The following is a 57,671-nucleotide window of genomic DNA, read 5'->3' as shown; positions in this document are numbered from 1 at the left end:
GTAAAAATCATTTTGGATAAAATGGAGATATGGATTAAAAAGATTATTGTCTCTAGTTTATTTCTCCATTTTTATTATAACTTTTCCTTATAGATACGCCACCACTAGCTGAGTGACTCCAACCTATATAATTTCCATCTTCATTTTCTATTACATTGGAAAAAATCACTGAACTCTCTGTCAACAGAACTGCTAAAGCTGATAAAATTTCAAATAAATATCTTATATTTCCGTATTCAGGCATCATTGCAAAAATTGATGTTTTAAGCTTTGGTAGGCATTATTCCATGAATATTGAGTTTGTCCAACTGCATGTTTGTTGGTATTTTTCTTATTTAGTTTTTCTTGATTTTTTTGAAATGGGGTGAACTTTTTTTGAAAGAACTTATATTCTGGATTGGATACTATGACGGTCTTATTCGCTATACCTAAGTAATTAATGTCTAATAGATTATATAAAATCTAGTCTATTATAGATTAGATTTTTTTGTTTCCCAAAAACAAATAGGAAACTGTTATAATTAGATAGAATACTTGGCAAAGGAGAAAAATAATGACATTTGATGAACTTATTCAATTAGCAAGGGAACAATCAAGTGAGATTCAAAGAGATAAGGGAACTCTTTTTGAAAAAATTGCACAAATTTATTTCAAAAATGAACCCACATACAAAAATTTATTTTCAGATGTTTGGTTATTAAATGAAGTTCCAGAGGAATATGCAATCCCTAAGAAAGATACAGGAGTTGATTTAGTAGCAAGAAATGAAGCAACAGGGGAATTAACAGCTATTCAAGCTAAATTTTATGACAATAAAATATATAAAAGACATATTGATTCATTTTTAGCTGAACTTGGGAAGTCTTATTATTCTGATGGAATTATTGTTTATTCATTAGATTCATTGAGTAGTAATGCAGATGAAGCGATTAATCAATTGTCAAAACCAGTTGCACAAATTGGTTTGAGTGATTTAAGAAATAGTCAAGTTGATTGGGAATCTTTTATTCCAAGTAGACCGAATGAAGTAAAAGTAAAGAATGTGAAGAAAACTAGACCTTATCAGAATGAAGCAATTGATTTAACAATTGAATACTTTAAAGAAAATGACAGAGGTCAATTAATTATGGCACCGGGAACAGGGAAAACCTTTACCAGCTTGAAATTAGTTGAAAAGATGGCTAAACAAACGAATAAAGAAACCTTTAATGTTTTATATTTAGTGCCAAGTATACAATTATTGAGTCAAACATTGATTGGTTGGAATAATGACACGGAACTAAGTATGCACTCATTTGCTGTGACAAGTGACAGAAATGCTTCTAAAAAGAAGAATGATGACGAATTATCTGCTAAAGATATTGGCTTTCCTGCGACAACAGATTCAGAAAAATTACTATCCAATTATAAAAAAATAGAGAATAATCAACGTGATTTAACGGTTGTGTATTCTACTTATCAATCTATTGAAGTTTTACATGAAGCACAAGAAAAAGGGTTTCCTGAATTTGATATTATTATTTGTGATGAAGCACATAGAACAACAGGTGCTAAGGCTTTAGGAGAAGAAGCAAGCGTATTTACAAGAGTTCATAATAATAACTATATCAAAGCAAGTAAACGCTTGTATCAAACAGCAACGCCTAAAATTTATGGAACAGATGCGAAACAAAAAGCAGAAGATTCTAGTATTGTCTTGTCATCAATGGATAATAAGGATATTTATGGAGAAGAAATTTTCCGTTTAGGGTTTGGTCAAGCAGTTTCAAATGATATTTTGACGGATTATAAAGTAATGGTCTTAGCAGTTGATGAAAAAGTGATTCAAAAAGACATGCAGAAAGTCTTATCTGATAGTGAAAATGGCTTAGATGTTGATGATGTTTCTAAATTAATCGGTGTTTGGAACGGATTAATGAAAAGAAGCAGTGTAGATAAAGAAGCTGTTTTTGAAGGAAAACCTATGCAGAGAGCTATTTCTTTCATTAATACCATAAATAATTCAAAGAAAATTTCTTCTCAATTCAATGAAGTAGTCAATGAATACCTAGATGGAAATGAGAGTATTCAGCAATCAATTAATGTTCGACATGTAGACGGTATGATGAATACCTTAGAAAAGAAAGAAGCGTTAGATTGGCTATCAGAAGATTTTGCAGAAGATGAAACACGAGTGCTTTCTAATGTGAAATTTTTGACAGAGGGAATTGATGTTCCTAATTTAGATGCTGTAATATTTTTAGCACCTAAAAAGTCCCAAGTAGATATTGTTCAAGCAGTTGGACGTATTATGCGGAAATTTAAAGATAAAGAGTATGGGTACATTATTCTACCTATTGTAATACCAGAAGGAACAACCCCAGAATCAATTTTGGATAATAATAAAAAATATGAAGCGGTTTGGCAAATTCTAAATGCTTTGCGTTCAGTGGACGAGCGATTTTCGGCAATGATTAATAAACTGGAATTAAATAGAAAAAAACCTGAAAATATGGACGTTATTGGTATAGGTGAAGCCCCATCAGTTGAAGATGTAGAAAACTCTTCAAAAGGCAATGATAATGAACAATCCTCTTATCAAACTGCTTTAGATTTAGATTGGGGAGAAATAGAGAATGCTATTTATGCAAAAGTTGTCAAAAAGGTAGGAGACAGAAGATACCTTGAAGATTGGTCAGAAGATGTTGCGAAAATAGCACAACGTCATATTGAACAAATAACCATTATGATTAGTGATGAAAATTCTCAAACTGCCATTGAATTTGATAAGTTTTTGAAGAGTTTACAACATAATATCAATGAAAGTATTGATGAAAAACAAGCAATTGAAATGTTAGCTCAACACTTAATTACTGCTCCTATTTTTGAAGCTCTTTTTGGAGAATATAGCTTTGTGAATAACAATCCTGTTTCAGAAGCGATGGATAAAATTGTAGAAGAGTTGTCAAGATTTGGTGGGTTTAATAAAGAGCAAGATGAATTAAAAGAGTTTTATGATTCTGTAAAATTACGTGCTGAAGGTATTGATAACGCAGAAGCAAAACAAAGAATTATTATCACTTTATATGATAAATTCTTCTCGAAAGGGTTTAAAGAAACTACACAACGTTTGGGTATAGTATTTACCCCTGTGGAAGTTGTTGATTTTATTGTTAAATCAGTCGATGATGTGTTAAAAAAACACTTTGGAAAAGCCATTGAAGATGAAGGAGTTCATATTTTAGACCCATTTACAGGAACAGGAACATTTATTGTTCGAACTTTACACTATTTAAAAGATAAGTTAGCGAATGGAGAAATAACTTTAGCTGATATTACAAGAAAATATATGCAAGAACTACATGCAAATGAAATTGTGTTATTAAGTTACTATATTGCAGCGATTAATATCGAATCAACTTTTGCAGAGATGAATCATGAAGAATATAAACCATTTGAAGGAATCGTATTGACTGATACGTTTGAATCAACGGAACAAGAAGATATGTTAGATGACTCTTTCTTTGGAACAAATGATGAACGGTTGAAACGCCAACAAAAAGCACCGATAACTGCAATAATCGGGAATCCTCCATATTCAAAAGGGCAATCTAATGAGAATGATAATAATAAAAATATAGATTACCCTAAGCTATTCAAATCAATTTCAGATACCTATGTCAAAAATTCTAAAACTACTAGTGTTTTAGGTATGTATGATAGTTATGTTCTATCTATCCGTTGGGCTTCTAATCGTTTGAATGGGAAAGGTATTATTAGCTTTGTATCTAATGGTTCATATATAGACAGCCAGTCGGCAGATGGGCTGAGAAAATCATTGTTTGAAGAATTTAATCATTTATATATTTTTAATTTACGAGGCGATGCTAGAACTTCGGGAGAGCAAAGACGAAAAGAAGCAGGAAATGTATTTGGTTCTGGCAGTCGGACGCCAATTTCCATAAGTATTTTAGTAAAAGATGGCAGTAACAGCCACGAGATTCATTATCATGATATTGGAGATTATCTAAACCGTGAAAAAAAACTAGATATCCTAAAATCAACTCAAAGTATCAATGGTATCGAGTGGAATAAAATAGAGCCTGATAAAAATAACGACTGGATAAATCAACGTGATAAGAACTATGAAAATTATCGTGCGTTAGCAGATGAAGAAAATTCTTATTTTGGTATTAAAGATATAGGGATTGTAACTAACCGTGACGCTTGGGTTAGTAACTTTTCTAAAATAGATGTAGCTAAAAATGTGAGACGAATGATTGATAACTACAATGCTGAGGTTGATAAATTAGAAAAAGTTAGTGAGGCTATTGATATAAAGAACTTGAGTTCTTTTGTCACAAATGACGAAAGCAAAATAAGTTGGGCAGCTAGTCTAAAAATGGCAGCAGTTCGGCACGAAAAAATGACTTATGATTCAGAAAATATTTTACTTTCAATGTATCGCCCATTCACTAAAAAATATCTATACAGAGCACGTATTTTAAATGAACGTCCAAGAAAATCTTTCCAAACATTCCCAAATACTGATTCACATAACTTGTCAATAAATGTATCAGGGGCAGGCTTTAAAGGAAACTTCTCCACATTAATAACCAAAGAAGTTACATTCATGGATATGATAAATAAATCTCGAAATTTACCAAAATATATTTATGAACAAGATGGCTTATTTGAAGGGAAATTGGATAATGTATCAAATGATATGGATTTTTATTATATTTATGGAATTCTCCACTCGGAAGAATACCGAATTAAATATGATAATGACTTACAGAAAGCACTTCCTCGTATTCCAGAAGTTAAAGACAAAGAAAAATATGTTGAAATTGGCAGAAAATTAGCTGATTTACATCTGAATTATGAAGACATCCCTGCTTATGGAGGCGTTAATATTAGATTTAAATCAGATAATCCAAGTTTTAAAGTGAAGAAGATGAAACATCCTAAACGTGCTCAATTAGATACCATTATTTTTAATGAAGATATTGTGATAACAGATATTCCTGAACGTGCATATGAATATGTTGTAAATGGAAAACCTGCTATTGAGTGGATTATTGACCAATATCAAGTGAAAAAAGATAAAAAATCTGGGATAGTTGATGACCCTAATGAGTTCTCAGATAATCCGAAATATATATTTAATCTCTTGTTATCTATTATTAATGTCTCTATACAAACAATGGATTTAGTAGAAAGTTTACCGCCATTGGAGATAATTGACTAAATTTTAAATATTTACAATAAGAAGCCTTTAAATAGGCTTTTTATTGTAAATATGTGTTCGTATAATTGAAAGGGTGTTGTATTAATTTGTATAACAATATTAAAAGAGTTTTTCATAAAAATTTACAAAAAGAAAATTTGGACAAAAATTTAGAGAAATCTGTAGTTCACAGTAGATATATGGATTTTTCTCAAAGCATAATTGTTCCAGAGGATGAAACACTTACTATAGCTAAATTTCCACCAAATAGATTTTCTGAAAAAATAGGAACACATCCAGATTTTACTGATGATAGTTTACTTCCAAAGACACAATATATTTGTTCAATTTTTTTAGATATTAAAGGTTCCACTAGATTAGCACTCAAGTATGATTTAGAAACTGTTCAGAAAATAAAAAATGCTGTTCTTTCAACTGGAATTGAAATCATTAGATATTTTGGTGGTCATATCCACCGACTTCAAGGAGATGCAATTTTTGCTTTTACTGGACATAGTAAAATTTCAAAAAGTGATGCAATAATTCAAGCTATAAATGCAGCTTCAATCATACAATATATGAATCAAAATATTTTGAAAGAGTATTTTGAGAATGTTTTAGGTGTATCATCATTAAAAATAAGAATTGGTATAGATTTTGGGGATGATGATGAAGTTCTTTGGTCTAAATATGGCATCGATGATATTAATGAAGTTACTGTGACTAGTTTACATGCTGATTTGTCATCTAAACTCCAAAATAAGGCTTCTGCAAATAGTATTATGATTGGTGAAAATGTTTTTTCATACTTGCAATTACCAGATGATTTGCTCAGTGATATCTACATTAAAGGTAACTCTGAAGAAAAAGACTATTATATTATGAAATATAAGTCATTTAATTATAAAATGAAAAATTTTGATTGGTCAAAATATTTGGAAAGAATAGCCCATTTTGAGTCTTATGAGGGAGACTTTCAAATGAAATGTTATTACTTTTCAGAAAGCGAAGGTTGGATACCTTACTATTCAGAAAAAGCATTAGAAAAAGATACAGACATAGTTTATCGGATTGAAGCTAGTCAGCTTTTGCTACATAAAATTAACAGTGTAGAATGGACTGTTTCAAACTCTGGTATTGAAGCTTCTGAAGAAGAAGAGTTAGACTATGTTGTCCCAAAAGACGCTTTCTCGGAGGAAGACATTGCTGATTTTCGATGCCCGAGGCATACTGCTTTTAATGGACTGCATTACATGATTTGTAAGATAAAATCTGAAGGAAACATTACTAAAAACAAATATTTTAGTTTATATGTTAATGACAATGATTTATCTAGAAGTTACTTAAAAAAATCTGAATTGGAGTGATACTTATATGTCATCATCAAAAAAAGACTTTGTTTATTCACAAAATGACTATCTAAACAATTATATACAGTTTGCAGATACTAAATCAGCAGTATTTATAACTGTAAACGGTGTATTGATGGGATTTTTGTATACTCAATTTAAAGATACTTTACCTTTCGAATTAGAAAAATCGAGTCATCTTGTTTTATTAGTGAGCATCGTACTGTTACTTGTAGCTTATGTTTTTTTATTTTTAGTTATCTTTCCACGTAGAAGCTATAGAAATGGCAACGGAATTGTTTTTTGGGAAGACGTAGCTACCTATAAAGATGCTGAATCTTATAAAATAAAAGTATCTGAAATCTCTCAAGATAGTTTTGAAGAAGTCATGATTGAACAAAACTATTATCTTGCAAAGACAGCAACTAAAAAGTATAAAAACTTACACTGGAGCTTTATATTTTCAATAGCTTCTTATATATTTGTAGTTATTTTCAGTATTCTAAATATTTTACAATAACTATTGAAATATGTGATTACTGAACTTTATGGGGAATTTTTACTAATAGTGTGACAAATAATTATACTTATGATTACCTCGAAGTATAATGAGCTTTATATATGCACCAAAAGTATTTAATAAGCATAGAATTAAAAAAGGAGAATGAGATGGATATCAATAAATCTCTATTAAATTTTATTACAGATGGAGTGGTTACTTGTAAGCAGCTTGACGATTTTTATAATGCTTATCATGAGAATAAAGAATTTCCTGATGCAGTTGATTTTTTGAGTGGAAGTGTCGTAATAGATATGGCTCAATTAAAAGAGGAGTTGTATCACTCAGAAGATGCACACTTATTAGGTGCTGTGGAATATATGCAAAAATATTACCCATCAGCAATTTCATTGATAGAATTAATTCCTAAGGAAAAGAGAAAGTTCATCCATTAAAATAAAATTTATTAATTTTAAACCTGTATCTTTGTTATAAAAAATGAAAAATTAGCGATGATTTTGAGCTGTATTTAAGGACATATTTCTGAAAATATTTGCACATTTGAATTGCTTGTTTTTTTGAGAAAATTTAATTGAACTACAGACAAAATGCGTAAAAAAATCCTCATTAAGTATGTAGTCCAAGCTATTTTTAGGGACAATTCAATCGTTTTTTAAGGTATACTGAATCTACAAAAGTTAATAAAAAGAACAGAATATTGGCTTCTAACATGCACTGGAATCGAGGAGATGCTATCGCTTTAACGCAGGAAAAAGCGATAGAAATGCTGATATAACAGCACTTGACCTTAACAACAATGGGCTGTCCCTTAGCCGACGTATTGACTGAATCGATACACGAAGCACTAAGCGATATTCCAGAAGTCAAAAATCCAGAGGTGAAATTAGTCTGGTATCCCGCTTGGACGACCGATAAAATGAGTCGTTATGCACGAATTGCGCTTGGGATTCGTTAAAAATAGATAAATACTGAACTCTTTTATTAACTTTTAGGAAAAGTTAATAGGAGAGTTTCTTATTATGCAAAATTTTATGTCGATGATTGGCTAGAAGATAGGTTATTTTGTGAAAAAGAGAGTAGCTTTCACTTATTTCAACTTAAAATATCCCACTGCTATTTAGCACGTCTGGTAGGGGATTTACTATGGAAGGGTCTCAGTGAATAAAGAGACTTAAACATGAAATAACCAATTATCTTTGAAAAGATAATTGGTTGAAGGCTTCAGAATTTCTCATTACTTATTCTTATTCAAGTACTTTTCCAAATACTCGATCTTTGCTAGATCCTTATGATTATTTTTCTCTGCACGGTAACTATCTTTAGCAGAACGTTGATAGACTTTCAAATATTGTTCCGCTGTAGGTAAGTAAAAGGAACAGTCGTCGATCCTGATTAGAGAGAGTTCATTAAGTGGAATACCTGCAAAGCCGAGAAGACTGTCCATACTGCCAAACTGGATGGTATAAGAATCTTTTGCAAATTCATGTTCGTGTAAATCAACTAGCTGGTAATTCAACGTTTCCATAATTTTCATGATGCTTTGCCAATTGTGCAAGAGATCTTTATCGGGTGCCTCCCAACCCCGTGGATCGCCAGGAAGATGGCTCTTGGTTGCCAGTCGATATCTGTTAAGTAAGACAAGCCTAATGAACCTAGTAGTAGCGGAGTGATCTGTTGCCTGTTTAATTTTTACGTGATCAATAAAAACTCTTTGAAATAAAGTTCCATGGATTTTCTCCTTTTCTTTGGTTGCATTTATTGTAACAAAGTGAATGTCTAATTTTCCATTTCATCCTGAAAACAAAACTAGATTCTCACAAAAGTGAATCTAGTTTTTTTATTTCTTGTATTTAAGAAGTGAAGTTGGTGAGCAACTATAAATTTGACTATAGGAGTTGTAAAAATTGAGTGTGAATGGCTTAGTTTTCCTATTTTTGGTACACTTGATTTACTATCAATCAGAAAGTTGGTGACAGATTGAACCTAGAAGCACAAAAATATTGGGAAAACTTTTGCTTAAAAAATGGTGTATCACAAGCGTCATTATATGAAATTTTTGCTTTTGGAAATACGAAAGAACACGCAGATGAATTAGCAGATTTGGTATTGGAAGGGAAGAAAACAGGGACAAGCTCAGGGTATGAGCTTTACCAAATGGATAACGAACCATTACCTAAAGTTGGTGACTACTCCGTCGTTGTGAATAGCTCTAAAGTACCGATAGGCATTATCCAGACTGTCGAAGTGGCAATCTTACCTTGGAAAGAAATCACCGAAGAACTGGCAGCTACAGAAGGTGAAGGCGACTTATCTCTTATGTATTGGCAAAAAGGACATTACAATTATTTCAAACCTTACTATGAAGAACATGGACTATTGCTCAATGAAGAAACAAAAATCGTCTTTGAACGATTCCAACTTGTTGATCGATATTTGCCGAAAAAAGAGGAAACTAATGCATATTGATTTAGTAGAAGAAGCAATAGAAAAGAAAAAAATCGTCCAAGAAGTCTTGAATGATTTGCCAGAATGGTTTGGCTTGCCAGATTCGGCACAAGAATACATCGAGAACTGCCAAAAATATCCGTTGTGGGTCTTGCAAGAAACAAATGAATCAATAGGGTTTATCAGTTTAAAAGAAACAAGTAAAGCCACCGGTGAGATCTATTGTATGGGGATAAAAAAAGCCTATCATCATCGAGGATTAGGTAAGCGATTACTAGGTGAACTAGAATCCTATGCAAGAGAACATTACCTATTTTTACAAGTGAAAACGGTCGCCGAAGGGCATTATGCTATCTATGATCAGACGATTGGATTCTATCGAAGGATGGGTTTTGTTGAGCTAGAAGTGTTCCCAACCTTATGGGATGAATGGAATCCATGTTTGGTAATGCTAAAAAGTCTTAACTAAAAAAGAAAGCGAAGATGGTACTCTCGCACATGACAGTTGTCGTTCGTGGTCGTAAGTGTTCGACAGAAGTCTTTACGGAGATCTTTTGAAATCACTCCGGACCAACTTCGTCTTCTAGACCTCAAAATTGAAGAAGGACGTTCGCGGGTAGCAGTAGACATCCATGCGGGGAATCTAAATGTTCGTTTGAAGAGGTATGAAGAATAACTATAAGCTTTCAGGAGTAATGGGATGATAAAAAAAATGAAGAAACTAGACCAAGAGATAATGGACCAGCTACTAACTATATGGTTAACGACCAATATCAGGACACATGATTTTATTGATGAGAAATATTGGTATGAGAAAAAAGCGTTGATGAAAAAAGAATTGCCAAAAGCAGAAATTTATTATTGTGAGATGAACAGTCAGATTGTTGGTTTTATGGGAATCGTAGATGCATCTTATTTAGCTGGCATTTTTGTAGAGTCAACATATCAAAATAGAAAAATCGGACAAAAATTGATTAAAGCTGCTAAAAAAGAAAAAGAACGAATAAGCTTGCATGTTTATGGTAAGAATAAAGGAGCAATACGATTCTACTTTAGAAATGACTTTAGAAAAGTGGATGAACAAATGGATGAATCGACGGGTGAGAAAGAATACCTCATGTTGTGGGAAAGAAATAGACAGATTTAATCACTACAAACTATGAGCAGTCTACTTACGCCTAGCTGTAAAAAACAAGATCAATCTTTGAAGGTGGATTTTGTTTTTTCTATTGGATTACTAGCGATCAAGAAGTATAAAGGGCAGACTTGTGAGGAAAGCGATCACTCCACAAATGAGTCCAAACAAAATGACGATGCCTACTTTTTCGATCCGATTTCTGACCTTGTTTCTTTGTTTACCTAGAGGTGCTACTTCTTTGTTTTCCATGAATGCGACGATATCTTTGCAGGTTTTGATATTCTCTTGTTTTTTTAGTCCCTCAACTTTTATTGCGCCGTACATGCTGGCGATCCAAAAGATCAAGGGAAGAGCTAATCACCAATTACCGGGTAAAAATCAGGATGGTCCTACTGAAATCAAGGTGAGAAGCATGAAACCTAGCATGATCTTGGTATATTTGTTCAGTTCAGTAAGGGTAACATTTTCTTTCATCTTTTCTACATCTCCTTTGACTAATTCATCCAAAGAAACGTCAAATAGGACACTCAGCAATAATAAATTATGAATATCAGGATAGCTACATTCATTCTCCCAGTTTGAAATCGTTTGTCTTGAAACATATCATTTTTCGGCTAATTCTTCTTGGGAGAAAGCTAGTTGTTTGCGATATTTAAGTCCATAGTATCCGCTCCTTCTTATCTCAGTGTGATCGAAGAGGTCAAAATCGACGATCAAAGGTTTTTGTCATTGCCAGATTTAGCATGTAAAAAGTCTTTGACATGCTTTAAAATACTGTTTTATCAGTATTCTTGGTCATTTGTTATGTAAATGGCGGATCATCGCTTTATTAAAAACCGTACGTTTTTTTTGAATGAACTAACGATCCCTTGAATTTATGATATCATACACTTAATGCTGAAAGGATTAATGGATTTGAGGAATGGTTTTGGAGAAGTCAACAAGTGTAGAAAAGAAGAAAGTTTATTTTTTATGTACAGGAAATTCTTGCAGAAGTCAGATCGCTGAAGGGTATGGCCACGAATATCTGGAAGATCAATTTGAAGTTCGTAGCGCGGGAGTAGAGACACATGGATTAAATCCACGTGCAGTGAAAGTGATGGCAGAAGATGGCATCGATATTACAAGTCAAACTTCAGACTTGATTGATCCAGATTATTTTAGCCATGCGGACTTGATCATTACGCTTTGCGGAGATGCGTTAGATAAATGTCCAGTGATTCCTGCTCATATCCGTCATGAACATTGGGATCTAGAAGATCCAGCAAAAGCTACTGGTACAGAAGAAGAGATTTTTGCTGAATTTAGAAAGACCCGCGAAATCATCAAGAAAAAAATAAAGGATATGGCTAACTAAGGAAAAAACGCCTGTCGATAATTAAGAATATGCATTATTTTTTTAGCAACGAAAATTCAATGGATGATTGAATGGAAGAAAAAGATGCTTTTGCAATTGTCAGCGTACCAAAGTGAGTACCGCGAAATGACTTGCTCAAAAAAGCGTATAGTGATATGAGGTTCTCAGTCAAGACATGGAATGAAAACCGTTGAATCAAGTGGATAAAGACGAGTAATCATCTAGAATGTATATTCATTCTAGGATATTACTCGTCTTTTTTTTGAAAATCAGGCATACTAGAATTATAGTTGGATTGGAAACGTTTTAAAACGAATGTATTTTTAATAAGGAGAAGAAGATGAGACCAAAGTCAAAAGAGGAGTTATTGATACTCGCAACTAAAAATTTTGAAAAATTGCAGCAGTTGATCGATTCCATACCTGTGGAACAAAGGGAAGCAATATTTGATTTTGAGGAAGTATTTCTTGAAAAAAGAAAAGAAGCACATTGGCGAAGAGATCAAACGATCAAAGACGTGTTGATCCATTTGTACGAGTGGCATTCTTTATTATTAAAATGGGTAAAAAGTAATCAATTGGGAGAAGCCGTATCTTTTTTGCCGGAACCCTATAATTGGCGAACGACAGCCGAGATGAATCGTGCCTTTACAAAAAAACATCAGTCTACTACGTTACGGCAAGCGTCTGACTGGTTGAAGGAAAGCCATGCAGAAGTGATGTTACTGGCGAAAACCTTCGATGACGATCAACTGTTCCAAAAAAATCAGTATTCTTGGGTTGGGAATACAACGCTTGGCAGTTATTTCGTTTCTGCTACTTCGAGTCATTATGATTGGGCGATCAAAAAAATCAAACAAAGTCAAAAGCAGAAGCAAAAACAAAAGGGAAATTAGGTGAAACAAGAACAAAAAAAATAGGAATCAATAAGATTCCCATTTTTTTAAAATCGTTCTTTTTAGTACCAACCGTTAGCTAACCAGAAAGCTTTGGCTGCATCCCAAGAGCCATAACGAGAAGCAACATATTGTTCTGCCACTCTTTCTTGATTGGCAGCAGAGTAGTTACCGTTCAAGTAAGAAGAGTCTAATTGGTACCGGCCGATATAACGTCCGTTTGTTGCTGTATAAGAACCGCTAGATTCTTTTTGTGCGATCCATTCTTTGGCATCGTTCGTACCAGTTGAAACAGCGACTTCAGTAGCTGGTGCTTGTTCTACAACTGGTGCTTGTTCTACTACAGGTGTTTCCACAACTGGTGCTTGTTCTACTACAGGTGTTTCCACAACTGGAGCTGTTTCTTGAACAGGTTCCACAGGTGTTTGAGTAGCGACAGGAGCAGCTGCTTGCTCACCAGTAGGAATAGTTAATTCTTGACCTGAAAAAATCAGGTGAATGTTTGAGATTGAGTTAGCTTCGGCAATTGTTTGGATCAATGAGTTGTCACCAACGTATTTTTGAGAAATCGTTGATAAAGTATCACCTGATTGAACAGTGTAGGCTTCGTCTGCGTGTGCAGAAGTACCCATAAATAATGCAGCGCCGGCGGCCAAAGTTGTTCCAAAAAGAATAGTTTTAAGTGATTTCATGAAAGATCTCCTTCGTATTTTAGAAAGTTATTTTGATTAGCTGTTTTCGCTAACGAGTAATACTTTACCACGGGATTATATTTCATAGGTGAAAGATACGTAACAGTTTGTGACAAAGCTACCTTTTTTGTAACAAAAATGTGTTTAAATAATGTGCGTTTTAATTAGAAAAACATCATAAATGAAGAATTGTGCGCTTCTGACATTTGTTTTTTATTAGAAAGATTCAAAATAAAAAAATAGAAAATGCTCAATTTTAGATTGAGAAGCCGAGAAAAAGTGAATTTTTTATAAAATTTATACGAAGTGATAGAATAAAAGAAACAAGGAGATGGGATGGATGACGAATATGTATAAAAAAATAATGGTGGCGATTGACGGTTCAGAAAAAGCAGAGAAAGCATTTAGCGAGGCTTTAGAATTAGCGAGAGATAACCAAGCAGAATTATTGATCGTTTCAATTATCAATAAAATCGATTTGACACATAGTGCCTATGCGTTCTCAAAAATCTATGCAGAAGAAAAACAAAAAATAGAAGTGGAACTGTTGAAGAGAATCAATGATGCCAAAGAATTTGGGATTGAAACGATTCATGCAATTGTGGAGACCGGTGATCCAAGAACATTGATTGCGACTGTCTTACCAAAACAAGAGTCAATTGATCTTATCGTGATGGGGGCAACAGGTAAAGGCTCGATCCAACAAGCGTTAGTAGGGTCGACAGCTTCTTATGTGGTGACTCATGCGCCTTGTAATGTGTTGGTTGTTAAATAGATTCCGATTCCTGAGAAGCTACGTTGCTGATTTCCAACGTGGCTTTTTTGTTCGTGAAGAGTAGTACTGGTAACTAAGGATGTTTGTAAAGGTAATAAATCCATAAGATCAATATCGTTAATGAAATAATCAACCCTAATTCATGTGAAAGTAATTTTGGGGTGGGTTCCCAATGCCGAAGGGAAAATATTTTGTGGGAAAAATAAGCGACTGGTAAAAGTGTCAGCAATACGGAAAATTTTCGCTTCGTCCATTTCGTGTAGTAGATTGCTAAAGTTGTCATTAGAAAAAAGGAACATAAAAAACAAATTGTCCCAAAGTGTCCATATAATATACGCCTCCGAGGAAAAAAGAAATCTATAATTAAAAATAACACTTTGTATGTTTGTGCACAAGAGGATATGTTGCAAAATTTCTTGTTTTTTAAATAAAGTTGTTTTTTTGATTCTTGATGTACTTATTGTTATAATTCTTTTAAAGAAAGGGTGTAGTATTTCATGGACCAAGTGATATTAGAAGTTGATCTACATTTAGTAAACAATATCCGTATTTGCTATTATATTGTTAGTAATAGTGTGGAACCGCGAGTATTAATGAACAAAATCGATGGTATTTTATCAAAAACGGATGTCCATCAATTTAACGATGGAGAAGAGAGTTACTACAGTATTCCAGTTGAAAAAGTGATTTATACGAAAGTGAACGTGCGAAAAGACTTAGATACGAAAGAAATACATGCGCCGATATTCACTGAATATTGAAATAAGCTGGAGGCAATCAAAGATGAATCCCTATGAACAAATGATCCAAGAGTTGATGGATGGAAAAATCCAAAAAATAGAGGTCAAACGTGAGGAAGTCATGACTTTTCGTGAAGCGTGGTTAAAAATTGAGAATCGCAAATTTGTTGTTGGAAAGGCCGAACTAAATGGTAATGTGACTTACCACTATGACCCAACTAGATTGTATTAAAAGTAGGTTTTGATAGAAGTGTGGTGATTTGGAGATCCATCGCTTATTTTTGAAACACAAGAAATCTCAACAAAAAATCCCCGACAATCCTTAATTGTTGAGGATTTTTTTGTTTCTAGATCATGACAGACTCGCTCTGATCATCCCTATAAAATATAAATTTTATTTGAATAGATTTTTGAATTTATCCGTTATTCCTTGAAAATCGACATTTTGGAGAAATTCTTGGGCTTTTTCTTTGTAAGGACCTAGTTGTTCTTTATGTTCTTCGAAAAATGTTTTGGCTTCAGTGAAATTGCCACTTTGGACTAGATCTTTGATTTTCTGAAATATTTCTTCTTTATTCATAATGAAACCCATCCTTTCTTTCCTATTATAATAGCAAAAATCTATAAAATTTTGTAAAAATAACTTCTGTGCTAAAGTCCGATAAAAAACTCGATCTAGAGACGGATGAATGTGATTTTTTTTCAGGCTATACTCAAAGAGTAAAGAGGAGGTAGGAAAATGAAAGTAATCAAAGTATTAGTAGGTGCCATTGTATTCAGTGGGTTGGCGTTATTTGGCTTGAAGTATTATACCCAAGGCGCTACCGGAGAATTACCAGCAGTTATAGACCAATTGAATCCGTTAGTCACTAAGGGAGAAGTGTATGTCAAAACAAAACAGCCTGATGAAGTCAATTCGTTTGGGACGGCAAAATATATCCAAAAGGCAGTTGATGCAAATGGCAACGAACGCGAGATTGAATTTAACGGATTATCTGTTTTAAAAAAAGATCGTTACTTGAGATTAACGAATAAAGGCGCTCATGTAGAAACATACGAAGAAGTTCCCAAAGAAGAGGTACCTAAAGAAGCATTAGCTATAATTGGTTGATTTTATTTTTATTATGTAAATTAAATGTTGAATTAAAAAATAAGCCTAAGAATTATTGATTAATAACTTAATCATTTGTTCTTAGGTCTATTTTATTTTCTCGCCATGCTCAATTTCAATTGATCGATCCGCCGTTCCAATTTTTTGATCAATCCAGCAGGCAAGCCGATGATCTCAGCAGATGCCAAGACAGAAGAGAGCAACTGATATTCAAGTGTTTCAGCATCAATTTTACGATAGATGGTGGCTAGACGTTCGATGTACTCAAAATGAGTATAGCCAGTTTGAATGATCAAAAATTTCAACAAATCAACGGCTTTCTCGTAGTCTTGCTCAGAATAATAAGCCAATGCTTGTCGATAAAGTTTGATTTCAAGTAAATCGAGAGAAGCAGGGCTGTATCGGTTCGTCCATTCATTGACTGACACTTTTTTTTGGATATTACCAGCAGTATCACGGACGAAGATGATTGGGATTTCATTTGGATCCGCCTTTTTATGAATAAACCGTTCCACAGATTCTTGCTCCTTCCTTTGATTGTTAGCTTGAGTATAAGCTATTTTTCTAGGAAATACTAGTTCTTTTCTAAAGTAAGCATTTGTCCGCCCATGGCAGTAAATACTTGCTCAAAATCGTCGATTGGTACTGCACGATTTTTTATGCCATAAGGATCATTGACATAGATTGATTGATCATCGTAGCCAGTTACAACACAGGCATGGACTAATGGCGTGACTTGTACTTCACCGTTTGCAGTCGTCCAAGTCATGAAATCATTTTCTGTCGGCACTTGAAAATCGATTGTGACAGAAGTCCACACAGGTTTATCTTCTTTTAGTGCATTTTTGATGTCAGTCAAGCTTGCATCCGTTTGCGGTTCGGTATGATAATCGGTTTGCAGGATTTCTTGAGCTAACGTAGCGATTGGTGGAACATAGACACCCATTGCCCAGTCACCACCCCAAATCTCACCAACGAACCCTTCATTTGGATCGCCATGAGTGCCATCAGCATTGAAAACGGGGACATAATTTAATTCTTCGGCTAATTGATTCTTGGTAGTTTCGTAGCCATAGAAGCGCAGCAACATCGATAAGGCAGTTACTTCACAGCCATTCTCTAGTGCAGGTTCATCGAATTGATTTTCAAGAGGTACGTCGAGTAGTACTTGTTTTTCTTCGGTTTTGATTGTTTGCTCTATGTTTTCCTCCGTTATTGATTTTTTATCTTCTAATTGTTTATTTGTAAAGTAAAAGACGCCTGAAAGCAATACTAGCGTTGCCCCGCCTAGTAGTAATCGTTTTTTACTTTTTTGTTTTGACATGAAAGACTCCCCCAGACTTCTTTCTATTATAATTGTTTTTTTAAAAAAAACTACATGAATCTGCCTAGTCAAATGTAAAAAACAAAGAAAAACAGTCCCAAAAACGATTTTTTTATTATGTTTAGCTGTTAAAATTTGTGAAAACGAAAACAGTACGCTATAATGCGGATAGATCAAATAAGAGTTTGATCAAATCACCACTAACGAAACACACAGATAAAACGAAATGATTTTCTGTGGCAAACTGTTTGAGTAGTTTAGGAGGATTTTGATGACGGAAGAAATGATTAATTTAGGAGAACAATATTCATGTAGGCCCATTGGTTTTACCAAATCAGTTGTTGGAGAAGTTGTTTCAAAAATGACGAATTGCGCCGTAGTCAAAGTTGCCCAATGCGCTATAGAAGATCAAGAATTATTAGAAGAAAAAGCTAGCATGGTAGTAGCTAAATATGATACATTTGAATAAGAAGATATGGACATGCAACATCGAATGATCATGTTGCAGGTCCTTTTAAGGTTATGAAAGGAGCATTGAACACTAAGGCATAAGACAGAAAAAACGAAAACACCTATTTCATTTTTGGGTTTTTTGGCTTATGACCGAAGTGCTGCTCCTTGAATACCGTTTGTTCAGTTAGAGGGGACATGATTTACCCCTTTGATTTTCTAGTTTCAAGAGTTGAAAATAAAGGTGTGGATCGATAAGATGGTTTCCTTTTTTACAATAGTTCTTTTTTTATTTGTCATCGTCATGTGCTTATTTCTATGGCTTGTACGACGAGAGATCGTTTATAAAACGGTTCGGAATCGCTGGGTCTATTTAGTTGTTCCGTTCCTTGCTGTACTGGTTCTATGGTATACAGTGGTCAGTCAACCAACCACTGATGAGTTAGTGAAAGGCATCTTGGCTTCTCTTGTGTTATTGAGTTTCTTGTTAGATAGTCGAGGACTTACTACAGAAGGGCTAGTTTTGAACAGCTTTGACCGTCGTGGAGTGCCATATTCTGAAATCAACAAAGTCGTTCTTTACCAACCAAAAGATTCGAAAGAAGTCAAAATGAATTTTTTCCGGAACGGTTGGCGTGGCCCGCTATTGAAATTTTCTGTCTCATTAGAAGAATTGATTCCTTTTTTAGCAAAACACTTAAATGATGATGCAGAACTTGATATCATGATTGAGCATGAGGATGAATGATCCATTGAAATGACAAAAAGACAGCTCCTTCTTTTAGTAGAAGGAGCTGTCTTTTTGTATTAGCAGAATTAGCCAAACACGCGGAAACGATCGGCATCGTTCATATATTCTTTTTCGCCAGCTGGAGATTCAGGTGAACCAAAGACTAATTGTGCACGTAATTTCCAGTTTGCAGGAATCGACCATTCTTTTGCGACAGCTTCATCGATCACTGGATTGTAATGTTGTAGGTTTGCACCTAAACCTTCTTCGCTTAATGCCACCCAAGTATTGGCTGTAGCAATACCATTTGATTGTTCTGACCAATCAGGGAAGTTATCTGCATATAATGCAAATTGCTCTTGCAAGTTTTTGATCACATCTGTGTCTTTGAAGAACAAGACAGTACCATAACCTTTTTTGAAACTAGCTAATTTGTTTTGAGTATTTGGGAAAGCATCAGCAGGTGTCAGTGGACGTAAAGCTTCTTCTGTCATTTCCCATAATTTTTCATGTGCATCGCCAAATAAGATTACTGCACGTGTTGATTGCGCATTGAAAGCAGTAGGGCTTTCTTTGATTGCTTCTTGGATCAATGTTGTTAATTCTTCATTTGATTGTGATACGTTACGGCCTAGATCATAGATCGAACGGCGGTTTTTTAAGATATTTGTAAATTCAGTCATAGATTAGTTCTCCTTTAATTCGCTTTTCTGCGTTTTTTTCTTGATGACAAAACGAAGTATATCATCTTACAAAAAGTAAGTAAAACAAAATGCTCAACAAAATGTACGAATAGAAAAAAGATGTTCTTTTACATAAAAAATTCGTTGCGAGACCGTTTACATACTGAATATACCGACATTTAAGCTTTATGATATGAAGTAGACCATATAATTATTAAAAATAACTTATGTTTTTTCTTATCGTTTTCCCATTAAATTTTTGTTGTATTTATAGAAAATAAGTATATATTTCTTAAATAAATATTTTTACACGGATTTTCGGTAAATATGTGTATTATTTTCTGAAAATTAAAAGAATTGGGGTATGGGAATATGGAAAAACAAGACAAAGGGTTCTTCGGTCAGCCGAAGGGATTGTCTACATTGTTCTTCACAGAGATGTGGGAACGATTCAGTTATTATGGTATGCGTGCCTTACTGATCTATTATATGTACGACACGGTAGCAAATGGAGGCCTTGGTTTACCTCGTGCCACAGCGTTGTCAATCATGTCAATCTACGGTTCGTTGATTTATATGTCGAGTATCGTAGGCGGCTGGTTTTCAGATCGTGTGTTAGGAGCCAAAAAAACCGTCTTTATTGGTGGGGTCTTCATCATGATCGGTCATGTTGTTTTGGCATTGCCGTTTGGTGTCTCCACTTTATTTATCTCGATGGCGTTGATCATCATCGGTACAGCTTTCTTAAAACCAAACGTTTCGGGAATGGTCGGGCATTTATATACGAAAACCGATTTACGAAGAGATGCAGGATTTTCGATCTTTTATATGGGTGTCAATTTAGGCGCATTGCTCGCGCCGTTGATCGTCGGTACGATTGGTCAAGAGTATAACTACCATTTAGGTTTCTCATTAGCTGCTATCGGTATGTTCTTCGGGTTATTGCAATATGTGATCCAAGGACGTAAGACATTGGATGGAGTGGGTATGACACCTCCAAATCCTTTGACACAAGGCGAACGTAAAGGATTTATCCGTAATGTTGTGATCGCCTTGATCGTATTTGCTATTATTTTTGGTGGAGCGCAACTGACGGGACATTTGACGATCGATTTTTTTGTTAATACGATCAGTGTCTTAGGAATCGTTTTACCACTCTATTACTTTATCAAAATGTTGACGTCAAAAGATGTTTCAGTGGAAGAAAAACCACGCGTATGGGCATATATCCCGTTATTCTTAGCAGCAATCATCTTTTGGTCATTGCAAGAACAAGGGTCATCGATCCTTGCCCTATTTGCAAGTGAACGAACACAATCGACCTTGATGGGGGTTCCGATCCAAGCAAGTTGGTATCAATCATTAAACCCGATTTTCATCTTTATTTTGACACCTGTGTTCGTTACTTTATGGACACGTTTAGGTAAACGTCAACCATCAACCGTAGTGAAATTCTCTCTAGGTTTATTATTTGCCGGATTGTCCTATCTGTTATTGATGTTGCCGGGGATGTTATATGGAACAGCTGGAAAAGTCAGTCCACTTTGGCTGATCGGTAGCTTTTTCATCATCGTGATTGCTGAACTTTGCTTATCACCTGTCGGCCTATCAGTGACGACGAAATTGGCGCCTAGGGCCTTTGAATCGCAAACGATTGCGATCTGGTTCTTAGCAGATGCTTCTTCCCAAGCCATCAATGCACAAATTGCTCGTTTCTATACACCAGGCACTGAATCTGCCTACTTTGGGATTATTGGTGTCGTTGCGATCGTCGGTGCAGTGATTTTATTTGCAATCAAAGAACCAATCAAAAAATTAATGGGTTCGATCCACTGATTGGATCTACATCATTTGTCGGAGAGGACAGTCGTCCTGCTCCGGCTTTTTTTATTTCCAAAATTTAAACGATAATAGAACAAATGTTCAGCTATCTTTGTTATAATGAAGATGTATATCAACCAGGAAAAGGAGGCAATAAGGTGTCGTTACAATTTATTTTAGGTAATGGTCAAAAAGACCACCGCAAAGCACTAATCGATGAAGCCGCCGCTTGGCTTGACAAAGATGAAGACAATCAAGTATTTTTCCTTGTACCTAACTATAATAAATTTGAACAAGAGCAAGAATTACTCGCTGAGATGCGCAAAAAAAGCGGAAAAAACTCATTTAGCACAACCAACATGCAAGTATTCAGTTTCTATCGTTTGGCTTGGTACTTGTTGCAACAAACTACGTTACTGACAGGTAGTGAATTGACCGAATCTGGTTCAGCGATGATCCTCCGCCAAATCTTAGAAAAAAAACAAGAAGAGTTAACGATATTTCGTGGAGAAATCCGCAAAAAAGGGTTTATCCGTCAGTTACAAGAGATATATAGCGAACTACAAGTCGGAAAAATTTCCCCTGTTGATCTGTTAACTTCTGTGCCAGGAGAATCACCAAAAGAAGAAGATCGACAATTGAAAATGAAGGATCTACAGCTGATTTTCTCTGCATTCGAAGAGGAATTAGTCCAACGCGCCCTACAATCTGAAGATGTCCTGACAGTGTTAGCGAATTATATGGCGACGCAAGATTATCATAAGATCAAGTTCTTAGTGAGTGGTTTCGCTCGGATCAATGCCCAAGAGTACCAATTGCTGCAAAAAATGATGGAAAAAGGGCATCTTGTGGTCGATTTGCTATTGGATCGTCCTTACAAATCCGATCTACCAGATCCATTGACGTTGTTTTTCAATACAGGGAAAGTCTATTTCCAACTACTCAACGCAGCAAGAGAACTGAACGTCCCTGTATCTGTCGATCATTATGCACCGAATCGGAAAAATCAAAATGAACTTCAAACATTACAACAAATGTGGGAAGAGACTTCCAGCCAGCAAAAAAGCCAACCTGTGAAACTTGGCGCGCAAGAGACATTACATTTGTGGGAGGCGGAGAATCCAACGGAAGAAGTTCGCCAATTAGCGGTGGAGATCCGTCGTTTGGTCAGTCAAGAAGGGTTTCGCTATCGAGATATCCAAGTATTGACGAAGGATATGACGCTTTATGGCAATTTATTGCGACCAATTTTCCAAGAGATGGCGATCCCTTTTTATTTAGATGAAGAGCAACTGATGGAAAACCATCCATTGATTGAATGGATCAACAGCTTGTTTGCCTTAGATCGTTACCAATACCGCCTAAACGATATCATGCGTTTCTTCAAGACGGAGTTGACGATCGGTACCCCAGCGGAAGAGCTCGATCTGGCTACTTGGCAAGTACTTAGAAATCAATTCCGCACGAATTTAGATATCACTGAAAACGTAGCACTAGCGTACAACTATCAAGGGAATTATTGGCTTCGCGAAAAAGATTGGCAATTTGTTGCCTATGATTTTGAAGCAGAACAGCTAGAAGACGTCAAACAACTAGAAGAGCAATCAAATACGATCCGGAGACTTTTTCGCGACATAGTGCCGGTGTTTCTGAAGAACATCAAAAAATGCCAAACAGGGCAAGAAGCAGTCACTTTGTTTTATCGCTTCTTGATCGAAAGCGGCGTACAACAACAATTGCTTTTTTGGCGAGACCAAGAAGTGGCGCGTGGGGGGTTAGCTGCGGCTAGAAACCATGAGCAAACTTGGGGTGCTTTGATGGATCTTTTGGACGAGTATTCATTAATTTACGGAGAAACAGCATTCGACTGGTCATTATTTCAAGAGATCATCACGAGTGGTCTAGAAAATCTCAGCTATGGGAAGATTCCTACGGCAATCGATCAAGTGAGGATCAACCGATTGGAACTTGTACGTGCCAATCAAGCAAAAGTAGCATTTGCGGTCGGCTTGAATGACCAAGTGTTTCCAGATCGCCATGAAACTAAAGGTTTATTATCGAGTGAAGAACGTGAAGCGTTGAATCAAGGGTTAGGCGAGGATCAGTTTTTATTCGATCCAGCAAAAGAAAGTATGTCTTTCGAACCTTTCCAAGCATATTTAGTGTTTGTTTCGGGAACGGAACGTTTGTACTTGAGCTACGCGCAGAGCTATGATACCAATCGTTTGAAAATGTCTCCGTATTTGAAACGAGTCGTTGACTACTTAGGTGTTCCAGTCGAGCCAAAATGCCAATTGCAATTGACGAGTAAGCCAGATTGTTATGTTGGCACTTATCGTAGCGGGATCAATACGATCAATCGGGTCTATCGTTTAGCAAAAGAAGCCAAACAGGCAGTACCACTTTATTGGCAACAACTGAAAGAGTTAGTTCTGCGTTCGGATCAACGAAATTTTGCATTGACGATTTTTGAAAGTCAAGATCATCTGAATGTACCAGTTTCCTTATCAGAAGAGATGGCAGAAGCCCTTTATGGCAAAGAAATCTACACGTCGATCTCACGAATGGAAAACTTTTATAACTGTGAATATAAATACTTTGTCCAGTTTGGCTTGAAGCTGAAAGAACGTAATATATATGGACTGACACCAGCTGCCACTGGAGACTTTTATCATGAATCATTGGATCGCTTCTTCAAATTGCTGTTCTCGAATCAACTGTCACTTGTGGCAATGTCGGAGAAGGAGCGACAAGAATTTACTGAAAAAGTCTTACAAGAAGTATTTGGTGAATTACGCTTTGAGATTTTAGATAGCTCTGCCCGCATGAACTATATTCGTTACCAATTAGGGCAAACGATCCAAAAAGTGGCTTGGGCGTTACAAAAACAAAGTAAGAATACAGGCATGAAACCATTACAGACAGAGATTTTATTCGGACAGATTGCTGGCGCACAAGGAATCCCAGGTTTGGAAATACCTTTAGACAAAGGCGGGAAACTCCACGTTCGTGGAAAAATCGATCGCATCGATGTGGCAACTGAACAAAGTGATACGTGGTTAAGTGTAGTCGATTATAAATCAAGTGGCCGTTCCTTTGACGTGACAGAGGCATATTATGGGATGGCGATGCAACTTTTGACCTACCTCGATGTTGCGTTGATGGATGCTGTACGTTTAACAGGTAAGGCAGCAGTCAAACCGGCAGGCTCTTATTATTTACATGTGCATAATCCAGTACTGACGGATACGAATAATGTGGAGAAAAACACGTTGAAGAAATTCAGCTATGATGGCGTTTTTGTCGATGATCCAGGCTTATTAGAAGTACTCGATCATTCATTGGAAGCGAAAGAAAGCTCACTGATCTATCCAGTGAAGAAAAATGCCAAAGACGAGTTACAAAAAGGCAGTTATAGCAAAGAAAAATTCTATACAGAAGAAGAACTTCAATTATTCATGAACCATAATCGTGAGAATATGCGTTTAGCTGGGGAAGCAATCACCTCAGGGGAGATCAAACTGAATCCGGCTTACAAAGATAAACAACGAATTGCTTGTGAGCATTGTCCGTTCAGAAGTATTTGTACGTTTGATGTCATGCTCAAAGAAAATAATTATCATCGTTTAGAAAAGCTGGATAAAGATGAAGCATTGCGAAGAATACTAAAAAGGAGTGAAGACGAGTGACATCAATTCCTTTAAAACCGGAAAATGAACGTTTCACCGATGAACAATGGCAAGCGATTTTTGACAAGGGCGACAATCTGCTTGTTTCGGCTTCTGCCGGCTCAGGTAAGACGACTGTTTTAGTCCGCCGAGTAATCGAAAAGTTAAAAATGGGTGTCAACATTGATGAGTTATTGATCGTGACCTTTACAGAAGCGGCAGCAAGAGAAATGAAGGAACGGATCCAAGTAGCCTTGCAAGAAGCAGTGAATAGTGAAAGTGATCCAGTTTGGCAAAAACACTTTACGAAACAGCTCGTATTACTACCTACCGCCAATATCTCGACACTCCATGCGTTTTGTTTAACGGTGATCCGAAAATATTACTATTTGATCGATATCGATCCAGTCTTTCGGATGCTGACGGATGAAACGGAAACAATCTTGATGAAAGAAGATGTCTGGGATGAGATCAGAGAACAACTTTATGCAGAAAATCGCGAAACTTTTTTCCAGCTGACGATGAATTTTTCAAATGATCGCTCAGATGATGGTTTGACTAGCCTCGTGTTTTCTCTCTATGATTTTGCCAGAGCGAACCCTGATCCGTTGGCTTGGTTGAATCGTTTACCAGAAGCATATCGGCTAGAAGAGGGATTAGCAGCTTCTGCATTGTACCAAGAACAAATCCGACCGCTCGTCTTGGCTGATTTACTTCATTGTACGCAGCTATACGAAGAAATGGTCGTTTTGGCACAAGAAGAAGGACTTGAAAAGATGTTTGATCAAGTCTCACAAGAACAAGCGAGTATCCAACAAATCTATGAACGTTTCCTGGGTGATGAGTTGGACGAAGCTTACCAAGCCTTAGAAAACCTGACGTTTTCGACCTTCAAAAGCAGTCGGAAAGCAGAGTTGAAAGAGCGTTCTGCTGAAGTAAAAACCTTGAGAGACCGTGCTAAAAACATCTTACAACAAATTGGCAAAAGCTACTTCTCGGTTTCACCTACACAAATTGAAGAGTTGAGCCAAAAAGCGTTCCCCCTCGTGGAACAAATGACCGAAGTCACTAAGCTTTTCATGGAAGGCTTCAGTGCGCGCAAACGTGAAAAAGGCGTGCTAGATTTCAATGATCTGGAACACTTGGCGTTACAAATATTGACGAAACAAACAGAGGAAGAGTGGCTACCAAGTGAAGCATCGGATTATTATCGCAAAAAGTTTAAAGAAGTCATGGTCGACGAGTACCAAGATGTCAATCAATTGCAAGAAGAATTGCTCTATTGGGTCAGAGAGCCAGATGAGGAGAGAGGCAATCTCTTTATGGTGGGAGATGTCAAACAGTCGATCTACTCCTTCCGTTTAGCAGATCCAACTCTATTTATCAATAAATATGAGAAATTCTCGGAAGAAAAAGGGGGACGACGAATCGTCTTAGCTGAGAATTTCCGTTCACGGCAAGAAGTCTTAGCGTTTACTAATTTGATTTTTGAACAGCTGATGGACCCAGCAGTTGGACAAATCGCTTATGATGAAGCGGCTCGGCTAGTTCTAGGTTTTTCTGGGTTTCCAGAAAATGAACGATTTGCACCAGAAGTCTTGATCTATGAAAAGGAACAAGAAACGACAGAAATCGAGTTGCCGATGGACGAGATGTTGGAAGACAAAACAGAAGGGGAACTCTTGATGACTGGTTTGAAAATCCGTGAATTGATCGATTCAAAATTCATGATCTACGACAAAAAAAGTCAAGAAGAGCGCCCGATCGAATTCAAAGATATCGTGTTATTGACACCAACGAAGAAAAATAATTTGACGATTTTAGAAGTATTCAAAACGTTTGATATTCCGTTGGAACTCAATGATGCCCAAAATTATTTCCAAGCGACAGAAATCAGGATCATGATTTCATTGCTCCAATTGATCGACAACCCTTATCAGGATATCCCATTAGCTTCAGTGTTACGTTCACCAGTCGTGGGCTTGATCGAACCAGAGTTAGCACGTATCCGATTAGCCGATAAGGCGCATACTTACTATGATGCAGTCTTAGCTTATCAAAATAATAACCAAGATGAATTAGCGGCTAAATTGCTTCATTTCAATGAGCAACTGGAACAATGGCGAGAGTTAGCGCGTCGTTCTTCGATCACAGACTTATTATGGGAAATCTATTACCAAACAGGGTATTTAGAATATGTCGTTGGGTTGCCAGCTGGTGCACAACGTCAAGCGAATTTGTATGCGTTAGTGGATCGTGCCAAAGCATATGAACAAAGTTCGTTTCGTGGTCTCTATCAGTTTGTACGATTTATTGAGAAAATGCAGGAGAAAGACAAAGACTTGGCGGAACCAGTGATTGCTTCTAGTGACAATGCCGTTCGTGTCATGACCATCCATGCAAGTAAAGGATTAGAGTTCCCCATCGTTTTCTTATTAGATATGACGAAGCAATTCAATCTGCAAGACTTGAAAAATCGTTATGCCTTCGAAGAAAAACTAGGTGCGGGCGTGCGCTACATGGAGCCAGACACGCGGGTCTTGTTTGACACATTGCCTTATCAAGCCATCAAATTAGCCAAACAGAAGAAATTGCTTTCCGAAGAAATGCGTAAATTATACGTAGGACTGACTAGAGCAGAGCAAAAATTGTTTATTGTTGGTTCGTACAAAAGCAAAGAAGACACGTTCAAAGCCTGGTCAGAAGCAAATGAGCAAACGGATGTAGTGTTAGATCCGGTGATTCGCCTGAAAAGTTCGAGTAGCTTGATGAATTGGATCGGGTACAGCTTGATCCGTCATCCTAAAATGACCGAATATTTTCCAGAAGTCACGCCTTTACCACAACTGAAAAATTCATCGGGAGATTTTACGATCACCTGGATGGATCAACAAGAGATTTTAACACAACGCCAAGCATTGACAGTCAAAGGAGAGCAAGCTGAAGAACAAAAAGGAGATCTAACCCCATTAACGACCGAACTACAAGCACGTTTAGCCTTCAGTTATCCTTATGAGGCTTCTGCACAAACAACGAGTTATCAATCAGTTTCTGAGATCAAACGGTTATTTGAAGATCCAGACGACTCTCCAGAGGCACGTTTGACTTGGGAAAGCAGTGATAAAAAAGCCTTTGCCAAGCCTTTCAGGTATACGCAAGACCAATTAGCTGAACCACGCTTTGTACAAAAAGAGCGCAAAGTTTCTGCCACAGCTGTTGGGACAGCGACACATTTTCTGTTACAAGTCCTCCCATTGGAACAGTTGACGAAAGAAAGCATCGAAAAAGAACTAACGACCCTTGTAAAAAAACGTTTAGTCGATGAACAAGTAGCGAAACGTGTACCAATTGATTCCATCGTATGGTTTTATGAATCTACCCTTGGCCAATCACTGATCAAACATCCAGAAAAAGTGAAACGCGAACAACCATTTTCAATGCTTCTACAAGCAGAAAAGGTATTTGATCACTACCCGAATGAAGACGATGAATTATTGATCCATGGGATCGTCGATGGATATCTTGATTTGGGGGAGTACGTGCAGCTTTATGATTTCAAGACTGATTTTATTTTACATCCTGAAAACCCAGAGGAAATCACGAAGGTCATCAGCAAATACCGCGGGCAATTGAACTTATACCAACGTGCATTGAGTGAAGCGTTGAATAAACCCATTCAGGATGTCTTTTTGGTTTTGTTGCAGGCGAAGAAAATAATAAATCTTAATAAACAATAAGAAGTGAGCAAACTGGACTTACACTTTGTAAGTAATATGCTATACTCTTAAAAAGAGGTGAGTAAGATGGAGCTAACACAGACAGAATTCATTCTATGTCCCAAATTTGAAAAAACATTCTCGATTTTAGGGAAAAAATGGAATGGATTGATTATCGATGTATTACTCGAAAATGGTCCGCAGCGCTTTGTTGATCTCTCTGCAAAAATCCCGATGGTCAGTGACCGTGTCTTGGTCGAACGATTAAAAGAGCTTGAAAAAGAAAAGATCGTTACCCGTAATTTTTCGTGTAATGAATCCAGTCGTTCGGAATATATGCTGACAGAAAAAGGGGCAGATCTACAAAAAGCGATGGTCCAGTTGCAGCTTTGGAGTGAGAAATGGGTCACACCCGAAGAATGCAGTTGATTTTGCATCAAAAATCTTGTACACTAGTTTTTAGTTGAATAGACAAAAAGAATGTTGACGAAAAAGAGTAGTTTGGCTAAACCAGTATAGGGAGATCTGTCATGGACTGAAAGCAGATCCTGTGTTTGAAAAATGAAGTTCACTTTCCGAGTTCGTCTGAGAGATTTTTCAGACCGGCAGTATGTCTGTCGTTATTAAAATGAGTGTACGATCTCGTTGGGATCGTAAATTAGGATGGTAACGCGAAGACCTCGTTCCTTGATAGGAATGAGGTCTTTTTTTTAGTTGAATTTAAAGGAGGAAATCGCATGTCTTTACAAGCACAACTCGAAAGCTTGAAAGAAGCAACGATCATCAAGATCAAGCAGGCGCAGGATTTGAAAGAACTAAATCAAATCCGTGTCGAAACATTAGGGAAAAAAGGACCGATCACTGAGGTCTTACGTGGAATGAAAGATCTAAGTGCCGAAGAGCGTCCGAAAGTGGGAAGCTTTGCCAATGAGATCCGTGATCTATTGACACAAGAAATCGAAGAAAGAAAAGCAGTCTTGGAAACCGCTGCAATGAATGAAGCATTAGAGAAAGAAACAATCGATGTCACGCTGCCAGGTAGCTCAGTCAAACAAGGTACACGCCATATCTTGACGCAGATCATGGAAGAAATCGAAGATATTTTTGTCGGCATGGGGTATCAAATCGTTGAAGGATATGAAGTCGAGTCAGACCACTATAACTTTGAACGAATGAATTTACCAAAAGACCATCCGGCACGTGATATGCAAGATACTTTCTATATCTCAGAAGAAATCTTGATCCGTACGCATACGTCGCCTGTCCAAGCACGTACCATGGAAAAACATGATTTTTCAAAAGGTGCGCTACGCATGATCTCACCAGGAAAAGTTTTCCGACGTGATACTGATGATGCAACACACAGCCATCAATTCCATCAAATCGAAGGATTGGTGATCGACAAGAACGTGACGATGGGTGATCTAAAAGGAACACTTGAAGTCGTGATGAAGAAAATGTTTGGTGAAGATCGCCAAATCCGTTTACGCCCAAGCTACTTCCCATTTACAGAACCATCTGTTGAAGTCGATGTCAGCTGTTTCAAATGCGGTGGTTCAGGCTGTAACGTCTGCAAACACACAGGTTGGATCGAGATCTTAGGTGCTGGTATGGTTCATCCAAATGTCTTGGAAATGTCAGGGATCGATCCTGAAGAATACTCCGGATTTGCTTTTGGACTTGGCCCAGATCGTGTCGCAATGTTACGTTATGGGGTCAACGATATTCGTAATTTCTATCAAAATGACTTGCGCTTCTTAAGTCAGTTCAAGGGGGAGTAAAAGAATGTTAGTATCATATAAATGGCTGAATCAATACGTTGATTTATCACATGTGACACCGCAAGAACTTGCAGACAAAATGTCAGTTACAGGAATCGAAGTCGAAGGTGTAACAGTACCTGAAGAAGGCTTGAAGAAAATCGTTGTCGGAGAAGTGAAGGAATGTATTCCACATCCTGATTCGGATCATCTATCGATCTGTCAAGTCGACATCGGCGAAGAAGAATTATCACAAATCGTTTGTGGCGCACCAAATGTCAAAGCAGGAATCAAAGTCATCGTGGCTTTACCAAATTCACGGATTGCGGGCAATGTCAAAATCAAAAAAGGCAAGATGCGTGGACAAGTCTCGAATGGGATGATCTGTGCCTTACAAGAAATCGGTTATTCTGACAGCGTCGTACCGAAAGAATATTCAGAAGGTATCTACTATTTGCCACAAGAAGCGGTCAATGGAGAACCAGTCTTTTCTTATCTAGATATGGACGATGCCATCATCGAACTATCGATCACACCTAACCGTGCCGATGCGTTATCAATGAGAGGTGTGGCATATGAAGTTGGCGCGATCTACCGCCAAAAACCAACATTCAATGATGAAAAGTTAGTAGAAGTTGAACGTAAAGCTTCAGAAAAAATTGCGGTAAAAGTAGAAGATGAAGAATTGGTACCAGCATACCAAATCCGCATCATTGAAAACGTCAAGATCCAACCGAGTCCACAATGGCTACAAAATATCTTGATGAATGAAGGAATCCGACCAATCAATAACGTTGTTGATATCACAAACTATATCTTATTATTGTTCGGTCAACCGTTACATGCATTTGACTATGATAAGTTAGGTTCAGAAGAAATTGTGGTGCGTCATGCAGCAGAAGAAGAGAACATCGTGACGTTGGATGGTGAAACGCGCACATTGACCTCAGAAGACTTAGTTATCACCAATGGGCAAGTGCCAGTCGCCTTAGCTGGAGTAATGGGCGGACAAGACTCAGAGATTACGGAAACAACGACAACCGTTGCGTTAGAATCCGCTTTATTCGATCCCATCTCGATTCGCCGCACAGCAAAACGTTTCAATTTACGTAGTGAATCATCTGCGCGCTTTGAAAAAGGCATCAATAAAGGAACCGTCGGTAAAGCAAGCGATGTTGCAGCGGCGATGATCGTTGCTTTAGCAGGAGGAGAAGTGTTACAAGGAGCGGTCAAAGGTTCTGAGTATCAAGCAAAAGAAGTCAAAGTACAGATCACATTGAACCGCATCAACCAGTACCTTGGCACAACCTTAAATGTCACTGAAGTAAGTGAGATCTTTGAAGCGTTAGGATTCGGCTATCAAGTCGATGGAGAAACTTATACTGTTGTTGTACCTCCAAGACGTTGGGATATCCAGATCGAAGCAGACATCATTGAAGAAGTGGCACGTATTTATGGGTATGATCGTTTACCTTCAACGTTACCAAGCGGCGAAACAGTTGCAGGTAGTTTGACACAAGAACAAGCGACAACCCGAAAGATCCGTACATTACTTGAAGGCAGTGGTCTAACTGAAGCCATCAGTTATGCATTGACAACGGAAGATAAATCACGTCAATTCGCTTTGAAAGAAACAGCCATCACTCGCTTGGATTGGCCGATGAGTGAAGACCGTTCTGTCTTACGTATGAACCTGATCAGTGGACTATTGGATAACGTCCAATATAACACGGCACGTAAAAATGCAGATGTCGCATTTTATGAAGTAGGTCGCGTCTTCTATCAAGAAAACAATCCATTGACTCATCTACCACAAGAAGTCACTCACGTAGCTCTTGCGGTGTCTGGCGCATGGGAAGAGAAAAGTTGGCAAAGTAAGCCACAAGCGGTTGATTTCTTTACAGTAAAAGGAATATTAGAAAATGTATTCGAACACCTTTCCATCAAAGAGGAAATCAGTTATCAAGCGTTGACAACGATTGATGAACTTCATCCCGGTCGAACGGCGGCCATTTATTTAGGGGAAACAATGATCGGGTTTGTTGGTCAAGTGCATCCTATGACTGCTAAAGCTTACGATATTCCAGAAACGTATGTGGCAGAGTTTGATTTAGCCACAGTCGTGGAAGCATCACAAAAAGGCATCACTTTCCGATCAGTCACAAAATTCCCAAGTGTGACGCGTGACATTGCCATGTTAGTAGCTGAACAAGTGACGAACCATGAGATCGTTCGCACGATCCAAGCAGCTGCTGGCCGATTCTTGACAAATGTTGAACTATTCGATGTCTATCAAGGAGCAAATATTGAAGCAGGGCATAAATCAGTCGCCTATACGTTAAGCTTTGAAAATCCCGAAGCAACGTTGACAGATGAAGAAATCAACCAAGCAATGAGCAAGGTTGAAAAGGCGTTGACAGAAACAGTCGATGCAAGTATTCGTTAAACCTTAATAATAGAAGAAAAAACTGGAACAAAAATCATTCAATGATTTTTGTTCCAGTTTTTTTGTGTGATTACTGATTGAAATAATTGATGCCCATTGCCGCTTTCACTTCAGAAAGTGTGGCTGCCGCAACTTTAGCGGCTTCTTCGCTACCATGATGTAAGATATCCATCACGGCTTGTGGGTCTTTCGCCAATTCTTCACGACGAGCGCGGATCGGTGCGAACTCTGCTTCTAATACATCGATCAAGTAACGCTTGATTTTCACGTCACCGAGTCCACCACGACGATAGTGGGCTTTCATCTCTTCGATTGCTTCTTTGTCTGTACCAAAAACATCTAAGTAAGTAAAGACCATATTGCCTTCGACTTGTCCTGGATCTTGGACATGGATGTGATTTGGATCAGTATACATACGCATCACTTTTTTCTGTAAAACATCCGCAGGGTCAGAAATGTAGATGCCATTTCCTAATGATTTACTCATTTTTCCGTTACCATCGATCCCAGGTAAACGACCCATTCCTTTAGGTGGGAAGACGCCTTTTGGTTCAACTAGTACTTCTCCATAAGTGTGATTGAAACTTTGGACGATCTCTTGCGTTTGTTCCAACATTGGTTTTTGGTCTTCACCAACTGGCACTAGATTCGCTTTGAACGCAGTGATGTCAGCAGCCTGTGAAACAGGGTAGATAAAAAATCCTGTGGGGACACTTTCGCCAAATTTCTTTTGCTCGATCTCCGTTTTAACAGTCGGGTTACGACGCACACGACCAACACTTACTAAGTTTAAGTAATACATTGTCAACTCAGCTAATTCAGGAATTTGCGACTGGATAAACAATGTTGATTTGGCAGGATCTAAACCAACCGATAAGTAATCTAAAGCAACTTCTAATACATTGGAAGACACTTTTTCAGGGTCTTTCGCATTGTCAGTCAAGGCTTGCATATCTGCGATCATTACGAACAACTGATTGTTCTCATCCGCTTGCATTTCTACACGTTTTTTCAAAGACCCGACATAATGGCCTAAGTGTAGTTTGCCAGTAGGACGGTCTCCTGTTAAAATAATATTTTTCAAAAAAGAACACCTCTTTGTAATTTCTAAGACTAATACTTAATATCTTACCGTTTTTTTGCAGAATTAACAACAGGATAAACCGAAAATCATTGAAAAAATCAGTTAGGAAATCGTTATTTATACAAATGGTAAAAGAAAACGCACAAAGGAATTTTCTTGGAAACTTTACAAGTTGCTTCGCTTTCGGATATAATGTGTTCTATTATATATCTTTAAATGAAATCTTACTAAATAATAATGGGAGTGTAATGTTATGACAATGATTAAATTTGATAGCGTGGAAAAGTATTACGGTAAATTCCATGCGTTGAAAAACATCAATCTTGAGTTTGAAAAAGGGGAAGTTGTCGTTGTCATTGGTCCATCAGGATCAGGAAAAAGTACGATGCTTCGCTGTATCAACGGCTTGGAAACAATCACTTCAGGAAAGCTTTTGATCAATGATGTCGATATTCGCGATAAAAACACAAAATTGACGGAGATTAGAAAAAATGTCGGAATGGTCTTTCAACATTTTAATCTTTACCCCAATAAAACAGTTTTAGAAAACATCACACTGGCACCAATCAAAGTATTAAAACAAGATGAGGCAACTGCTGTAAAAAATGCGGAAAAGTTTTTAAAGACAGTCAATATGCTAGATAAAAAAGATTCCTATCCTTCCATGTTATCTGGTGGACAACAACAGCGTGTAGCGATTGCTCGCGGCTTAGCGATGAATCCCGAAATGCTGTTATTTGACGAGCCAACATCTGCCTTGGACCCAGAGATGATCGGTGATGTATTGGACGTAATGAAAAAATTGGCAAGAGATGGCATGTCAATGATCGTGGTCACACACGAAATGGGCTTTGCGAAAGAAGTGGCAGATCGTGTCATTTTTATGGCGGATGGACAAGTATTAGAAGATAGTCGCGATGTACGCAATTTCTTCGATGATCCAAAAGAAGAACGTGCAAAACAATTTATCAGTAAAGTAATCAATCATTGATAGGAGGAACGATATGCGTAAGACAACATTCACTCGTTTATTATTTCTTTTTGGGCTAGTATTTCTAGTATTGAGCGGCTGTAAAGGTAGCAGTTTGGCAGAAAAAGATATTTTGACTCGTAGTAAAGAAACGAACGAGATCATTTGGGGTGTCAAATACGATACACGATTGTTTGGGATGATGGATATCGAAAGCCGTACCGTTCAAGGGTTTGATATCGATATCGCCAAAGCAATCACGAAGAAGATTTTAGGAGAGGACGGAAAAGCAGAGTTTGTCGAAGTCACTTCTAAAACAAGAATCCCATTATTAAAAAATGGGAATATCGATGCAATCATTGCGACGATGACGATTACCGAAGAACGTAAAAAGCAAGTCGATTTCTCTTCAGTTTATTTTGACGCTGGACAATCATTGCTCGTTAAAAAGGGTAGTCCCATCAAAAGTGTGGAGGATTTAAACGCTGAAACGACTGTTCTAGCGGTAAAAGGTTCGACTTCAGCTGCCAACATCAGAGAACATGCACCTGATGCGCGGATCTTGGAGTTAGAGAACTATGCAGAAGCATTTACTGCCTTACAATCGGGGCAAGGTGATGCCATGACGACAGACAATGCGATCTTACTCGGAATGGCAGCGGAGAACCCTAGCTATGAATTAGCAGGAGGAACATTTACCGAAGAGCCTTATGGTATTGCAATCAACAAAGGACAAGAAAATTTCTTAGATGCAGTCAACCAAGCTTTAGCAGAAATGGTTGAAGACGGCACCTATGATAAGATTTATGAAAAATGGTTCCCAGATACGACTCAGGGAAAAATTGATTAAGGAGGGAATACAATGAGTGAATTGATACAAACTTATGGGTCAGCCTTCCTTGATGGATTTAAAGTAACGATCCTATCAAGTGTCTTGGCACTTTTCTTCAGTTTGATCATCGGAACGTTGATGGCGATTTTTCAATTGTCACACAATAAATGGATACGTGGTATTGCGAAAGCCTATGTTGAATTTTTTAGGAATATCCCGTTATTGATCATCGTGATGTTCTTCTATGTCGTATTACCACTTTATTGGATCAGCTTTGACGGTTTTCAAGCAGGAACGATCGGGCTGACGATCTATACTTCCGCTTTTATTGCAGAAACCGTTCGTTCTGGCATCCAAACTGTGCCAAAAGGTCAAATGGAGGCTGGTCTTTCATCGGGGTTTACTTATTCAGAAACAATGCGTTACATTGTATTGCCACAGGCATTTAAAATCGTTATCCCACCATTAGGCAATCAATTTATCAATTTGGTCAAAAACTCATCGATTTTAGCAATTGTCGCTGGTTTGGATATCATGTATCAAGGGGATTTGATTGCCAGTGAAACCTTCAACACGTTTGATACCTATATCATCGTGGGTTTATTTTACTTGATTATTACCTTACCATTGTCTTATTTGATGGTTTATCTTGAGAAAAAATGGGCAGTTCGTTCATAGAAAGGAGAATATCAATGGATTTTAGTGGTGCATTTTCATGGATGAATATTCGCTTTTTACTGGAAGGACTAAAAGTAACGATCGAAGTTTCGCTCTTCTCCATCATTTTTAGTTTTCTAATCGGTGGGTTGACAGGTGTTCTTCGTTTTGCGAGTATTCCTTATTTATCAAAAATAGTAGGTTTGATTATCGACATCATTCGTAATCTGCCATTATTGCTGATCATCTTTTTCACTTATTTTGCTTTGCCGCAAATCGGTATACAAATGAACATCTTTTGGTCAGCAGTTGCAGCATTGACGATTTTTGAATCTGCCATGTTATCAGAGATTTTCCGTGCAGGTTTGAATGCTGTGCCGAAAGGTCAGATGGAAGCAGGGCTTTCCACGGGGTTAAGCTATGTGGAAACGATGCGTACGATCATCATGCCGCAAGCATTCAAGTCAATGATCCCTGCTATCGTTAGTCAGTTGATCTCGTTGATCAAAGACACTTCTTTAGCGGTGATCATCTCGTTGCCAGAATTGACACACCAAGCGCGAATCGTCTATGGTCAAAATACCAATTATGTCTTACCAATGTTCGTTATGATGACATTCATGTATTTTGTCGTATGTTACGCACTTTCTTTACTTTCTTCTTACTTAGAAAGAAGAAAGTATAGTTATTAGTAGAAAAAATCGTATTTTAAATGGGAATTAAGAAGGAATCCACGAATTTTTTTAAAAAATTTTTTGTGGATTCCTTCTTACATTATCCAAAAATTTCATCGGGACACGTGTTGGGTCGTCATATGGGAAAAGAGCAGGAAAGCAGATTGTAGGACTTGATAAATCACGTCAAAAAGTCCACAATATAGAAGGTAGAATTTTTTGAAAAAGGATGATTCGATTGACAGATAAACGTCCGATCGGTTTTATTGATTCAGGGGTTGGCGGTCTTACAGTCGTCAAAGAAGCATTGAAGCAATTGCCGAATGAAAACATATTATACGTTGGCGATACCGCGCGCTGTCCATATGGACCAAGACCAGCAGAGCAAGTGATCGCTTATACATGGGAAATGACGAATTATTTAGTTGAAAAAGGCATAAAGATGCTTGTGATTGCCTGTAATACGGCAACTGCGGTCGCATTAGAAGAAATCAAAGCAACACTCTCGATTCCAGTGATCGGTGTGATTTTGCCAGGAACGAGAGCGGCAGTCAAACAAACGAAAAATCACCGAGTAGGGGTGATTGGAACAATTGGAACCGTCAAAAGTGCCGCTTACGAAACAGCCTTGCTAGATAAAGCACCCGAACTGAAAGTCACTAGCTTGGCGTGTCCAAAGTTTGTGTCAGTCGTAGAAAGTAAAGAATACCGATCATCAGTCGCGAAAAAAATCGTGGCCCAAACTTTAGCTCCATTAGAAGTAAAAGGGATCGACACCTTGATTCTAGGTTGCACCCATTATCCGCTCCTTCGCCCGATCATTCAGAATGTTATGGGGGATAAAGTCATGCTGATCGATTCAGGAGCAGAAACGATTGGCGAAGTTTCAATGTTACTTGACTATTTTGAAATCAGTAATTCACCACAAAATGGCCGAACGCTTTGTCAGTTTTATACGACAGGATCAGCTAAAATGTTCCATGAGATTGCCCAAGATTGGTTAGGATTAAAAGAACTGATCGTTGAATCGATTGATTTAGGAGGAAAAGAGCAATGATGCGTCATGACGGAAGAAATGTCCAAGATTTACGTAAAATCACGATTGAAACAAATGTGCTGAAACATCCAGAAGGATCAGTTTTGATCAGCTTTGGCGATACGAAAGTGATTTGTGCGGCAACGGTTGAAGAGACAGTCCCCCCGTTTTTAAAAGGGACTGGTAAAGGATGGGTGACAGCAGAATACAGTATGTTGCCTCGCGCCACGAATACGAGAAATCGTCGTGAAAGTAGCAAAGGTAAGTTAAGTGGACGGACGATGGAGATTCAACGTTTGATCGGTCGTTCGTTGCGTACGGTCATCGATCTCGAGAAACTTGGTGAACGCAGTATCATCGTTGATTGTGACGTGATCCAAGCAGACGGTGGCACTCGAACAGCAAGTATTACCGGTGCATTTGTGGCTTTAAAATTAGCAATCGAAAAATTATTACAGACAAAAGTGTTAACGAATGATCCAATCAAAGAACATTTAGCCGCTATCAGTGTAGGGATTTTAGCTGATGGGACATGTGTGACTGATTTGGATTATCACGAAGACGTTGCAGCGGAAGTCGATATGAACTTAGTGATGACGGAATCGGGCAAATTTGTGGAAATCCAAGGGACAGGCGAAGAAGCTGCCTTTGATGGTGAACAATTGAACGAAATGCTTGTTTATGGCAAAACAGCGATCGAATCACTGATCTTTGAACAAAAAAATGTTTTGTTGAGTGAATGGTCAGACCCTGCGCCTGAACCGACAGAAAAAACGATTGTGATTGCTACTCGAAACGCAGGCAAAGCAGAAGAATTCCGTACCTTATTTGCGAAGGAAGGCTATACAGTCAAAACATTGTTTGATTATCCTGAGATACCTGATGTCGAAGAAACAGGTACCACATTCGAAGAAAACGCCCGATTAAAAGCAGAAACGATTGCTCAAGTATTGAATCAGCCAGTATTGGCGGATGACTCTGGCCTGAAAGTCGATGCGTTAGGTGGCAGACCAGGAGTTTATTCTGCCCGTTTTGCTGGCGAACATAAGAGTGATGCGGCAAATAACGCAAAACTGCTTTTTGAATTAACCGATGTAGCTGATGAAGAACGCACCGCACAATTTCATTGTACGTTGGTTTTTGCTGAACCAAATAAAGAAAGTTTAGTAGTGGAAGCAGAGTGGCCTGGACGAATTGGTCGGATACCTAAAGGCGAAAATGGCTTTGGCTATGACCCGTTGTTCATTCCTGATGGGTACACTCAAACAGCGGCAGAAATCTCAAGTGAAGAAAAAAATAACCACAGTCACCGAGGCTTGGCCATGGCAAAACTAAGCCAAGTTTGGCAGGCTTGGTTGGAAGGAGTGGAGTAGATGCGTTATTTAGTCGTTAGTGACAATCATGGGGATCGAGCAATCATCAAAGAATTGCTGACCCAATACCAAAATCAAGTTGATTATTTTTTTCATTGCGGTGATTCAGAACTTGACGCAACAGATGAAGTTTGGGAAACCTATCACGGTGTACAAGGCAATTGTGATTTCGGTACAGACTTTGAGACCAAACGAGTTGTAGATACTGGGCTTGATCGGGTATATATGACCCACGGCCATTTATCGAATGTCCGCTTTGGTTTGACTCAGTTAGCCCTTGAAGCAAAAGAGCAACAAGCAACGATTGCTCTTTTTGGTCACACCCATCAACTAGGGTGTGAATTTGAAGAAGGTATCTTGTTCTTGAATCCAGGAAGCATTTCCCAACCTCGAGGAATGATCCAAATCCCAGCTTACGCAATCATTGAGAGTACGAAAGAGACACTTGCTGTCCAATACTATAATCGATCGCACAAAAAAATCGATAACATGGCATTTGAATATAAACGCTGACAAACAAACTCTAATTTTTGCTAAAAAAAGAAATGTTTGTATAGATTTTGCATCCGTTTTCGGTAAAATAGAGATATTGAAAGAATTTGAAATGGAGGGCCAATACATGATTGGACCAATTGTAAGAGAGTTATTACTACAAAATCAAGAGACATTTTTGGTTCCAGCAGAAAACGTGGCAAATGTTATGTATCAACATCCGTTATCGCATGGACTATTAGTTTTATCGAAAGTTGGCTACACTAAAATCCCTGTCTTAGGGAAAGATGATCGCTTTGTTGGTCTAGTCAGTCTGTCGAATGTTGTCAATAAGATGATGGACCTACAAACAATCAGTATGGAACCATTAGAAGGCCTAACAGTTGCTGATGTAATGGAAACCGATGTACCAACCATTGATGAAAATTGGGAACTAGAAGAAGTTCTTCATCTACTAGTGGATGCTTCGTTCTTGCCAGTTGTCACAGAGGATAAAGTGTTCAAAGGAATCATCACACGAAAAGAGTTATTGAAAGCAGTTAATTACATGGTACACGAATTAGAACGTCAAAATATTGTATCACCTAAAATAGATGTAGATGATTTAAGAGAAAGAATCGATATCGTTAGTTAAAGGTAATTGATCCTACTCACAAAATATAAAGACATAAAACAAACGAAGCGACGTCCAAAAGTTAGATTATATTTCTAACTTTTGGATGTCGCTTCATTTGAAGTATTAAGGAATGGCACGAGTGGTAATCAAGTTTGTCCTGGGAATCAAATACTTTAGTCATTTTAGACATTTTTCTAATGACTAAAAAAAGAGGTCAAACCTAAACACTTCTGTCCATTCGGTTTTAGGTGGTAGGAGAGGGCTAATGTCCCACTCCCGGCGTATACACTACATAAACTATTTCAATACGATTGGTGTATTTGGGATGCTGTAACCGGCAGCTGTCAGTTCTTTGACATATGAACTCAAAAATTCTTCTTTCAATTCGAACTGTTTACCATTTAAAACGTAACAGATCGTCCGAATCGCAAAGTTGCTGTTGCCGATATCGACCAATCCAAAGATCGATGGCTCAGTTTGTAATTCCTCTTCGTATTTTACAGCTAACGTTTCATTAACTTTTTGAATGATCTCATAGATCTTATCATAGCCTTCTTCCGGAACGATACGAATATCAAGAACGACTTGCATATTGGAACGAGACAGGTTACTGATCGTTGTGATACTACGGTTTGGAATGAAATGAACGGTACCGTCAACACCTTTGAGTTGCAGTGTCCGGATACCAACGGATACCACGGTTCCTTCGATGGTAAGATTCGTTAATTTGACATAGTCGCCAACGTCCATTTGTTGTTCCATGATGATAAAGAAGCCAGTGATCACATCACTCATAAAGCCTTGTGCCCCTAAACCTATGGCTACTCCGGCAATCCCTGCTCCGGCTAATAGTGAACCAATCGGCACACCGATCACGGATAGGATGGCATAAATAAAGAAAAAGCCAATCGTATAATTGAAAATGGTATTTAAAAGACTTTGTAATGTTTTTAAGCGGCTACCGTTAAGAACGGTTTTTTTTGAATATTGTTTAAAAGATTTGTCGATCAAGTATTTACCGATTCGATTGATGAGTCCAAAAAGAATAATCAAAAAAATAAGGAATAATCCTTTTTGGATCATTGTAGAAAAAATCCCATCCCAATCAATATTATTCCAAAAACGTTGGAATGCATTGAGTTGACTAACCGCTTGATCAGTCAAATTTTCTCCAGTTGAGCTTGTTGTTTCTGCTGTTGCAATGAATGAAAACATAAAATCCCCTTTCTAATTAGTCTCTTTTGTATTGTAACAAGAACAGCATAAAAATCAAAATAAATCATAAAATAAGTCCGAGGTGAGAATTGCAATAACAAGTGGTTAAAATAAACGATGACAAATGGGAGAGATAGTGCTAAAATATTTCAAAACTGACGATTGGTGGTATGAACATGCAAATAGATTGGGATAACTTAGGATTTTCTTACATCAAAACACCTTGGCGCTTCGTTACCAAATGGAGAGATGGCGAGTGGGGAAAAGGCGAATTGACCGAGGATAATTATCTGTCACTCCATGAAGGATCGCCCGCACTTCACTATGGCCAACAGTGCTTTGAAGGATTAAAAGCTTATCGTAGAAAAGATGGAAAGGTCAATTTATTCCGTCCAGAGCAAAACAGTCGTCGCTTGAACCAGAGTGCCAGACGTTTATTGATGCCCATGGTTCCAGAAAAAATGTTTGTTGATGCAGTAAAAGAAGTCGTAAAGGCAAATGAAGCCTTTGTGCCACCTTATGGTTCAGGCGCAACGTTGTATTTACGTCCTTTCCTGATCGGGGTTGGAGAAAACATTGGTGTTCATCCAGCGCCTGAGTATTTGTTTGTTGTTTTCTGTACGCCTGTAGGAGCCTATTTCAAAGGTGGATTGAAACCAACGAACTTTATCGTTTCTGACTATGACCGAGCGGCACCTAATGGAACAGGAGCTGCCAAAGTAGGAGGTAACTACGCAGCAAGTCTATTACCAGGGACTGAAGCGAAAGAATTAAATTATTCAGATTGCGTTTACCTAGATCCAGCGACGCACACAAAAATTGAAGAAGTCGGCGCGGCGAATTTCTTTGGTATCACTAAAGACAACCAGTTCATCACACCGCAATCGCCTTCGATTTTACCAAGTATTACGAAGTATTCCTTGTTGCAGATTGCGGAAGAACGTTTAGGGCTTAAAGCAGTTGAGGGAGACATCTACATCGATCAACTTGATCAATTTGCAGAAGCAGGTGCGTGTGGAACCGCAGCGGTGATTTCACCGATTGGTGGAATCTACTATAAAAATGATTTACATGTCTTTTACAGTGAGACAGAAGTAGGACCAGTAACTAAGCGTTTATATGAAGAATTGACGGGTATCCAGTTTGGGGATATCGAAGCACCAGAAGGTTGGATCGAAGTCGTCGAATAATGACTGGCTTTAAAAATAACTACAAAAAAATCAGCTCTCACGTTGGAGGGCTGATTTTTTATTGGATCAAGATAAGTGAACACCTTTATCTACGTAAATGATATCACCGATGATCCCGCTAGATAGGGGGCTGATCAAGAAAGCACAAGTATTTCCGACTTCTTCGATCGTCACACCTTGTTGATCGGGGGTGCGTGATTCGGATAACTCGATCAATTTTTGGTAATCCTTCACACCAGTAACTGCTAACGTTTTGATCGCACCAGCAGAGATCCCATTGACACGGATTCCTTTAGGTGAGAATTCAGCGGCTAAGTAGCGAATGGCAGCTTCTAGTGAAGCTTTTGCGATTCCCATCATATTATAATTAGGGATCGCTCGTTGTGAACCAAGATAAGACATACTTACGATGCCGCTGTTGGGAGCTAAGTATTTTTGGGCATACTTCGATACAGCGATCAATGAATAGCTGCTGATGTCTTGTGCTAATTGATAACCCTCTCTTGAAATATCAGAAACGTTACCTGAAAGCTCTTCTTTGTTGGCATAAGCAACAGCATGGACCAAACCATGGATTTCACCGGCATATTCACCAATCGTATCCATCGCTTTTTCGATGCTCTCATCGCTAGCAACATCACACTCTACAGTGAAGGCATCTTCACCGACTAATTTGACTAGCGATTTTTTCATACGTTCATTTTGGTACGTATAGATGATCTCAGCGCCTTGTTGCATCATTGCTTCCGCACAACCCCAAGCAATACTGCGTTTATTCGCAACACCCATGATCACGATTTTTTTTCCTTCTAAAAAAGACATATAGACACTCCTTTGATTCAATAAAAGTTTTGTTTGACGATAATATAAGTGCAAAAAAAATAACTTCTTGATTTCTTATTATTCAGTAAAATGCTTTGATTGTCAAACTATTTTTTTGAGGAATAAAAAATGATTGCCAAATAATCAAGAATATGATACTTTGATAATCAAAGTATTGATTACGGCAATTGCCCGAAAGAAGGAGTAAACTATGTCATACGCATTATCAGCAACGGAAGTAATGGATCTTATTCCAAACCGTTACCCAATTTGTTACATCGATTACGTGGATTCGATCGATTCAGGAAAGAAAATCATTGCAACAAAAAATGTAACGATCAATGAAGATTTTTTCCAAGGGCATTTCCCTGACAATCCTGTCATGCCCGGAGCGTTGATCCTAGAAACCCTTGCACAAGCAGGTTCGATCTTGATTTTAAAATCAGAAGAGTTCCTAGGGAAACGTGCGTATATCGGTGGGATCAACAAAGCAAAATTCCGCCAAAAAGTCGTTCCTGGGGATGTGATGAAGTGTCATTTTGAGATCATCAAAATGAAAGGACCTGTAGGGACTGCGATTTCTGAAGCTTTTGTTGACGATAAAAAAGTGTGTGAATGTGAATTTACATTTATCGTCAATGAGCAAGCATAAAGATAAAAATAAATTTTAGGAACCCATAGATAGGTTCTAAAAATAGCAATAGATATGGCAATTGGGGAGCGGAAAGTAGCTTTCCGCAAAAAAGAATCATCTTCTGAATAGTTTTCTATTCTTGGATGATCTTTTTTTGTCTATTTAAGACTATTTTCAAAATGTTAAGTTTTACTAAAGGTGAAAATGAAAACAACTATTTTTTAGCGAAAATATAAAAAATAGTTGAAAGCCCCAGCCATCAAAAGTTTTTTTAGTAAAAATGGAAGTAGGACATTCGTTCACCCTCACCCACCTATAACCGAATAAACGGCGGGAACAAAAGTAACCTCTTCGAAAAATAAGGCGCCATCCACAAAATTTGAAAAATAATTTTCGTGGATGGCACCTTATTTCTCGAGGCTGAACACTTCTGTCCCGACCTTTTTTGATGTTTCAGTAGAAAGTGATCAAATATGTGTTTATTTTGCTTCCTGTAAGATATTGATTTTTTCGATCTTCACATCTTCTTTTGGCTTATCTGAGCTATCTGTTTCGACAGCAGCGATCGCGTCAACAACGTCCATTCCTTCAACGACTTGACCAAAGACCGTATATTCACCATCTAAACTAGGGTAGCCGCCGTTTTTATAGGCGTCAATAATGGCTTGTGGGTAATCATCTTTCAATAAACCATCATGCATATCATCAGAGTTTTGTACGATGAAGAATTGGCTACCATTACTATTAGGGTCTTGTGTACGAGCCATTGAAAGGGCGCCGCGGATGTTATAAAGTTGGTTTGAGATCTCCGTTTCAAAACCTTCTCCCCAAATACTTTCTCCACCAGTTCCGTTTCCTTCAGGATCGCCACCTTGGATCATAAAGTCTTGGATGACACGATGGAAAGTGACGCCATCGTAGTAGCCATCTTTGGCATGAGTCATAAAATTCTCTACAGCTTTTGGTGCAAGCTCTGGGAATAATTTGATCTTGATCGTTCCTTTGGTTGTGACCATTTCAACTAGATCTTCATTATCAGCGACTTCTGTATTCAATTGAGGTAACTCTAAAGAATTTAAATCAATGCTCTCTACAGTGCTAGTCTCTGTTGTTTTTTCTGTAGATTCTTTCGTACTTGAAGAGGCGGTATCTGAACCGTTCGACGTACAACCAGCTGCAAATAATAGCGTTGCAGTCATACTCATAGTTAAAAATAATTTTTTGTGTTTCATAAGTAATTCCTTTCTTTTTTTGTTCGTTGTTATCTTTAATGATAGCAAATTATCAGATAAATACCTACACTTTTTCGAACAATAAGCGAAATTATTTAATAAATAGCAAAAGGTGTAGACCATTTGAAAGCGATTTGTTATAATGTAAGTGGATACAAAAACGCACATCCAGGAGGGTATCAACACATGGGAAAATTAGGAATTTCAATTTATCCAGAACGTTCAACGTTTGAAAAGGACAAAGAATATTTAGATTTAGCACATAAATACGGATTTAAACGTGTATTCACAAGTTTATTACAAATTGCAGACGATAAAGAAAAAGTCTTAGCAGACTTTAAAAAGGTAGTCGATTATGCCAATCAATTAGAGATGGAAGTCATGGTGGATATCAACCCAGCATTATTTGAACAATTAGAGATCACTTATGATGATCTATCGTTCTTTGATGAGATGGGGGCTGACGGCATTCGTCTTGATATTGGATTTACTGGAGCTGAAGAAGCAAAAATGACTCGAAATCCATACAATATCAAAATCGAGATCAATATGAGTTCAGGCACGAATTATGTTGACAATATCATGAGCTATTCGCCGAACACAGATAACTTACTAGGTTCACATAACTTTTACCCTCATCGTTATTCTGGTCTAGGATATGATCACTTTGTCGCTTGTTCAGAGAAATTCCGCAAATATAATTTGAATACGATGGCATTCGTAAATTCACAAACAGCCGACTTTGGCCCATGGCCGACGCAAGACGGACTTTGTTCACTAGAAGACCATCGTGATCTTGAAATCGCGACGCAAGTCAAACACTTGATGTTGACAGGTTTGATTGATGATATCTCAGTAGGAAATGCTTATGCGAGTGAAGAGGAATTGCGCGCAATGTCTGAAGCCTTCTTTGCAAGTTATCCTACATTAAAAGTGGATGTAGCAGAAGATATCACAGAAGATGAACGTATTTGTCTATTCGATAATCTTCATAGTTATCGTGGGGATCGCTCAGAGTATATTTTGCGTTCAACGATGACACGCATCTATTACAAAGACAAACCATTCCCAGCGCATAATACGAAAGATATGACCCGTGGGGATGTGTTGATCGATAACGTTGGTTATGGTCAATATAAAGGCGAAACACAAATTGCTTTAAAAGAAATGAAAAATGATGGACGAGTGAATGTCGTCGGACGTATCTCAGACGATGAGTTATTCTTACTTGATTTCTTGAAACCATGGTCAAACTTCAAGTTGATCGAAAGTAAATAATTGTACAATTAAATATTGAAAAGACCTGTAAAGCTCTGATCGCTTTGCGGGTCTTTTTAATGACGATTATTATTTATTCTAGATTGCATCACACGTCCTCTTTGTTTATACTGATTTTAGACAGTACATCAATGTAAAAGCAAGGAAGGTATAAGATGAGACTTTGGATCAAAATTTTAATCGGTGTGACATTACTCGTGACAGTCGTATTAGTCTTTGCGGGCAATTATTTTTATAACTATGCCGTTGTTCCTTCAGAAAAAGACTTTTTAGAAGGCGATACTCCTGGCACAACAAAAACAAATGAAGAATCGAGTGCACAATCTTGGTTTGCGAATCCTGACAATCGTAAAGAGTGGCAACAGACATCTACGGATGGGTTGAAGCTATCAGCCATTTATCTACCAGCAACAGACAGTCATAAGACGGCGATTGTGGCTCATGGATATATGGGCAATGCAGAAACGATGGCAAATTACGCAAAGATGTTCCATGATCTTGGCTATAACGTATTAGTACCTGATGCGCGTGGACACGGAAAAAGTGAAGGGGATTATATCGGTTTTGGCTGGCACGAACGGAAAGATTATGTGAAATGGATCGATCAAGTGCTTGAAACAAACGGTCAATCGGAAGAAATCGTTCTATACGGTATTAGTATGGGGGCAGCGACTGTGATGATGACTAGCGGAGAATCACTGCCTACAAATGTTAAAGCGATCATCGAAGATTGCGGTTATTCCTCTGTTAACGAAGAATTGGCTTATCAGCTCAATGAATTATTTAGCTTACCACCGTTTCCACTGATCCAAGTAACCAGCTTGATGACAAAAATCAGAGCCGGCTATTTCTTTGGGGAAGCTGATGCGATCAAACAATTAGAAAAAAACCAATTACCTATGCTGTTTATCCATGGGGATGCGGATACATTTGTTCCTTACGAAATGTTGGACAAAGTCTACCAAGCGACGAACGGACCAAAAGAAAAATATATCGTCCCAGGAGCAGAGCATGCCAAAGCATATTCGATCGATCCTGAGAATTATCAAAAGACTGTAAGTAGTTTCCTAGAAAAATATGTAAAATAACTGTTGTGACCAAAGTGTTTCTTAAAGAACTTTAAGAACTTTCTTGAAACTTTTGGTCACAACGTTTTATTTTGTCTCCATTCGTTCTTGCAGTAAAATAAAGAAAGAGTCAGGAATTTCCGTGAAACTTTCAGTTTAATGATGGACAAACGGGCCATTCACCGATAAAATAGACAGGACTTGTGTTTATTGTGGAAATTCAGGTAGTCAGTATAGTTAGAATAGATAAAAGGAAATAGGAGGACGATAATATGTCCATGTTTTTAGATCAAGTAACAATCGACGTGAAGGCTGGTAAAGGCGGAGACGGGATGGTTGCGTTTCGTAGAGAAAAATATGTACCTGATGGAGGACCGGCTGGTGGTGACGGCGGTCAAGGAGGCGATGTGATCTTAGTCGTTGATGAAGGCTTACGCACGTTGATGGACTTCCGTTTCAACCGGCACTTTAAGGCTCAGCCCGGTGAAAATGGCATGAGTAAAGGAATGCATGGACGTGGTTCTGATGATACGTATGTCAAAGTTCCTCAAGGAACAACTGTACGTGATGCAGAAACAGGGGCACTCTTAGGAGATTTGATTGAAGATGGCCAGACTTTAGTAGTAGCAAAAGGTGGCCGCGGCGGTCGCGGAAATATTCGTTTTGCTTCTCCAAGAAACCCTGCGCCGGAAATTGCTGAAAACGGCGAACCCGGGCAAGAACGTAAAATCGAATTAGAATTAAAAGTACTAGCAGACGTAGGTCTCGTAGGCTTTCCTTCTGTTGGGAAATCGACCTTGCTTTCTGTGATCTCTTCGGCAAGACCAAAAATCGGGGCGTATCACTTTACTACCCTTGTGCCAAATCTAGGAATGGTCACTACAAGTGACGGACGTAGTTTTGCGGCGGCGGATCTTCCCGGACTGATCGAAGGAGCTTCACAAGGCGTCGGATTAGGCACACAGTTTTTACGTCATATCGAGCGTACTCGTGTCATTTTGCATGTGATCGATATGAGTGGAATGGAAGGGCGCGATCCTTACGAAGATTACTTGGCGATCAACCATGAGTTGTCTTCTCATAACTTGCGCTTGTTAGAGCGTCCACAGATCATTGTAGCAAATAAGATGGATATGCCGGATGCAGAAGAAAATCTAGTGAAATTCAAAGAACAACTAAATAAAAACAAAGAAGATGAATTTGCCGATGACATCCCAGTATTCCCGATTTCTGGCGTGACTCGTAAAGGACTGGATGCCTTACTGAATGCGACAGCCGATCTGTTGGAAGTGACACCAGAATTCCCATTATACGAGGAAGAAATCGAAGAAGAAACCGTTCATTATGGCTTCAATCCAGAAGGTCCTGAATTTACGATCGATCGTGAACCAGATGCGACATGGGTATTGTCAGGTGAGAAAATCGAGAAGTTGTTCCAAATGACTAACTTTGACCACGATGAAACGGTGATGCGTTTTGCTCGCCAATTACGTGGGATGGGTGTCGATGAAGCCTTGCGTGCCAGAGGTGCAAAAGATGGTGACTTGGTGCGTATTGGTGAGTTTGAGTTTGAATTTGTCGAATAATATTAGATACACCACATATTTAAGTGACTAGATAGCCGTTCAGTTCCAAGTAATAAGGCAAAATTTGAGAAAATAATCATTCATTTTTTTGGGGTTTGACTTACTCTCTTAGGAGCTGGCTTTCGTAGAACCTTTATTGGATTTAAGGAGTTGACGAATGTCAAACTCCTTTTTTTGTACACTGCGTTATTTTTTAAAGGTTTTCTCTTTTATTTTTGTTTATTCCAAGGTACACTAAAAGAAAATGAGAAAGAGGCGATCTCCATGAGCAAACGAGTGATCATATTGAATTTTGAGTTAGAAAGTCAAGCTTACCAAGCATTTTCCGAAATCAAGAAGCTTCACATGACGAGAGCGATCAAAGGCGAACAAATGGCGGTCATCAGCCATCAGTCTAATGGCGCCCATCAATTCAAAATCGAAGACTTCTTAGATTTTACCGGGAACAATAAATCCTCTAAAGGTGGTCTGATCGGAATGCTAGTTGGCGTTTTAGGTGGCCCATTAGGGATCTTGCTAGGATGGTTTGCGGGCGGAATGATTGGTGCGAGCCAAGATGCCAAGGAAATCAAAGATGCACAGACAGTGTTTGATTTTGTCGGAAATAAGATCGGCGAAGGCGCAACAGGTCTGATCTTGATCGCAGAAGAAGAGGACAACCGACCATTGAACCAACTTGTGATGATGGAATTAGGTGGAGAAATCACTCGATTGGATTATGAAGAAGTAGAACAAGATGTTCATGATGCAACTGAGGTAGAAAAACATGCAAAAGAAACAGCACAGAAAAATTGGGATGAAAAGCACAAAAAGCCAACCGATAGCTCAGAGGATACTACGCCTTCTGAATAACGATAAAAAGAATGGATGTAAGAATAGTGGTACTTATTCACTCTTTTCATTTATAGGGACAGTCTTCTAAAAATTATCCTGCGAATTTCAGTTGATTGTCGGCTGATTTTACCCTAGAATTAATAAGAATGAATAGAAAGTTAGGTAAATTATGGAACTAGAATTTTTAGGTACAGGCGCAGGGGTTCCTGCTAAACATCGAAATGTCTCAAGTATCGCATTGAAACTTTTGGACGAGCGAAATGAGATTTGGTTGTTTGATTGTGGGGAAGGCACGCAAATGCAGATTCTACGAACAAATATCCGTCCAAGAAAAATAGCAAAAATATTTATTACTCATCTTCATGGGGATCATATTTTTGGCTTGCCAGGTTTAATCAGTAGTCGCTCTTTTCAGGGTGGCGAAACACCATTAGAAATCTATGGCCCTAAAGGAACGGAAGCATTTGTACGCAATGCGCTAACGATTTCTCAAACAAAACCAGGTTATCCCCTTGTTTTTAATGATTTATCAGAAGATCAAGCCATTTTTGAGGATGCACACTTTTCTGTGTATGCAAAAAAATTAAGCCATGGCATCGATAGCTACGGATATCGGATCGTTGAGCATGATCATAAAGGCGAATTACAAGTGGATAAGCTTAAAGAACTGAATATTCCAGCTGGTCCCATCTATGGAAAACTAAAAAAAGGGGAGACGGTCCAATTAGACAATGGCCAGCTCATCAATGGACGTGATTTTGTCGGCCCAGATAAAAAAGGTCGAATCGTGACCATTTTAGGGGATACCCGAAAAACAACCAATTCTGTTATATTAGCAAAAAACGCAGATGTTTTGGTGCATGAAAGTACCTTTAATAAAAACGAGGCAAGAATGGCCCATAATTATTTCCATTCGACGACTCATCAAGCCGCAGAAGTGGCAAAAGAAGCAAATGTCCAAAGATTATTACTGACCCATATCAGTGCGAGATATCTAGGGAAAGCAACACAAGAACTTGAGCAAGAAGCACAAGAAATCTTTCCAAATACAAAAGTCATGAAAGATTTTGAGGTTGTGGATGTTCCGTTTCAAGAGGAGGAAAAAAGTTGAATTTAGAAAATAAAGTCGTTTTAGTCACTGGTGGCTCTGGTGGTTTAGGTGCACAAATCTGTTATGAAGCAGCAAAACAAGGGGCAATCGTTGTCACGTGTGCTAGAAGAATCCAACAAATCGGCGAAGTGAAGGCGGTTTGTCAAGAATTAAGTGGAAAACCAGCATACGCGTTTCAACTAGATGTTAGTAATCCTGACAGCGTAGATGAATTGTACGACAAGGTGATGACTGAGGTCGGTCGTGTCGATATTTTAGTCAATAATGCTGGATTTGGCATCTTTGAGGATTTCTTATCCTTTGACTTAGGAAAAGCCTACGATATGTTCGAAGTCAATGTCTTAGGGATGATGGTATTGACACAAAAATTTGCGATCGATATGGCAGAAAGACGTCAGGGACATATCATCAATGTGGCATCTATGGCAGGAAAAATGGCGACAGCTAAATCTACGATCTATTCCGCTACTAAATTTGCTGTTTTGGGCTTTTCAAATGCGTTACGTTTAGAGTTGAAGCCTCTAGGAGTCGCGGTCACAACGGTAAATCCCGGACCAATCGAAACGGAATTTTTTGATAAGGCTGATCCAAGTGGTAGTTATTTGGAAAAAGTCGGTCACTTAGTTTTGGATTCAACTAAATTAGCACAAACGATCGTGCGAGCGATGAAACATCCTAAACGTGAGATCAATCAGCCGGTGTTGTTAGAAATCGCGTCTAAATTTTATGCACTTTTCCCAACCATTGGGGATTATTTTGCAGGTGGAATTTTTAATAAAAAGTAGGTGAAGTAAATGAAAAAGCAAGGTAGTGTGATCGTTGGTTTTTTACTTGTACTTGTTATTGTCGTGTTCGCTGTATTGAACAATCAAAATGTTCCTGTAAGCTTTGGATTTGCTTCTTTTAATGCGCCATTGATTCTAGTGATCATTGGTTCAGCATTGATTGGTGCATTGATTGTATTTTTAACAGCCTTTACAACATTATGGCAACAGAAAAAACAATTAAAACAATTAACAAAAGAATTAGCAGAGAACCAAGCAGATATCCAAAAGAAAATCGAAGAGGCGACAGAAGAACAACAAAGACAATTTCGAAATGAACGTGCGGAACTTGAAGCGGCCTATCAAGCAGAATTACAAGCAAAGCAAATACAGATCGAACAAATGCAAACACCTTCTGAATCACCTTCTCAAACACCAAAGCAAAGTGTTAATTACTTTGATTAATCAAAGATCACTGTTGATTTTCTAAAAAGCAAATAAAAGAAAGTGATAGAAATCACTATCTTAGGAATTATTAGAGGATTTTTTATCCAATTTCTAGCAGGCAACCAAAGTGGGCAAACGAATCTGTTATGTCTACTTTGGTTTCTTTTAGTTGGATATGTCAAAATCTATTCTTCTGAAATTCTTTTTTTTAGAGAAGACGTTTGCTATAATGACTAAGTTAGGGGTGAGCATGTGAGACGAGCGAATTTTGATTGGAAGGTCAATGAAACAACACCTTCTGAATCTTTTATCCAAATAATCAAACAGCAGCAATTGTCTCCTTTGATCGGTCAATTACTGTGGCAAAGAGGATACCGAGAGGAAGAAAGTATCCATCAGTTTTTACATCCAAAAGAACAAAAACTCTATGATCCTTATTTGATGTTTGACATGGACAAGGCAATCAGCCGAATCCAAGAAGCGGTGATCAGCGGCGAGCAGATCTTAGTTTATGGAGATTATGATGCAGATGGTATCACCAGTGCGACCGTCATGAAAGAAACGTTAGAGTTGCTAGGTGCCCAAGTGGAAGTCTTTTTACCTAATCGATTTGAACATGGGTATGGACCTAATCTAACCGTTTATCAAGAAAAAATAGCCGCAGGTACCCAATTGATCGTGACTGTCGATAATGGTGTAGCTGGGCATGAAGCAATTGTTTATGCACAACAGCAGGGAGTAGATGTGATCGTGACAGATCATCATGAGTTGCCTAGTGAATTACCGGCGGCTTATGCAATCATCCATCCCCGCCATCCACGAGGCAATTATCCTTTTGGAGAATTAGCAGGTGTCGGTGTCGCATTTAAAGTAGCGACCGCTTTGTTGGAAGAACCACCAGCAGAATTTTTAGATTTAGTCGCAATTGGCACAATCGCTGACCTTGTCTCTATGACCGATGAGAATCGGACGCTAGTGGCGTTAGGCTTAGAGGCAATTCGTCATACCGAGCGAGTAGGCTTACAGGCGCTGTTTGCGAAAAGTAGTGTACGTGCGAATGAAGCGGATGAAACGATGATCGGTTTTTCGATTGCGCCGCGCTTGAATGCCATCGGCCGGATGGGAGACCCTAATCCAGCGGTTGAATTACTAGCCACATTCGATGAAAGTCAAGCTCAGACGTTAGCTGAGCAGCTACAAACGGTCAATGAAGAACGTAAAGCGATCGTTGAGCAAATCACCTCAGAAGCATTGGCGATGATCAATGAAGAGAACCAGATCCATTTATTAGCACATCCTGGTTGGCATGAAGGTGTACTAGGGATCGTCGCAGGAAAAATCATGAACAAAACAGGAAAACCAACAATCGTTCTAGATATCAAAGACCAGTCTGTTGCAAAAGGATCAGGTCGAAGTATCGAAGCGTTGAATCTTTTCGATATGCTGAATGAGATGCGTGAATTGTTTACATTTTTTGGCGGCCATCATGCAGCAGTCGGATTAACAATGCCAACGGAAAATATCCCTCAGTTACAAGACCGGATGAATGCTTATATAGAAGAAAAGCAAATCGACTTGTCCAAAGGTCCTGTGTTGGCGATCGATGAAATCGTCTCCCCAAAAGATGTAACGGTCGAACAAATCGCCACATTGAAATTACTGGCACCATTCGGAACAGATAATCCTGTACCTAACTTTTTATTCAAACAGGTTGCTGTCCAAAATGTGAAACGAATCGGCTCGAACCAACAGCACTTGAAGCTCTCTTTAATAGATGAAGATAGTCAATTAGATGCTGTCGCGTTTGGTTTTGGCCCTCAAGAAAACGAATTTGTAGACGATTCACTTGATATTGTAGGACAATTATCGATCAATGAATGGAATGGGCGCAAAAAACCGCAGCTGATGATTTCTGACTTTGAAGTAGAAGGATTGCAAGTATTTGATTGGCGAGCGAAACGTTACCGAACACTAGCAAATGACATCGAAAGTCCGTTCTATTTAGCGTTTGATGAAGCATCGATCAAAGAACTAAATGAGTCGATACAAAAACACATCATTCGTTGGACAGATAAAGAAATGATTCAATCATGGATTCAGGAAAATGAACCAAACGCATTAGTCGTGATCGATTGTCCAACGGATTTGACCGACTTGAAAGAGATCTTATCATTTGGCTCCTTTAGCCGAGTTTACTTTTTAGGTATTTCTGTTGATGAAGCATACTTGAACGGTGTAGGAACAAGAGAACAATATGCTCGACTCTTCAAACTGATCCATGCGCAAGAACGGATCGATATCCGACATAAATTAGGTGCAATGGCCAATTATTTAAAAATTCCACAAAAATTATTAATTTTTATGATACAGGTGTTTTTTGAGTTGAAGTTTGTTACAATAAACAATGGTGTTTTGGAGAAAGTCGCAGATCCGGCGAGTCATCCATTGACTGCAAGTGACCGCTATCAGGAGCGATTAAAAAAAATCAAGTCAGAGGAATTCTTACTATTAAGTGACATTCCCACAATAAAAAAATGGTTAACAACCTAGGAGGAAACAATAAGTGGATTTAAAAAATTATATTGCCAGTATTCCTGACTATCCGTCAAAAGGAATTATATTTAGAGATATCTCGCCATTGATGGCTGATGGAGACGCTTATCGTGAAGCAACGAAGCAAATCGTTGATTATGCGAAAGAAAAACGTATCGATATGGTCGTTGGACCAGAAGCACGTGGATTTATCGTAGGTTGTCCAGTGGCTTACGAATTAGGCGTGGGCTTTGCTCCTGTTCGTAAAAAAGGAAAATTACCTCGTGAAACGATCGAAGTCACTTACGGACTTGAATACGGTACAGATACCTTGACGCTGCACAAAGATGCAATTCAACCAGGACAAAGAGTCTTGATCTGTGATGATTTATTAGCAACAGGTGGAACAATCAAAGCAACGATCGAATTGATCGAAGAACTTGGCGGAGTTGTTGTGGGTTGTGCCTTTTTGATCGAGTTGATGGACTTGCATGGTCGTGACAAAATCGAAGGCTACGACATGATTACCTTGATGGAGTATTAATCAAATAAAATATTGAACAGAAACCCCCCTTCCACAAACGGATGAATCGTTTGCGGAAGGGGATTTTCGTTGGATGAGTAGCCTCAATTTATTGATGGAACAATTGAGTGCAAGGAGTAGGTAGTCAGTTTGTCGTTAAAAAAAGCAAACGAGCGATCATCGTTTGCTTGGACGGAATTTTCATAGAAGCGATCTTATTTACTTTTACGAGTGCCTGGAGCTGTAATAGGTTTCGTGATAGAAGGAGTCTTCATGGGATTGACGACGTTGTGATTGACGGTATTTTTTTTCATCCCACAACATAAACCACAATGTAAACAAAGGAACAAAAACCAACAATGCTGTACGTAGACCAAAATTACCAATAATAATACCTAAAAACAAAACGATCAATACTAAACCAAAACGTCTCATTGATTTCATGATTTTCACCTCTTTATAGAATGCGAACAAAAGTTCGTACCGTTAGTATACGAACTTTTGTTCGGTTTGTAAAGAGGGAAGTTCAAAAAGAACAAAGATATCTACTAAAAAGAGGAAAAGACGAGCTTGAGATCGTGATCTCAAGCTCGTAGATAAATAACTGAATTTTCTTTTCTTATCAATAAATATGACTACGGTACAGACCAACGACACGACCTAAGATCGACACCTCATCTAAAATGATCGGTTCCAGTAAATCATTCTCGGGTTGCAAACGGAAATGATCTCTTTCTTTATAGAACCGTTTGCAAGTTGCTTCGTCTTCTGCAGTCATCGCAATCACGATATCACCATTTTGTGCAGTTTCTTGTTTGCGGACAATGACATTATCGCCATCCAATATCCCAGCATTGATCATACTTTCTCCTCGGATCGTCAACATGAACAGACTGCCTTCTTCTGAGGAAAGGTTTGGTGGGACTGGAAAGAAGTCAGAAGCTTCTTCGACAGCTAGTATCGGCTCTCCGGCAGTAACAACGCCGAGAACAGGGATCGTCGTTGGGCGAATCCCAATTTTTGATAATCCTTGTTGCGTCAATTCGATTGCACGTGGTTTCGTAGGGTCTCTTTGAATAAAGCCTTTTTTCTCTAATCGGGCAAGATGACCATGGACTGTCGATGTTGAAGAAAGCTGAACAGCTTCTCCGATCTCACGGACAGTCGGTGGATAGCCTTTTTGGGTCACTTGTTCGTGAATATATCTTAAGACTTCGATTTGTCTTGTTTCAGTTTGTCGGGCCACAAGGTACACCTTCTTTCACTTGATAACTAAATAGTACCATAGAAAACACTTGATTTCAAACAAATGTTCGCATTAAAGACTATTGATGTAGTTGTTTTTTTTTCATTTTTTATATAAGATGTAGGAGAAGCAAAAGCGAGGAGGAATAGTTGTGTTATCGCCTGAAAAAATCGAACGTATCAATCAGTTAGCTAAAAAGAAAAAAGCAGAAGGATTGACACCAGCTGAAGTCAAAGAGCAAAAGGAATTACGAGAAGCATATCTGACAGCCTTTCGTTCTGGCATGAGACATCATATTGAAGGGATGAAAGTGGTTGATCCCGATGGAAATGATGTCACACCAGATAAATTGAAAGAAATCCAGAAGAAAAAAGGCCTCCACGACCGAAATAGCAAGTTTTAGTAAAAAAAACTAAAAGTCGTTGCTTTTTTAGAGGAGATACTATAAAATTAGAAGTAGAAATATAGGTAAAAAAAACCTAAATTACAGGAGGGGTTACATTGTTTGATAAAATTGATCAGCTTGGTGTGAATACGATCCGTACATTGAGTGTCGATGCAGTACAAAAAGCAAATTCAGGACATCCGGGGTTACCAATGGGTGCCGCGCCAATGGCTTATGCCCTT

55 protein-coding genes and 4 pseudogenes (1 of these 59 running past the window's edge) are annotated in these 57,671 nt (G+C 38.2%); 44 read left to right on the top strand and 15 right to left on the bottom strand.

Features of this window, described 5'->3' with window-relative positions:
* From P3R27_RS08235 to P3R27_RS08210, 6 genes and pseudogenes are all read left to right on the top strand, one after another.
* Positions 1-4 carry the end of a DUF2500 domain-containing protein gene (locus P3R27_RS08235; protein ID WP_136771197.1) on the top strand. The gene continues 314 nt to the left of window position 1, outside the view, so 4 of the gene's 318 nt are visible here — the last part of the coding sequence; its start codon lies off the left edge, out of view; its stop codon occupies positions 2-4.
* A gap of 549 nt (positions 5-553) precedes the next feature.
* A complete protein-coding gene (locus P3R27_RS08230) occupies positions 554-5,230 on the top strand; it encodes a DEAD/DEAH box helicase (protein ID WP_136771196.1) in 4,677 nt (1,558 codons plus the stop codon).
* Positions 5,231-5,316: 86 nt separating this feature from the next.
* The gene (locus P3R27_RS08225; RefSeq protein WP_225429079.1) at positions 5,317-6,576 is read left to right on the top strand and encodes a nucleotide-binding domain-containing protein; all 1,260 of its coding nucleotides are present in this window, start codon (positions 5,317-5,319) and stop codon (positions 6,574-6,576) included.
* A 7-nt stretch (positions 6,577-6,583) separates the two neighbouring features.
* On the top strand, positions 6,584-7,078 hold the full coding sequence (locus tag P3R27_RS08220) for a Pycsar system effector family protein (protein ID WP_053108560.1): 495 nt from the start codon (positions 6,584-6,586) through the stop codon (positions 7,076-7,078).
* Positions 7,079-7,227: 149 nt separating this feature from the next.
* Complete coding sequence (locus P3R27_RS08215) at positions 7,228-7,512, top strand: hypothetical protein (RefSeq protein WP_136771195.1); 285 nt, start codon at positions 7,228-7,230, stop codon at positions 7,510-7,512.
* Positions 7,513-7,859: 347 nt separating this feature from the next.
* Positions 7,860-8,033: pseudogene (locus P3R27_RS08210) on the top strand (iron-sulfur cluster assembly protein); the annotation flags it as partial.
* Between the two features lie 279 nt (positions 8,034-8,312).
* Here the strand turns inward: P3R27_RS08210 and P3R27_RS08205 are convergent.
* Positions 8,313-8,749 (bottom strand): annotated as a pseudogene (locus tag P3R27_RS08205) (phosphoribosylanthranilate isomerase).
* Positions 8,750-9,055: 306 nt separating this feature from the next.
* Between P3R27_RS08205 and P3R27_RS08200 the strand changes: the two are divergent.
* The 3 genes from P3R27_RS08200 (at position 9,056) to P3R27_RS08190 (ending at position 10,670) form a co-directional block, all read left to right on the top strand.
* Positions 9,056-9,544: an ASCH domain-containing protein gene (locus P3R27_RS08200; protein ID WP_034689298.1), complete on the top strand. Its 489-nt coding sequence runs from the start codon at positions 9,056-9,058 to the stop codon at positions 9,542-9,544.
* Complete coding sequence (locus P3R27_RS08195) at positions 9,534-9,992, top strand: GNAT family N-acetyltransferase (protein ID WP_034689297.1); 459 nt, start codon at positions 9,534-9,536, stop codon at positions 9,990-9,992. The genes P3R27_RS08200 and P3R27_RS08195 overlap by 11 nt, the downstream gene beginning before the upstream one ends.
* Positions 9,993-10,223: 231 nt before the next feature.
* Entirely contained in the window at positions 10,224-10,670 is a 447-nt protein-coding gene (locus tag P3R27_RS08190) for a GNAT family N-acetyltransferase (RefSeq protein WP_034689295.1), read from the top strand.
* A 90-nt stretch (positions 10,671-10,760) separates the two neighbouring features.
* Here the strand turns inward: P3R27_RS08190 and P3R27_RS15425 are convergent, their stop codons facing one another.
* Positions 10,761-10,985, bottom strand: coding sequence for a hypothetical protein (locus tag P3R27_RS15425; protein WP_404830962.1), 225 nt, complete (start codon positions 10,983-10,985; stop codon positions 10,761-10,763).
* A gap of 54 nt (positions 10,986-11,039) precedes the next feature.
* Positions 11,040-11,249: pseudogene (locus tag P3R27_RS15420) on the bottom strand (helix-turn-helix domain-containing protein); the annotation flags it as partial.
* A gap of 340 nt (positions 11,250-11,589) precedes the next feature.
* Here P3R27_RS15420 and arsC point away from each other — a divergent pair.
* Both arsC and P3R27_RS08175 read left to right on the top strand, forming a co-directional pair.
* Positions 11,590-12,018, top strand: a complete 429-nt coding sequence (arsC, locus tag P3R27_RS08180; protein ID WP_235186343.1) for an arsenate reductase (thioredoxin) — start codon at positions 11,590-11,592, stop codon at positions 12,016-12,018.
* A gap of 340 nt (positions 12,019-12,358) precedes the next feature.
* On the top strand, positions 12,359-12,913 hold the full coding sequence (locus P3R27_RS08175) for a ClbS/DfsB family four-helix bundle protein (RefSeq protein WP_034689292.1): 555 nt from the start codon (positions 12,359-12,361) through the stop codon (positions 12,911-12,913).
* Positions 12,914-12,975: 62 nt separating this feature from the next.
* On the opposite strand, the gene apf is transcribed toward P3R27_RS08175, so the two are convergent.
* Positions 12,976-13,605, bottom strand: coding sequence for an aggregation-promoting factor (gene apf / locus P3R27_RS08170; protein WP_301390143.1), 630 nt, complete (start codon positions 13,603-13,605; stop codon positions 12,976-12,978).
* A gap of 340 nt (positions 13,606-13,945) precedes the next feature.
* On the opposite strand from apf, the gene P3R27_RS08165 reads away from it, so the two are divergent.
* Positions 13,946-14,380: a universal stress protein gene (locus P3R27_RS08165; protein ID WP_034689288.1), complete on the top strand. Its 435-nt coding sequence runs from the start codon at positions 13,946-13,948 to the stop codon at positions 14,378-14,380.
* Positions 14,381-14,453: 73 nt separating this feature from the next.
* Here P3R27_RS08165 and P3R27_RS15135 read toward each other — a convergent pair.
* Positions 14,454-14,707: pseudogene (locus P3R27_RS15135) on the bottom strand (glucose uptake protein).
* Positions 14,708-14,877: 170 nt separating this feature from the next.
* Here P3R27_RS15135 and P3R27_RS08160 point away from each other — a divergent pair.
* Positions 14,878-15,141 (top strand): hypothetical protein, encoded by a 264-nt coding sequence (locus P3R27_RS08160; protein ID WP_034689285.1) that lies wholly within the window; start codon positions 14,878-14,880, stop codon positions 15,139-15,141.
* 22 nt (positions 15,142-15,163) lie between these two features.
* A complete protein-coding gene (gene ykzS / locus P3R27_RS08155) occupies positions 15,164-15,352 on the top strand; it encodes a protein YkzS (protein ID WP_034689283.1) in 189 nt (62 codons plus the stop codon).
* 162 nt (positions 15,353-15,514) lie between these two features.
* On the opposite strand, the gene P3R27_RS08150 is transcribed toward ykzS, so the two are convergent.
* Positions 15,515-15,700 carry a hypothetical protein gene (locus P3R27_RS08150; RefSeq protein ID WP_034689341.1) on the bottom strand — a complete coding sequence of 62 codons (186 nt, stop codon included), beginning with the start codon at positions 15,698-15,700 and terminating at the stop codon, positions 15,515-15,517.
* Between the two features lie 159 nt (positions 15,701-15,859).
* On the opposite strand from P3R27_RS08150, the gene P3R27_RS08145 reads away from it, so the two are divergent.
* Positions 15,860-16,231, top strand: coding sequence for a YxeA family protein (locus tag P3R27_RS08145; protein ID WP_034689281.1), 372 nt, complete (start codon positions 15,860-15,862; stop codon positions 16,229-16,231).
* 92 nt (positions 16,232-16,323) lie between these two features.
* Here the strand turns inward: P3R27_RS08145 and P3R27_RS08140 are convergent, their stop codons facing one another.
* A complete protein-coding gene (locus P3R27_RS08140; RefSeq protein WP_034689279.1) occupies positions 16,324-16,746 on the bottom strand; it encodes a hypothetical protein in 423 nt (140 codons plus the stop codon).
* 59 nt (positions 16,747-16,805) lie between these two features.
* Entirely contained in the window at positions 16,806-17,555 is a 750-nt protein-coding gene (locus tag P3R27_RS08135) for a C39 family peptidase (RefSeq protein WP_034689278.1), read from the bottom strand.
* Positions 17,556-17,826: 271 nt separating this feature from the next.
* Between P3R27_RS08135 and P3R27_RS08130 the strand changes: the two genes are divergently transcribed.
* Positions 17,827-18,024, top strand: a complete 198-nt coding sequence (locus P3R27_RS08130) for a hypothetical protein (protein ID WP_010735604.1) — start codon at positions 17,827-17,829, stop codon at positions 18,022-18,024.
* A 240-nt stretch (positions 18,025-18,264) separates the two neighbouring features.
* The gene (locus tag P3R27_RS08125) at positions 18,265-18,753 is read left to right on the top strand and encodes a hypothetical protein (RefSeq protein ID WP_034689276.1); all 489 of its coding nucleotides are present in this window, start codon (positions 18,265-18,267) and stop codon (positions 18,751-18,753) included.
* Between the two features lie 68 nt (positions 18,754-18,821).
* On the opposite strand, the gene P3R27_RS08120 is transcribed toward P3R27_RS08125, so the two are convergent.
* Positions 18,822-19,418, bottom strand: a complete 597-nt coding sequence (locus P3R27_RS08120; protein WP_010735602.1) for a nitroreductase family protein — start codon at positions 19,416-19,418, stop codon at positions 18,822-18,824.
* 372 nt (positions 19,419-19,790) lie between these two features.
* On the opposite strand from P3R27_RS08120, the gene P3R27_RS08115 reads away from it, so the two are divergent.
* The 6 genes from P3R27_RS08115 (at position 19,791) to pheT (ending at position 32,829) form a co-directional block, all read left to right on the top strand.
* Positions 19,791-21,254, top strand: a complete 1,464-nt coding sequence (locus P3R27_RS08115) for a peptide MFS transporter (RefSeq protein WP_010735601.1) — start codon at positions 19,791-19,793, stop codon at positions 21,252-21,254.
* A 143-nt stretch (positions 21,255-21,397) separates the two neighbouring features.
* Positions 21,398-24,928, top strand: coding sequence for a PD-(D/E)XK nuclease family protein (locus P3R27_RS08110; protein ID WP_034689275.1), 3,531 nt, complete (start codon positions 21,398-21,400; stop codon positions 24,926-24,928).
* Positions 24,925-28,644 (top strand): helicase-exonuclease AddAB subunit AddA, encoded by a 3,720-nt coding sequence (addA, locus tag P3R27_RS08105; protein WP_126134054.1) that lies wholly within the window; start codon positions 24,925-24,927, stop codon positions 28,642-28,644. Before P3R27_RS08110 ends, addA begins: the two co-directional genes overlap by 4 nt.
* Positions 28,645-28,710: 66 nt before the next feature.
* Entirely contained in the window at positions 28,711-29,052 is a 342-nt protein-coding gene (locus P3R27_RS08100) for a winged helix-turn-helix transcriptional regulator (RefSeq protein WP_019724054.1), read from the top strand.
* A 308-nt stretch (positions 29,053-29,360) separates the two neighbouring features.
* On the top strand, positions 29,361-30,404 hold the full coding sequence (gene pheS / locus P3R27_RS08095; protein WP_019724055.1) for a phenylalanine--tRNA ligase subunit alpha: 1,044 nt from the start codon (positions 29,361-29,363) through the stop codon (positions 30,402-30,404).
* A 4-nt stretch (positions 30,405-30,408) separates the two neighbouring features.
* Positions 30,409-32,829, top strand: a complete 2,421-nt coding sequence (gene pheT / locus P3R27_RS08090; RefSeq protein WP_034689271.1) for a phenylalanine--tRNA ligase subunit beta — start codon at positions 30,409-30,411, stop codon at positions 32,827-32,829.
* Positions 32,830-32,899: 70 nt separating this feature from the next.
* Here the strand turns inward: pheT and trpS are convergent, their stop codons facing one another.
* A complete protein-coding gene (gene trpS / locus P3R27_RS08085) occupies positions 32,900-33,913 on the bottom strand; it encodes a tryptophan--tRNA ligase (RefSeq protein ID WP_034689269.1) in 1,014 nt (337 codons plus the stop codon).
* 253 nt (positions 33,914-34,166) lie between these two features.
* Between trpS and P3R27_RS08080 the strand changes: the two genes are divergently transcribed.
* The 8 genes from P3R27_RS08080 to cbpB all read left to right on the top strand — a co-directional run bounded on the left by P3R27_RS08080 (position 34,167) and on the right by cbpB (position 40,581).
* Complete coding sequence (locus tag P3R27_RS08080; RefSeq protein WP_010735594.1) at positions 34,167-34,904, top strand: amino acid ABC transporter ATP-binding protein; 738 nt, start codon at positions 34,167-34,169, stop codon at positions 34,902-34,904.
* A 13-nt stretch (positions 34,905-34,917) separates the two neighbouring features.
* Positions 34,918-35,733 carry a transporter substrate-binding domain-containing protein gene (locus tag P3R27_RS08075; protein WP_034689267.1) on the top strand — a complete coding sequence of 272 codons (816 nt, stop codon included), beginning with the start codon at positions 34,918-34,920 and terminating at the stop codon, positions 35,731-35,733.
* Positions 35,734-35,745: 12 nt separating this feature from the next.
* Positions 35,746-36,393, top strand: a complete 648-nt coding sequence (locus P3R27_RS08070) for an amino acid ABC transporter permease (RefSeq protein WP_034689265.1) — start codon at positions 35,746-35,748, stop codon at positions 36,391-36,393.
* Between the two features lie 14 nt (positions 36,394-36,407).
* Complete coding sequence (locus P3R27_RS08065; protein WP_010735591.1) at positions 36,408-37,064, top strand: amino acid ABC transporter permease; 657 nt, start codon at positions 36,408-36,410, stop codon at positions 37,062-37,064.
* 211 nt (positions 37,065-37,275) lie between these two features.
* Positions 37,276-38,103: a glutamate racemase gene (racE, locus tag P3R27_RS08060; protein WP_034689263.1), complete on the top strand. Its 828-nt coding sequence runs from the start codon at positions 37,276-37,278 to the stop codon at positions 38,101-38,103.
* Positions 38,103-39,455, top strand: coding sequence for a ribonuclease PH (gene rph / locus P3R27_RS08055; RefSeq protein WP_034689339.1), 1,353 nt, complete (start codon positions 38,103-38,105; stop codon positions 39,453-39,455). The genes racE and rph overlap by 1 nt, the downstream gene beginning before the upstream one ends.
* Positions 39,456-39,968: a metallophosphoesterase gene (locus P3R27_RS08050; protein WP_034689261.1), complete on the top strand. Its 513-nt coding sequence runs from the start codon at positions 39,456-39,458 to the stop codon at positions 39,966-39,968.
* A gap of 106 nt (positions 39,969-40,074) precedes the next feature.
* Positions 40,075-40,581: a cyclic-di-AMP-binding protein CbpB gene (cbpB, locus tag P3R27_RS08045; RefSeq protein WP_010735587.1), complete on the top strand. Its 507-nt coding sequence runs from the start codon at positions 40,075-40,077 to the stop codon at positions 40,579-40,581.
* 279 nt (positions 40,582-40,860) lie between these two features.
* Here the strand turns inward: cbpB and P3R27_RS08040 are convergent, their stop codons facing one another.
* On the bottom strand, positions 40,861-41,778 hold the full coding sequence (locus tag P3R27_RS08040; RefSeq protein ID WP_010735586.1) for a mechanosensitive ion channel family protein: 918 nt from the start codon (positions 41,776-41,778) through the stop codon (positions 40,861-40,863).
* Positions 41,779-41,954: 176 nt separating this feature from the next.
* Between P3R27_RS08040 and P3R27_RS08035 the strand changes: the two genes are divergently transcribed.
* Complete coding sequence (locus tag P3R27_RS08035) at positions 41,955-42,968, top strand: branched-chain amino acid aminotransferase (RefSeq protein ID WP_034689259.1); 1,014 nt, start codon at positions 41,955-41,957, stop codon at positions 42,966-42,968.
* A 66-nt stretch (positions 42,969-43,034) separates the two neighbouring features.
* On the opposite strand, the gene fabI is transcribed toward P3R27_RS08035, so the two are convergent.
* Positions 43,035-43,790, bottom strand: a complete 756-nt coding sequence (gene fabI / locus P3R27_RS08030; protein ID WP_023519569.1) for an enoyl-ACP reductase FabI — start codon at positions 43,788-43,790, stop codon at positions 43,035-43,037.
* A 211-nt stretch (positions 43,791-44,001) separates the two neighbouring features.
* Here fabI and fabZ point away from each other — a divergent pair, with 211 nt between their 5' ends.
* Positions 44,002-44,442: a 3-hydroxyacyl-ACP dehydratase FabZ gene (gene fabZ, locus P3R27_RS08025; protein WP_010735583.1), complete on the top strand. Its 441-nt coding sequence runs from the start codon at positions 44,002-44,004 to the stop codon at positions 44,440-44,442.
* A gap of 461 nt (positions 44,443-44,903) precedes the next feature.
* On the opposite strand, the gene P3R27_RS08020 is transcribed toward fabZ, so the two are convergent.
* Complete coding sequence (locus P3R27_RS08020) at positions 44,904-45,656, bottom strand: peptidylprolyl isomerase (protein ID WP_034689258.1); 753 nt, start codon at positions 45,654-45,656, stop codon at positions 44,904-44,906.
* A 186-nt stretch (positions 45,657-45,842) separates the two neighbouring features.
* On the opposite strand from P3R27_RS08020, the gene P3R27_RS08015 reads away from it, so the two are divergent.
* The 9 genes from P3R27_RS08015 to P3R27_RS07975 all read left to right on the top strand — a co-directional run bounded on the left by P3R27_RS08015 (position 45,843) and on the right by P3R27_RS07975 (position 55,819).
* The gene (locus P3R27_RS08015; protein WP_034689257.1) at positions 45,843-46,934 is read left to right on the top strand and encodes a DUF871 domain-containing protein; all 1,092 of its coding nucleotides are present in this window, start codon (positions 45,843-45,845) and stop codon (positions 46,932-46,934) included.
* 155 nt (positions 46,935-47,089) lie between these two features.
* Entirely contained in the window at positions 47,090-48,022 is a 933-nt protein-coding gene (locus P3R27_RS08010; protein ID WP_301356809.1) for an alpha/beta hydrolase, read from the top strand.
* Between the two features lie 251 nt (positions 48,023-48,273).
* Positions 48,274-49,587 carry a GTPase ObgE gene (gene obgE / locus P3R27_RS08005; RefSeq protein WP_034689254.1) on the top strand — a complete coding sequence of 438 codons (1,314 nt, stop codon included), beginning with the start codon at positions 48,274-48,276 and terminating at the stop codon, positions 49,585-49,587.
* 264 nt (positions 49,588-49,851) lie between these two features.
* Entirely contained in the window at positions 49,852-50,439 is a 588-nt protein-coding gene (locus tag P3R27_RS08000) for a hypothetical protein (RefSeq protein WP_023519572.1), read from the top strand.
* A 151-nt stretch (positions 50,440-50,590) separates the two neighbouring features.
* Positions 50,591-51,532: a ribonuclease Z gene (gene rnz / locus P3R27_RS07995; RefSeq protein ID WP_301356808.1), complete on the top strand. Its 942-nt coding sequence runs from the start codon at positions 50,591-50,593 to the stop codon at positions 51,530-51,532.
* Positions 51,529-52,317 carry an SDR family NAD(P)-dependent oxidoreductase gene (locus P3R27_RS07990; RefSeq protein ID WP_029594283.1) on the top strand — a complete coding sequence of 263 codons (789 nt, stop codon included), beginning with the start codon at positions 51,529-51,531 and terminating at the stop codon, positions 52,315-52,317. The genes rnz and P3R27_RS07990 overlap by 4 nt, the downstream gene beginning before the upstream one ends.
* A 9-nt stretch (positions 52,318-52,326) precedes the next feature.
* Positions 52,327-52,761, top strand: coding sequence for a LapA family protein (locus P3R27_RS07985; RefSeq protein ID WP_023519574.1), 435 nt, complete (start codon positions 52,327-52,329; stop codon positions 52,759-52,761).
* A 234-nt stretch (positions 52,762-52,995) separates the two neighbouring features.
* Positions 52,996-55,293: a single-stranded-DNA-specific exonuclease RecJ gene (gene recJ, locus P3R27_RS07980; RefSeq protein ID WP_301356807.1), complete on the top strand. Its 2,298-nt coding sequence runs from the start codon at positions 52,996-52,998 to the stop codon at positions 55,291-55,293.
* Between the two features lie 13 nt (positions 55,294-55,306).
* Positions 55,307-55,819: an adenine phosphoribosyltransferase gene (locus P3R27_RS07975; protein ID WP_010735573.1), complete on the top strand. Its 513-nt coding sequence runs from the start codon at positions 55,307-55,309 to the stop codon at positions 55,817-55,819.
* A gap of 204 nt (positions 55,820-56,023) precedes the next feature.
* On the opposite strand, the gene P3R27_RS07970 is transcribed toward P3R27_RS07975, so the two are convergent.
* Together P3R27_RS07970 and lexA are read right to left on the bottom strand one after the other, a co-directional pair.
* Positions 56,024-56,242 (bottom strand): hypothetical protein, encoded by a 219-nt coding sequence (locus P3R27_RS07970; RefSeq protein WP_023519576.1) that lies wholly within the window; start codon positions 56,240-56,242, stop codon positions 56,024-56,026.
* Between the two features lie 178 nt (positions 56,243-56,420).
* A complete protein-coding gene (gene lexA, locus P3R27_RS07965; protein ID WP_010735571.1) occupies positions 56,421-57,044 on the bottom strand; it encodes a transcriptional repressor LexA in 624 nt (207 codons plus the stop codon).
* 151 nt (positions 57,045-57,195) lie between these two features.
* Here lexA and P3R27_RS07960 point away from each other — a divergent pair, with 151 nt between their 5' ends.
* The gene (locus P3R27_RS07960) at positions 57,196-57,447 is read left to right on the top strand and encodes a DUF896 family protein (RefSeq protein WP_010735570.1); all 252 of its coding nucleotides are present in this window, start codon (positions 57,196-57,198) and stop codon (positions 57,445-57,447) included.
* A 98-nt stretch (positions 57,448-57,545) separates the two neighbouring features.
* The coding region (locus tag P3R27_RS07955) for a thiamine pyrophosphate-binding protein (protein ID WP_301356812.1) at positions 57,546-57,671 on the top strand (126 nt) is incomplete at its 3' end.

It is taken from the genome of Enterococcus spodopteracolus (assembly GCF_030441955.1).
In the GTDB taxonomy this organism is placed as follows: Bacteria; Bacillota; Bacilli; order Lactobacillales; family Enterococcaceae; genus Enterococcus_B; species Enterococcus_B spodopteracolus.
This window is presented reverse-complemented; position numbering and strand designations above follow the sequence as displayed.

Coding starts and splice junctions, on each gene's coding strand:
- P3R27_RS07970 (WP_023519576.1), bottom strand. CDS start 56,242: ATGAAATCAATGAGACGTTTTGGTTTAGTATTGATCGTTTTGTTTTTA.
- P3R27_RS08010 (WP_301356809.1), top strand. CDS start 47,090: ATGAGACTTTGGATCAAAATTTTAATCGGTGTGACATTACTCGTGACA.
- P3R27_RS08220 (WP_053108560.1), top strand. CDS start 6,584: ATGTCATCATCAAAAAAAGACTTTGTTTATTCACAAAATGACTATCTA.
- ykzS (WP_034689283.1), top strand. CDS start 15,164: ATGAATCCCTATGAACAAATGATCCAAGAGTTGATGGATGGAAAAATC.
- P3R27_RS08135 (WP_034689278.1), bottom strand. CDS start 17,555: ATGTCAAAACAAAAAAGTAAAAAACGATTACTACTAGGCGGGGCAACG.
- P3R27_RS08175 (WP_034689292.1), top strand. CDS start 12,359: ATGAGACCAAAGTCAAAAGAGGAGTTATTGATACTCGCAACTAAAAAT.
- P3R27_RS07985 (WP_023519574.1), top strand. CDS start 52,327: ATGAAAAAGCAAGGTAGTGTGATCGTTGGTTTTTTACTTGTACTTGTT.
- apf (WP_301390143.1), bottom strand. CDS start 13,605: ATGAAATCACTTAAAACTATTCTTTTTGGAACAACTTTGGCCGCCGGC.
- P3R27_RS15425 (WP_404830962.1), bottom strand. CDS start 10,985: ATGTACGGCGCAATAAAAGTTGAGGGACTAAAAAAACAAGAGAATATC.
- pheS (WP_019724055.1), top strand. CDS start 29,361: ATGTCTTTACAAGCACAACTCGAAAGCTTGAAAGAAGCAACGATCATC.
- P3R27_RS08080 (WP_010735594.1), top strand. CDS start 34,167: ATGACAATGATTAAATTTGATAGCGTGGAAAAGTATTACGGTAAATTC.
- racE (WP_034689263.1), top strand. CDS start 37,276: ATGATTCGATTGACAGATAAACGTCCGATCGGTTTTATTGATTCAGGG.
- P3R27_RS08145 (WP_034689281.1), top strand. CDS start 15,860: ATGAAAGTAATCAAAGTATTAGTAGGTGCCATTGTATTCAGTGGGTTG.
- P3R27_RS08000 (WP_023519572.1), top strand. CDS start 49,852: ATGAGCAAACGAGTGATCATATTGAATTTTGAGTTAGAAAGTCAAGCT.
- P3R27_RS08190 (WP_034689295.1), top strand. CDS start 10,224: ATGATAAAAAAAATGAAGAAACTAGACCAAGAGATAATGGACCAGCTA.
- P3R27_RS08195 (WP_034689297.1), top strand. CDS start 9,534: ATGCATATTGATTTAGTAGAAGAAGCAATAGAAAAGAAAAAAATCGTC.
- P3R27_RS08215 (WP_136771195.1), top strand. CDS start 7,228: ATGGATATCAATAAATCTCTATTAAATTTTATTACAGATGGAGTGGTT.
- P3R27_RS08050 (WP_034689261.1), top strand. CDS start 39,456: ATGCGTTATTTAGTCGTTAGTGACAATCATGGGGATCGAGCAATCATC.
- P3R27_RS08150 (WP_034689341.1), bottom strand. CDS start 15,700: ATGAATAAAGAAGAAATATTTCAGAAAATCAAAGATCTAGTCCAAAGT.
- P3R27_RS08015 (WP_034689257.1), top strand. CDS start 45,843: ATGGGAAAATTAGGAATTTCAATTTATCCAGAACGTTCAACGTTTGAA.
- P3R27_RS08020 (WP_034689258.1), bottom strand. CDS start 45,656: ATGAAACACAAAAAATTATTTTTAACTATGAGTATGACTGCAACGCTA.
- P3R27_RS08230 (WP_136771196.1), top strand. CDS start 554: ATGACATTTGATGAACTTATTCAATTAGCAAGGGAACAATCAAGTGAG.
- P3R27_RS08100 (WP_019724054.1), top strand. CDS start 28,711: ATGGAGCTAACACAGACAGAATTCATTCTATGTCCCAAATTTGAAAAA.
- P3R27_RS08165 (WP_034689288.1), top strand. CDS start 13,946: ATGACGAATATGTATAAAAAAATAATGGTGGCGATTGACGGTTCAGAA.
- P3R27_RS08120 (WP_010735602.1), bottom strand. CDS start 19,418: ATGACTGAATTTACAAATATCTTAAAAAACCGCCGTTCGATCTATGAT.
- fabI (WP_023519569.1), bottom strand. CDS start 43,790: ATGTCTTTTTTAGAAGGAAAAAAAATCGTGATCATGGGTGTTGCGAAT.
- P3R27_RS08035 (WP_034689259.1), top strand. CDS start 41,955: ATGCAAATAGATTGGGATAACTTAGGATTTTCTTACATCAAAACACCT.
- P3R27_RS08065 (WP_010735591.1), top strand. CDS start 36,408: ATGGATTTTAGTGGTGCATTTTCATGGATGAATATTCGCTTTTTACTG.
- rnz (WP_301356808.1), top strand. CDS start 50,591: ATGGAACTAGAATTTTTAGGTACAGGCGCAGGGGTTCCTGCTAAACAT.
- cbpB (WP_010735587.1), top strand. CDS start 40,075: ATGATTGGACCAATTGTAAGAGAGTTATTACTACAAAATCAAGAGACA.
- P3R27_RS08125 (WP_034689276.1), top strand. CDS start 18,265: ATGGTTTCCTTTTTTACAATAGTTCTTTTTTTATTTGTCATCGTCATG.
- P3R27_RS08040 (WP_010735586.1), bottom strand. CDS start 41,778: ATGTTTTCATTCATTGCAACAGCAGAAACAACAAGCTCAACTGGAGAA.
- P3R27_RS08075 (WP_034689267.1), top strand. CDS start 34,918: ATGCGTAAGACAACATTCACTCGTTTATTATTTCTTTTTGGGCTAGTA.
- pheT (WP_034689271.1), top strand. CDS start 30,409: ATGTTAGTATCATATAAATGGCTGAATCAATACGTTGATTTATCACAT.
- obgE (WP_034689254.1), top strand. CDS start 48,274: ATGTCCATGTTTTTAGATCAAGTAACAATCGACGTGAAGGCTGGTAAA.
- rph (WP_034689339.1), top strand. CDS start 38,103: ATGCGTCATGACGGAAGAAATGTCCAAGATTTACGTAAAATCACGATT.
- P3R27_RS08070 (WP_034689265.1), top strand. CDS start 35,746: ATGAGTGAATTGATACAAACTTATGGGTCAGCCTTCCTTGATGGATTT.
- fabZ (WP_010735583.1), top strand. CDS start 44,002: ATGTCATACGCATTATCAGCAACGGAAGTAATGGATCTTATTCCAAAC.
- P3R27_RS08130 (WP_010735604.1), top strand. CDS start 17,827: ATGACGGAAGAAATGATTAATTTAGGAGAACAATATTCATGTAGGCCC.
- P3R27_RS08160 (WP_034689285.1), top strand. CDS start 14,878: ATGGACCAAGTGATATTAGAAGTTGATCTACATTTAGTAAACAATATC.
- P3R27_RS08115 (WP_010735601.1), top strand. CDS start 19,791: ATGGAAAAACAAGACAAAGGGTTCTTCGGTCAGCCGAAGGGATTGTCT.